The following is a 57,671-nucleotide window of genomic DNA, read 5'->3' as shown; positions in this document are numbered from 1 at the left end:
CAACACCACCAATGCGGAACCAACTCGGATGCATGCGGGCGCCGGTAAAGGCTTCAATAATACCAAAGAGCTTTTCACGGTCGATAAACATATAGAATATAGGTGAAAGTGCGCCAAGATCTTGCGCAAAAGTGCCATAAAATAGTAAATGACTAAGAATACGAAACATTTCTGCGGTCATAATACGAATAACTTTCGCGCGATCTGGCACGGTAATGCCCGCCATTTTTTCAACCGCCATTACATAGGGGAAGTTATTCATTACGCCGCCAAGATAATCAATGCGGTCGGTATAAGGAATATAACTATGCCAAGATTGTCGCTCACCCATTTTTTCAGCACCGCGATGGTGATAACCAATATCGGGTACACAATCAACTATTTCTTCGCCTTCCATTTGTAATACAATACGAAACGCGCCATGAACACTCGGATGATTTGGTCCAAGGTTTAAAAACATAAAGTCACTATCTTTGCTTTGTCGCTTCATGCCCCAAGCTTCAGGATTAAATTGCAACGCCGCTTGTTCTTTATCTTGTTGGTATGGTGGTAAAGTGAACGGGTCCATTTCAGTTGCACGCGCGGGATGGGTTTTCAGTAAGGGGTGTCCTTGCCAGGTATCTGGCATTAAAATTCGGCTTAAATGCGGATGGTTTTCAAAAACGATACCAAACATATCCCACACTTCTCGTTCGTACCAATTAGCATTAGGCCATAAACTGCAAACGCTCTCTAAGCTTTTATCTGTCCTACTCAGCGCAACTTTAATGCGAATATCTTGATTACGTTGATATGAGCGTAAATGATAGCTAACTGTAAAGGCTTGCGATAACTGTGATTGATGCTCGCGTTCGCTTTCATCGATGGCGGTAAGATCAAAACACATATCAAACGGCTGAGCTAACTCTTGTTTTAACACTTGCATCAATTTCATTAACTGATTTTTTTCTAACCAATAGGAAGGAATATCGTCAACAATATTTTCGACAGCAGTGACCGGCTGTAAATTTAGCTCAGGCGAAAGTGCAATAATTTCATCAAGCAAAGGTACAGCTTGTAGCATCTGCCAATCATGACTCGTTTTCATATTCACTTGTGTTGCCATCAACTTCCCTTCGCACTTGTTATTTTTCTTATTAGTCTGTTTCTACTGAGCTTCCACTTTATTAACACTTTGCTTTTTAAACTTTAATTTTATAAAACACCAACGGCCACTTAAATGTGATCGGGGGAATCAAGATTTGTCACTTGAATACGCTCTTCGTGTTTAATATCTCGTAATGACGGTTTACCAATTTCACTGACTTGCTGTTTACCAACCGCCCAACTTAGTGGTCGTGGCTGATGTTGAATTTTAGTTTGCAACAGCAATAATGCTTCAAGTAAAGCTTCTGGCCTTGGCGGACATCCCGGCACATAGACATCAACAGGAATAAACTTATCAACCCCTTGCACAACACTATAGATGTCGTACATACCACCAGAGTTAGCACAAGATCCCATGGAGATAATCCAACGAGGTTCTAATAATTGTTCATAAAGGTGTTGGATCACCGGTGCCATTTTTCGAAAGCAAGTGCCTGAAATCACCATTAAATCAGCTTGTCTTGGCGTTGCACGAATCACCTCAGCGCCAAAGCGGGCAATGTCATGTCGCGAGGTAAAGCTCGTTGCCATTTCGACATAACAACAACTTAAACCAAAATTAAACGGCCAAATGGAATTTTTACGCCCCCAATTCACCATGTCATCAAGCCTAGCAAAAAGAACGCTGCGCTTTAATTCAGCTTCAGAAACCCCCTTCATCTCACCCATTGCGTCATCTAATTTTGCTTTTGTTAGTGACCATTCCATTATTACTGTCCTTTATTTGGATCAAAAATAGTTTTATCAAAAAGGCTTTGCTCAACGGGTTGGTTTTCAGCTTGTTGCAAACGCTGCAGTTGTGTTGTTCTAAAAGGTTGATGGCGTCGGGTTAACTCTAATGCGCCAATACGAATTAAATAAATTAATGCCGCCAGTAATACCGTAATAAAAATACTGGCTTCGATAAAACCAGACCAACCCACCTCATCAAAAGCAATAACCCAAGCAAAAAGATAAATGGTTTCCAAATCAAAAATAACAAAAAAAATGGCATATAAAAAAAAGTGATTGGTAAAGCGGGTTTTACTGTCAGAGACAGAAACAATGCCAGATTCATAAGGGGTGTTCTTCGCTCTCTGTTTACCTTTAGGACCGAGAAAATGGGATAGCAGCATCATCAGAACGAGCATAGCAGCCAAAATAATAAAGTAAGCCGCAATTGGCCATACTTGTGTCATTTGATTAGATGTTTCCACAAAGCCTCCATTGATAACCTACTGTGTGATAATGCTAAATATCATTGGCAAACAATTTATTAAACTACAAATAGACAAACAGCAAACTTGTTGATACCTACTTAGAATGCATCAACAAGATAATCATCAGCAGCTTGGTAATCGCATTAAGTAATTAAAAAAATGTCAATGTTAGTTAACTAAATTAGATTTCAGTGTTACGTAAAGTGCATTACACATTAACAACTAAGTAGATGGGACAGAAAAAAGTGTCTGTTCGCTAGGTAAATACCTGACCTTATCTTATAGGGAGCTCACCATTACTAATTCATAACGCTAACTCGCTGCATTTACTTTTTATTGTTGTTATCCGCTGTCGCTAACATTCTCGCTTCATAAATCCTACTGAGATAGCACCTATAATTAGGTGTAAATGAACAATATTTCCATAATCAACTTCTGCTAGTGTGCTTGGCAAAATGTTACGATGAAAAGTATTGTTACTAATAACAGTATAGAAAAGAATTCAAGTAATGCTTGTTTTTTAAGCGAATATTAACATTTAAACATTTTAACTGGTGTAAAAAGCAATAAACACGGCGTTTGCCGTGTTTATTGCTAGAGGAGGTTTTTTGCTTAATTATTCAAGCCAGCTTATCTTTTAAGCTTATAGTTAACACTTATTCTTCAGCGCCATTAATTAGCTCTGAAAACGCTGACAATTTATCCAGCACCATACCATGTATTGATTTTTTTGGATAACGGCCAGTACGAGTGATTGCTCCAGCGGGTTGCGCCATTAGAATCTCTATCGCCTGATCAATATTGTCGACCGCATAAATGGCAAACTGTTCATCGGCCACTGCCTGTATCACCTCAGGTGCCAACATCAAATTAATGGTATTGGTTTTAGGTATAATAACACCTTGTTCGCCCGTTAAGCCTTTGTCCTTGCAGAGACGATAAAAACCTTCAATTTTCTCATTAACGCCACCAATAGATTGCACTTCGCCATGTTGATTCATCGAGCCTGTTATTGCGATACCTTGATTTATAGGTAATTTAGCGATAGCGGAAATTAACACGCAAAGTTCGGCCATTGACGCACTGTCGCCATCAATATGGCCGTAAGATTGCTCAATGGCAATATTAGCAGAAATAGTCACTGGAAATTTTTGCCCATACTTGTGGCCTAAATAACCAGTTAAAATCAATACACCTTTTGAGTGAATAGATTTACCTAAATCGACTTCGCGCTCAATATCTGTCACACCTTGGCTACCAGCGTATACGGTCGCCGTTATACGTGCGGGGGTACCAAAAACACTATCACCAATCTCTAACACGGTTAGACCATTAATTTTACCTACTTGCCCACCTTCGGTATCAATAAGTAACTGACGCTCTTTAATTTCCTCTAACCAAGCTTCACTCATGCGGCCAGTACGTCTTTGTTTTGCCGCCAATGCCATCGTGATATGTTTACCGCACAGGTCATTTTTGCCATCTGATCGCTGCCATAAATAAAAAGCTTCGTCTAATAAGTCATTAACCTCTACTATATTAGCTGAAATTTTTTGCTGGTGCTCTGCGCGCCTGAGTGCATATTTGACTAACTCAAACACCGCTTCATCTGTCACTTGTGGATAATGGTTACGGTAGGCACGCTGGCGAATCAGACTGGCATAGTCATTTAAGTTACTTTGATTTTTTTCTAAGTGACGATCAAAGTCTGCCAAAACCCGAAATAACTCAGTAAATTCTTGATCATAATCTTGTAAGGTATAGTAAATTTCAGGGTCGCCCAGTAAAATCACTTTAACATTTAACGGAATTTTTTCTGGTTGCAAACTAAAGGCACCCGGTTGTGCATATTCTGAATGCGGATTTTCGATAGTAATTTTCTGCGACTTTAGCGCTAGCTTTAAACGCGCCCAAACTAAAGGTTGGGTCAAGAGTTTATCCGCTTCAAGTAGTATATAACCGCCATTGGCTTTATGCAGCGCACCGGGTCTTATTAAACGATAACTGGTGTAACTGCTGCCTTGAAAACTACCAAAATCAACATGGCCAAACAGGTTTTGAAAGGTCGGATTCTGTTCATAAATAACCGGCGCACCTTCATTGGCTTTTCGGGTCACCAGTAAGTTAGGTAAAAAACGTTCCACCATTAGTTTACGCATATCTTTGTCATTAGGCGCCTCGTTACTCTCATCGACCAGTAACTCTAAAACAGCATCAACAACGTGCGCTTTAACTTTAGCTAAGTATTTCTGTACGCCGGTATTACTGGCGAATTCTGTCTCTAATTCTTTTAGAAAAGGTTGAATACTTTGTGCTGCAGTTTCATGTTTTAACTTACGTAATCTGTCGGAAGAAATACGTTTCCATTGCGGTAATTCAATTAATTTTTCAGAAAGTAAATCTTCTAATTTGGCCAACAGAATATAAAAATCAGCACGTTTTGGTTCATTTAATTCCGCAAACTCTTTATCATTAAGTCGCTTACCTTCAACTAATGGTGAAAAGCCAATTTCACCATTTTCTTCGAATAACACCACGTCATCTTTTAATGCCGCATCTTCAACCTCGGTAATCGCTTGGTCATATTTTTTATTAAAGTCGCGATCGATGGCTGCTTTCTGTCTTTGATAGCCCAGGTTATCAAAAATCTCTGGAAACAAATCCATTAACTCATCAATAAAGGTATTCATGCGAGTAAGTAATTGCTTACCGTCACCTGGACTAACATAAAGGCTGTATGGTGAGTTTGGGTCATCAAAATTATTGATATAACACCATTCATCAGGTGTGGGTTCTTGACTTGCTGTCGCGGCTAACATTTGCTTGATCAGGGTTTGACGCCCAGTACCATGCTCACCCATGGCGTAAACATTAAAACCGGGTGCATCCATCGACAAGCCAAAAGTTAGTGCTTCTTTCGCTCTTTCATGGCCAATAAATACTTGTTCTATTTCTGAGCTCGATGTGGCATTAGCAAATTGTTTAACCGTTAGGTCTGCGGTTAACTGGCAAGGTTTAAGACGTGTATTTGTTGACACATTTGTCATAGAAGATCTCTCGAGAGTGCGATTTTAATATCAGGTGAAATAAATACAGCTATAGTAAGTACAGTGTACAGCGACACGCCACTGAACAGCAAAATAATATAAAGAAAAACTATCAAAAAAAGTTATTTTTTACGGCGTTAAACTCAAACGTTCAAAATCTTTACTACCACAGACAATACACTCAGTAACAACATTTGGGTGGCTATGAGTAACACAATGTTGACATGCTTTGCATTTTAGCTGACCAAAACCAACATAATCACCAACATGGTAGCCATCTTGATGTTGAAAATCATCCATCAGCTCAGCCCATTCAACTTGGGACTTATCGGTAATTTGTGCCAAGCTTGACCAAAGGTTTTCATTAAGTAGCTCTAAATATATTGAATGCTTAATGTCCGCTTGATATTGCTGATAAAAATCACCTAGGTCGTACTTAAGATTAGCAATAAACTGTTTAATTTGCTGCTCAGGAATTTGCTCGGCAGCAATCAATATCGTTCTCGCTTGTTCGAGTAATTCAACAGCCGAGCGAATTTCGTTATCCTTGCTGTCTTCCAACCATGTTTGTAACTTTTGATAAAGCTCTTGAGTTTGAGATTGCTTTTTTTTCATCATGCTGCCCTCATTTAAAAATTACTTATTAGTCTACTTATTGCTTAGATAACGTCAGTCATCAGCACTTTATTAAAGCATATAACAACGACTAAAGTGGCTTTTATCAGCTATTTAGCTGTTAATGCGCAATATTCTTGGATTATCTAGAAAAAATTTCCGCATAGCCCTGCTTTAACTTGTCGCAACGGCTAGAGATAAGGTATCCTATTAAGATTATTTTTATCGCTAAAACCTGACCTTAACATGACAAATTTTATCAAGATAAAATTGTCAAAAAAGCGGGTTGATGCTCTTATTTAAGTGTGTTTGAGAAATCTTAATGGAATCCATTTACAATCCCCAATCAATTGAAGCCGAAGTTCAGAAATTTTGGACTGATAACGACACCTTCAAAGCTGAAGAGTTACCAGGAAAAGAAAAGTTTTATTGCTTGGCGATGTTTCCATACCCAAGTGGACGACTCCATATGGGGCATGTGCGTAACTACAGTTTAGGTGATGTAATTTCTCGTTACCAACGCATGCAAGGCAAGAATGTGATGCAACCTATGGGTTGGGACGCTTTTGGTTTGCCAGCTGAAAATGCTGCGATTAAAAATAATTCTGCGCCGGCAAAGTGGACTTATGAAAATATTGATTACATGCGTAACCAATTAAAGTCATTAGGTTTTGGTTACGACTGGAGTCGTGAATTAGCGACTTGTAAAAAAGACTATTATCGTTGGGAACAGTGGTTCTTCACTCAGCTTTATGAAAAAGGCTTAGTGTATAAGAAAAATTCCACGGTGAATTGGGATCCTGTTGATCAAACCGTATTAGCTAACGAGCAAGTAATAGATGGTCGTGGCTGGCGCTCTGGCGCGCTAGTTGAGCGTAAAGAAATACCGCAATGGTTCATTAAAATTACAGCTTATGCTGAAGAATTAATTAACGATTTAGACCAATTAACCGATTGGCCTGAACAAGTTAAAACCATGCAACGTAACTGGATTGGTCGCTCTGAAGGTGTAGATATGACCTTTCAAGTGGCTGAATCTACAGCACGTTTCGATATCTACACCACGCGACCAGATACCATCATGGGTGTGACTTATGTCGCCTTAGCTGCCCAGCATCCATTAGCCTTAGCTGCTGCTGAAACGAATCCAGCACTAGCGGCCTTTATTCAAGGCTGTAAAACTAATAAATCTACTGAAGCCGATATGGCAACAATGGAGAAAAAAGGCGTTGATACCGGCTTAAAAGCACTCCACCCGATTAGCGGTGAAATAGTGCCGGTTTGGGCCGCCAACTTCGTATTAATGGATTATGGCTCAGGCGCTGTTATGTCTGTACCTGGTCACGACCAACGAGATTGGGAGTTCGCCACTAAGTATGGTCTAGAGATTAAACAAGTTATTGCCAGCGATGAAAGCGCTGACGTTACAAAAGCAGCGATTACTGGCAAGAGTGTTTTAGTTAATTCGGGTGAATTTGACGGTTTAAATTTTGAAGAAGCCTTTAAAGCTATTTCAGAAAAATTAATCGCTGAAAACAAAGGTAAAGTAACAGTAAATTATCGCTTACGTGACTGGGGTGTTTCTCGTCAACGTTATTGGGGTACACCCATTCCAATGCTGCATTTAGCCAATGGTGAGTCTGTGCCAGTACCGGCAGATCAATTACCCGTTGAACTACCCGAAGATGTAGTGATGAATGGCGTAACCTCACCGATTAAAGACAACCCTGAATGGGCTAAAACCACCTTCAATGGTGAAGAAGCATTTCGAGAAACGGATACCTTTGACACCTTTATGGAATCATCATGGTATTACGCACGTTATTGTTCACCGAACGATGACACGCAAATGTTAGATCCAGCGAAAGCTAATTATTGGTTGCCGGTAGATCAATACATTGGTGGCATTGAGCATGCCATTTTACATTTACTTTATGCCCGTTTTTTCCATAAATTATTACGTGATGCTGGCTTAGTAGAATCTAACGAACCTTTTAAAAAATTGCTCTGCCAAGGTATGGTATTAGCTGATACCTATTATCGTGAAGCAGAAAATGGCGGACAAGATTGGATTGCACCGATAGATGTTGACGTTGAGCGTGATGAAAAAGGCCATGTCACTTCTGCCATCAGTAAATTAGATGGCAAACCAGTCATTTCTGCTGGCATGAGCAAAATGTCAAAATCGAAAAATAACGGTATTGACCCACAAGCAGTTATTGATTTATATGGCGCTGATACCGTACGACTATTTATCATGTTTACCTCACCACCAGAGCAAACATTAGAATGGTGTGATGCCGGCGTGGAAGGTGCACATCGATTCTTAAAGCGGGTTTGGAAACTCACTTATGACTTTACCCAAGTTGCAGAAGTGTCAAAAGCAGCACCCGGCATTGCCAACTTAACGCTTAACTCGGCGCAAAAATCATTACGCCTTGAATTGCATAAAACCATTGCTAAAGTCAGTGATGATATTGGTCGTCGAAACACCTTTAATACCGCGATTGCCGCGATTATGGAATTAATGAATCATTTAGGTAAAGCGAGTATTGCCAGCACTGAAGATCGCGTGGTGATGCATGAAGCTATTCGTGCGGTCGTATTAATGCTAACTCCTATCGTGCCACATTTAAGTCATCATTTATGGAACATGATTGGCGATGGTAAGCCAGTTGAAAATACTTCATGGCCAGTGGTTGACGCCACCGCTTTAGTGGAAGATGAAAAGCTTATTATTGTACAAGTTAACGGTAAATTGCGTGCTAAAATTACTGTGTCAGCCGAGGCAACAAAAGAAGCGGTTGAAGAAATCGGTTTTAATGATGTCAATGTTAGCAAGTTTATTGATGGTAAAACGGTACGTAAAGTGATTTATGTACCGGGTAAACTATTGAATATTGTTGCTAATTAATAACTTACTTTGTTACAACTGTTAATGATAACTCAATTAAAACAGTGATTTAAAAGTGCATAGCTAAAATTTTTTGGTTATGCACTGATTGAATTTTACCTATAAAAAGTGAACACTTTATGCAGCCATTAATAATTCGTCGGGTAAGCAAACTCTTATCTTTTAGCATTATCTTAATGATGTTAAATGGTTGTGGCTTTCAACTACGCGGCAATTATTTATTAGCGCCTGAGCTACAAACTATTATATTTAGCTCGGTTGATCAATATGGTGAACTCACCCGTTTAGTCAAGCAGCACTTAAGCATTAACGATGTGACTTTAGTGCGACAAAGTGAAAAAGCTATTCCGCAAATGCGCATACTACAAGACAACTTAGACCGAAGAACGCTGTCAGTTTTTCCTAATGGTCAAGTAGCAGAATATGAACTTATTTATACCGTACGCTATCAAGTTTTAATCCCCGGACAAGATATTCAAAATTTCCGCTTTGAGCTTAATCGTGATTATCAAGATGATCCTGATATTGCCCTAGCAAAAAGTCGCGAATTGTCGTTAATGTTACGAGAAATGCGTAAAGAAGCCGCCAATAAAATTTTACGTGACATGGCTAGTATTCAGCTGTAGGTAACTTCACATGCGCATTTATCATAATCACCTCGACAAAACCTTAACACAAGGCTTTAAGCCAGTATGGTTAGTCTTTGGTGATGAGCCATGGCAAAAAAATGACGCCTTAGAGAAAATTAAAAACAGTGCTAAAAAACAAGGTTTTGACGAAGTCATTCGTTATAGCATTGACGATAAATTTAATTGGGATGAGCTGTTTCAAGAATATCAGTCAATGAGTTTGTTTTCATCATTACGCATTATAGAAGTAGAGTTTACCACGGGTAAAATTGGCGATAATGGTGCGAAAGGTGTAGCGCAATTACTCACCCTTTTACATCAAGATATTCAACTCATCTTTCATGGCCCTAAACTTGACGCTGCCACGCAAAAGCGCAAGTGGTTCAAAGCGTTAGAAGCTGCTGGTTGCTTTGTTCCTTTATACGATATCGAAGGTAAACAATTAAAACAATGGCTCAGCAATCAAGCTCGGCAGTTGCAATTAACTTTACCTGACGATGTTATTAATTTAATGACTGAATTATTTGAAGGTAATTTACCGGCATTAGCTCAAGAGTTGCAGAAACTGTCGATATTATTCTCACAGCAACCCGTGAGTGTTGAAGAAGCAGAACAACTTTTAATTAAACAAGCGCGATTTAGTCCTTTTCAACTGATCGACACTTTGCTTATTGGCGATCTTAAAAAGTGCTTAACTATCTTAGATCAAATGCAGCATGACGGTAGCGCATTTGGTCAATTAATTTGGGTGGTTCACAAAGAAATTAGTCAGCTTTATGCCATGTTAGAACAAATAGAACAAGGCAGCCGTATTAACGACATTTTTCAGCAATACCGTATTTGGGAGAAGAAAAAACCACTATATCAGCATGCGCTAAACAATATAAGCTTAAGCAATGCCGAGCAAGCATTAGCAAGGTTAGCGCAAGTAGATTTACTCAGTAAAACCAGTAGCGACTTTAACGCTTTTATTTTGCTCAGTGATGTTTTCATCAGCTTATTTCACGATAACATCAGTCAACACTTCAGTTTAGATTATGAGTATAACTAACCAAAAAACGCCAACGCTTATCGCGTTACTTGGCGGTACCTTCGACCCTATTCATCTCGGTCACATCTTACCTGCCCAAGAAACCGCGCATTGGTTAGGCGCAAAACAATTACATTTAATTCCTGCCCATATACCACCACATAAAGCTGACACTCATGCCAATGCGAAACAGCGTACTAAAATGGTGGCTTTAGTCTGTGATAAAAGCGCACTATTTACCCTTGACCATCGTGAACTCAAGCGTCAAAGCCCTTCATATACCGTCGATACCTTACAGCAAATAAAAACTGAGCAGCCTAATGCAAGTTTATATTTTATTATGGGTATGGACTCGCTCTTATCATTTACCCAATGGCGCAGCTGGCAAGACATTCTCACCTTATGTAACTTAGTGGTTAATATTCGCCCAGGTTACCCGCACCTAACGTTGGAAGAAGCACTTGAACCAGCACTAAAGTCTCGTTTAATTTATAATCTTGCGCAATTACAGCGCCAGAAAACTGGACAAATACTTATCCATGAAAGCACCCCTGTGGATATTTCCTCAACCACAATAAGAGCAAAAATTAAAACCGGCTCAGACGTCAGCCAATACCTACCTCAATGCGTATATGATTATATAGAGCAACATAAGCTCTATCGATAACGCCATTATTTTTCAATAACTGCAGCCAAATCACTCATTTTGTATCACTTGGGGAGAAGTTAAGTGAAATAAATCCATTGTTGTGCAAAAAAACCGCTATTTACTACATTAGATGGTTAACTGACAAACAAAATAATGCTATTATCGCCGATTATTGTTGTTAATTATAGAGATCCCACTTTGCAAAGTTCAGACCTAATTACTTTTGTTACCGAAAAAATCGAAGATATGAAAGGCCGCGATATCGTTACACTAGAAGTAGCTACAAAATCGAGTTTCACTGACTACATGTTAGTTTGCTCTGGTAACTCAAAACGCCACGTTATTTCCATTGCACAATCACTCACTATTGAATGCCGTGCCGCTGGTATTGAAGCCTTAGGTGTTGAAGGAAATGATGTTGGTGAATGGTCTTTAGTCGACTTAGGTGATGTTGTTGTGCATGTGATGACTGATGAAACTCGTGAGCGTTATCAACTAGAACAACTATGGCAGTAGCCTAAACAACAATGCGCATTACCTTATATGCCGTTGGTAATAAAATGCCCGCTTGGGTTAGCCAAGGGTTTAGCGAATATTGCCGTAGATTTCCTCGTGATATGAGTTTCCATCTAGTGGAGATTTCACCAGGGAAACGCGGTAAAAATGCAGACATTGCCCGCATTCTTGAAAAAGAAGGTGAGCTAATGTTAGCGGCTATTCCAAAAGGTAATCGCATTGTTACGTTAGAAGTAGAAGGCAAGCCTTGGACCACCCCTGATCTTGCCAAACAACTGGAACGTTGGCATATAGATAGCCGAGATGTTGCGCTCTTAGTTGGTGGACCAGAAGGCTTAGCACCTGCTTGCATTCAGGCATCTGAGCAAAAGTGGTCATTGTCACCACTGACCTTACCACACCCTATGGTGCGAATTGTTGTGGCTGAAAGCCTCTATCGTGCTTGGTCAATCAATAATAATCACCCTTATCACAGAGAATAAATAATGGCAGCCAAAAAACGTGTTGTTATTAGAAATCATAGCGCTGAAGCCAATTTATTTGCACGCCGTACCTTCATCACCTTTGCGGGTATCATCATACTTTCATTAATGTTATTTAGTAATGTTTATAATCTTCAAGTTAGCTCATATCAAAAATACCAAACACGCTCAAACTCTAATCGTATTAAACTGTTACCTGTCGCGCCCAATCGAGGCTTAATCTATGATAGAAACGGTGTGTTACTGGCTGACAATACCCCCGTTTACAGCTTAGAAGTGATCCCCGAGCAAGTAAATGACATTAAACAGCGCTTGTCAGAAGTTAGCCAACTGTTAGATATAAGCCAAGAAAAACAAGAAAAACTACTTCAAGCAATGAAGAGCAAACGTCGTTTTAAACCGATAGAGCTTTATTCACGATTAAGCGAGCAACAGGTTGCCTTATTTTCGGTCAATCAGCATAAATTTTCTGGTTTTTTTATTGATGCACGTCTAAAGCGCTATTACCCTTTCGCTGAATTAACCACACACTCATTGGGCTATGTCGCACGTATTAATGGTAGAGACTCACTTGCGCTAGAACAGCAAGGCTTAGCTGAAAACTATGCCGCTACGCGCAATATTGGTAAACGCGGATTAGAGCGCTATTACCAAGATATTTTACACGGCACTATTGGCCACCAAGAAGTAGAAATTAACAACCAAGGTCGGATCATTCGTACGTTAGACTTTACCCCACCCATTCCCGGTAAAGACCTGACCTTAACCTTGGACATTGAGCTACAAATGATCGCAAAACGGGCGCTTTTGGGTAAACGTGGTGCGATTGTCGCCATTGACCCCAGAGACGGTGGCGTGCTTGCTATGTATTCAAATCCAAGTTTTGATGGCAACTTGTTTGTGCATGGCATTAGCAGCAAGAAATATAAAAAACTTTTAGCTCCACAGAGCAACAAGCCCTTACTTAACAGAACATTACAAGGTTACCCACCCGCTTCAACGATTAAACCATTATTAGCCATTACGGGTTTAGACGCCGGGGTAATTACTCAAGAAACAGAAATTTATGATCCCGGATTTTATCAACTCCCCGGTATAGAAACTAAGCGACGTGACTGGAAAAAATGGGGCCATGGCAAGGTCGATTTAACTAAATCGTTAGAGCAGTCTTGTAATGTTTATTACTACGATTTGGCCTATAAACTGGGTATTACCCGTATTAGTCAAATGATGAGAAAATTCGGCTTCGGTGAATATACCGGTATTGACCTGCACGAAGAAAGTCGTGCAATTATGCCCAGTATCGAATGGAAAAGAGCCCGTTATAATAAACCTTGGTATACAGGTGAAACCCTATCGGTAGGTATTGGTCAAAGTTACTGGTCAGTCACGCCACTGCAATTGTCACAAGCCCTATCTATCCTAGTCAACAGGGGTCAGATTAAGGTACCACACTTATTAAAAGCAACTACTGAAGTGCTTGTTAACGACAAAGATTTTAGCACAGGGCAAACCATTGTCACTGAATATGTTGTTGATGAAAAACAGCCTATCATATTAAAAGACCAACACAGTTGGGATCTGGTTTTAGACGGTTTACATAATACCGTGCAAAAATTTGGCGCGACCGGCTATGCCGCATTTAAAGGCAGTAAATACGACGCTGCAGGTAAAACGGGTTCAGCACAAACCGCTAACATCGAACAAGGTGAAGAATACGATGCGAGTCAAGTTAAAGAAAGTAAACGTGACAATGCCATGTTCATTGCCTTTGCCCCGTACGAAAACCCTGAAATAGTGATTGCGGTTGCAATAGAGAATGTTGCTGAAGGTGGTGGTGGTACAAATGCCGGACCGGTTGCACGCCAGATTATGGATCAGTATTTTGGTGATCGCGAAATCATCAGTAAAGACCCGCGCAAGCATCCACATCATAGCAATGATTTTCATCAAAAAATAAAAAATACAGCAGGTAATCCCTAGTGCGTAATACCGGACATGATCAACACCAACAGCGCACTTTATGGCAGGGTTTACATATTGACCTGCCATTATTAATCGGGATTTTAATCTTACTAACACTGGGATTATTTGTCGTTTATAGCGCAGGTGGGCAAGAATCTGCCGTGCTAATAAGACATGCAAAGCGTGTTGGCTTAGCACTATTTGTGATGTTTATTGTTGCGCAAATCCCACCCTTGTCTTATCGAAGATGGGCGGTGCCTGTATTCATTATTGGCTTAATGTTATTAAGTGCCGTGCTACTATTCGGTCATACTGGCAAAGGTGCTCAACGTTGGTTGGACCTGGGTTTTACTAAATTTCAACCCTCTGAGATTATGAAGCTTATCATGCCTATTATGATCGCTTGGTATGTTAGTCAATACGATTTACCGATCAAAATATCCAAAATAATCATTGCTTTTATTTTAGTCTTAATACCCACGCTGCTCATTGCTAAACAACCTGATTTAGGCACGTCTTTACTGATCGCAAGCTCAGGAATATTTGTTATATTTCTTGCTGGTGCCAGTTGGAAACTTATCGGTGCCTGTGTTGGTTTAGCGTCTGCATTTGCACCAATTTTGTGGATGTTTTTGATGAAGCCTTATCAAAAACAACGGGTGCTAACATTTTTAAATCCTGAACAAGATCCACTCGGCTCAGGCTATCATATTATTCAATCTAAAATTGCCATCGGCTCTGGTGGTATAAACGGTAAAGGCTGGTTACAGGGTACTCAATCACAACTAGAGTTTTTACCTGAGCGCCATACTGACTTTATTTTTGCAGTATTTAGTGAAGAATTTGGCTTAATTGGTGTCGGCTTATTGTTAACAGTATATCTGGCAATTGTTATGCGCGGCTTATGGATTGCGGTCAATGCCCAACATGCCTTTACTAAGCTTTTGGCTGGCAGCTTAACACTAACATTTTTTGTTTATATCTTTGTTAATATCGGCATGGTCTCTGGTATATTGCCTGTGGTTGGTGTACCCCTACCATTAATTAGCTACGGTGGAACATCAATGGTGACATTAATGGCAGGATTTGGCATGCTTATGGCAATAAGCACCCATAGAAAATTTAACATCTAGCAAAAATAATGGCATATGAATAATAGCCCATGAAAAAAATCACTTAATAAACAATTGATGTAAATAATAATAGAGTCTACTGATATTTATGGCGAAACTAAACATCAACCACCATATATGCCTATGTGTACTGATCATACTTATCTCGGCTTGTAGCACTAACTATGGTCGCTACCAACAAAAAAATGACAGTACACCAAGCCGCTTACCTACCACTAGCGAACTTCATGATGCTACGCCGCGAGCTGAAGCCTTTAGCCTGGGTGGTAATAAAAATTATCATGTACGCGGTAAAGACTATCGAGTATTAAAGAGTGCAGAAAATTTTAGCCAAGCCGGAACGGCCTCTTGGTATGGTCGAAAGTTTCATGGTCACTTAACCTCGAATGGCGAAATTTACGATATGTATGCCATGAGTGCAGCTCATAAGAACTTACCTTTACCTAGCTATTTAAGGGTTGTTAATAATAGTAATGGGCTATCTGTTATAGTTCGAGTTAATGACCGAGGTCCTTTTCATCAAAGCCGTATTATTGATTTGTCATACAGTGCCGCCTATAAGCTCGATATGTTAAAAACAGGCACTGCCAATGTTACTATTACAGCAATCACTGATTTTACTCTTAATGGTTTAGCCCAACTTCAGGCAAGCAATCAACGCCCAACAGATAGCGCAACAACAATCACGCCTTTGCCAAAAACAACGCTTTTAGTCGCAACTAAAACAATAGTAACGAAAAACATTGAGCTTAAAACAGCGTTACCATCACCATTAAACGTTACACCTAAAGCACAATATATTCAGGTATTTGCTAGTAGAAGTCATACTCAAGCGACCAAATTTGCCAAGGGATTAATTAAACAACATCAAATAAATACCCTATTAGAACAAATAAATGGAATTTTTCGTGTTCTTGTAGGTCCGATAGAGCGCAGTGATGAATTAGCCAGATTATTATCAGCAATTAAAGCAGATGGTTACCCTAAAGCTTTTATTCGCCAGTAACTTTTAAAACTTTTAATCACGAGTAAAATGTTAAGCCTTGACGTTAGCCTTTATTTTTTAGCGAAGATGTTTAACGAACAGGTCGTATTACTGCGATTTAACGTGTATAAATAATCTGCAAAACTCATCAAAGGTAAAAAATTGATGAGTTTTGCAGATTAGAATTAAAAAAGAAAAATGTTATACTGCATAAAATTTTTATAATTTCCATTAAATGATAGCGCTGTAGGACAATTATGCCCCAAATCAAAGTTACTCGAGTACCTAAAAAACCAATAAAGTTATTAACTGTTTTAGGCTCTGTATTATTAAGTGTTTGCTCCCTTTCTCATGCACAAACCATTATCCCACCCGTTCCAGAAGTAAATGCTAAAGGCCATATTTTAATAGATTATGCCACAGGTAAGGTTATTGCAGAAAGTAATGCCGATATTTTACTTGCTCCAGCAAGCTTGACCAAAATGATGACCAGTTACATCATAGGTAAAGAGCTAGATAATGGTAATATCAACAATGATGACTCCGTTAGAATTAGCGAAAAAGCTTGGGCAAAAAACTTCCCTGAGTCATCAAAAATGTTTATTGAAGTGGGTACAGAAGTATCAGTAGCCTTGTTAAACCAAGGTATTATCGTGGCATCAGGAAATGACGCCTGTGTGGCTATGGCTGAACATATTGCCGGTAGTGAAGGTGCATTTGCTCAATTAATGAATGCCCACGCTGAACAATTAGGCATGTATAGCAGCTTTTTTGAAAACAGTCATGGCTTAGACAGCAAAGAACACAAAACCACAGCGCGAGATATGGCAACACTGGCCATTGCCCTTATTCGCGATGTACCCGATGAGTACAAGTTGTATAGCCAAAAATCTTTTACTTATAACAACATTAAACAATATAACCGCAATAGTTTATTGTGGGATAAAAGTATGAATGTTGATGGTTTAAAAACTGGCCATACCTCACAAGCAGGTTATAGTTTAGTCACATCCGCTACTAAAGGCGATATGCGCTTAATAAGTGTCGTTATGGGTGCAGACAGCGAACGCGCTCGTAAAGTAGAGAGTAAAAAACTACTGAACTATGGTTTTCGTTTTTACGAAACATACACACCCTATAAAGCCGGTGAAAAGTTTGTTAGTGATAGAGTTTGGATGGGCGATCGCAAAGAAGTTGACTTAGGTATTATGGTTAATACCCCAATTACCATTCCTCGTGGTCAACGTAAAAACTTACAAGCAAATTTTGAGTTAGACAAGCAACTCACAGCGCCACTGCAAAAAGGTGAAGTAGTAGGCAAATTGTTTTTACAACTCGACGGTGAAGATATTGCCCAATACCCATTAGTAACGCTACAAGAAGTTAAAGAAGGTAGCCTGTTTAATAAATTGATGGACTATGTAAAGCTGCAATTTATTAACTAGTTTTAATCACTGTTTTATTGGTTATACCAAACTGCACAGAAAACTTAGCCTAGGCTAAGTTTTCTGTTTTAATTCAGTGATATTAGAAAATAAAACCACCAGCAAACATTGATATTAGTTAATCTCCCCCTCATTTATATCCAATAACTCGCCTCGACTGGTCACATTCGTAACAAATAATGTTAAAATATCGCCAATTGGCACATTCAGCCGCTTAAATTATTACCACATGGATTGGTTTATTTACCACTAACTCGAATATGCTAGCCATGATTAAACCACCTACAGCATATGGGTTTTTTACCGATTAAGAGAAAAAAATGAATACTAAATTTGATGAATTATTAGATTTCCCCACCGTACTAAACTTTAAAGTCATGGGTATCGCGTGTGACGAGTTGCCAGACCTAGTTGTTGGTGAGTTGCAAAAACACACGCCTGGTGATTATGCGCCAAAGGTAAAACTAAGCTCGAAAGGAAATTATCATTCAATTTCAGTGGTTGTTACGGTTACCAGTAAAGAACATATTGAAACAATATATAAAACCTTGAACGCCATTGAGCAAGTACGTTACGTGCTTTGACCCTACTTCTTATCCGGTGTATTCCCATTATTATTTAGCTATAATACTCGTAATAAAACCTATAGAGATGTATTTTGAAAAACACATTGATTATTCGGCAACTGAATAACCTCGACTATGTCGATGTTTGGCATGCCATGCAAAATTTCACCGATAATCGAGACGAAAATACTGCTGATGAACTTTGGCTGGCAGAGCATCCGCCAATATTTACTCAAGGACAAGCAGGTAAAGATGAACACCTACTTATGCCTGGAGATATTCCAGTAGTAAAAGTTGATCGTGGCGGGCAAGTCACCTATCACGGCCCTGGCCAACAAGTGATCTACTTTATGATCAATCTACGTCGAAGAAAAATGGGTATAAGAACACTGGTGACGCTAATTGAAGATGGCATAGTAGCCTCAATGGCAGACTTTGGCATTACGGCAAAAGCAAAGCCTGACGCACCAGGTGTTTATGTTGAAGATAAAAAAATTGCCTCTTTAGGCCTTAGAGTACGTAAAGGCTGCTCATTTCATGGTTTGGCATTAAATGTTAATATGGACCTATCACCATTTCTACGCATTAACCCCTGCGGTTACCAAGGCTTAGAAATGATACAAACAATCGATTTACAAGGCCCTGCCACAGTAGATCAAGCGGGTGACTCATTGGTTAAACACCTAAGTGAGTTATTAAACACCCAGCATTTATCTTATCAAACGGGATTGGAAACAATACATGACCACTAAATCATCACAAATTACTCCAGGTACTAAACTACGCGATGCCGAAAAAATGGCGCATATTCCTATTAAGGTTATGACTTCTGAGCGCGAAACCATGCTAAGAAAACCTAGTTGGTTACGCATTAAACTGCCAAAAAGTTCAGAGCGTATTGATGGTATAAAAGCAGCACTGCGTAAACATAATTTACATTCTGTTTGTGAAGAAGCGTCATGCCCAAATTTATCAGAATGTTTTAATAACGGTACAGCAACCTTTATGATTTTGGGTGATATTTGTACCCGTCGTTGTCCATTTTGTGATGTTGGCCATGGCCGCCCAATGGCGGTAAACAAAGAAGAGCCGCGCAAGTTAGCCTTAACGCTAAAAGACATGAAGCTAAAATACGTAGTGATCACTTCTGTTGACCGCGATGACCTTCGTGATGGCGGCGCACAACAATTTGTTGATTGTATTACCGAAATTGCCGAGCATTCACCACATACTAAAGTAGAAATTTTAGTCCCAGATTTTCGTGGCCGCATGGATCGTGCTTTAGAAATTTTAAATACCCATCCACCGGGTACCTTCAATCACAACCTAGAAACCGCACCGCGTTTATATACCAAAGCTCGCCCAGGCGCTAACTACCAATGGTCATTAGATCTATTGAAAAAATTTGGTGAGGCAAACCCAAGTGTCCCGACTAAATCTGGTTTAATGGTCGGCTTAGGTGAAACTAATGAAGAGATTCTTCAAGTGATGCGGGATTTACGTGCTCATGGCGTTACCATGCTAACTATTGGTCAATACTTACAACCAAGTAAACATCATTTACCGGTCGAGCGTTACGTTCACCCAGATGACTTTGCTATGTTTAAACGTGAAGCAGATAAAATGGGCTTTGATCACGCAGCATGTGGTCCACTCGTACGTTCTAGCTACCATGCTGATAAACAAGCCGCTGGTGAAGAAGTAAAATAGTACCTACCACCTAAGTATATGCTGCCTAGTTAATTAACTTAACTAGGCAAAATAAAAAAAGCTAGCCAATAAAATGGCTAGCTTTTTTGTTACGAGTAAAGTGAACACGGTTAACTTATAGTCATTGAAATAAATAATCGATCACTCTAAGGCAGGCTAACTTTTCGCTTAATAGGTTTATTACGCAAAAATAGCGCTAAAATCCCGCCAATTAGGGCGGTAATCGCCGCAAAATCAAAGGTTATCATAGCACCAATACCCTCTTGCCATAATAGACCAGCTACATAAGCACCAATCGCACCTCCAACACCATAAACACCCCCAATATAAATCGCCTGCCCTCGGCTTTGTTGGTTCGCATTAAAGTGCTGTTGAATAAAGCTAATGCTGGCACTATGGTATAAACCAAAACTTAGCGCGTGGATCAGTTGGGAAAATGCCAATGCCATATCGCTATTTGCAAAATGTCCCACAATGAACCAGCGAAATGCCGTCAATAATATGCTCATGCTAATTAAAGTTTTTAGCGAGAAACTCTTAAAGAAAATAGCGGCAAAAACAAAAACCCCAATTTCAGCAACCACACCAATAGCGATAAAAATACCAATTAAAAAGCCTGAGTAAGCTAAATTTTTAAGGTATAAAGCAAAAAAAACATAATAAGGCCCAAAGCTCATTTGCAACATTAAGCCCGCAAAAAAGAATAACAAAAAGTTACGATTGAACACTTTGGCTTTAATAGAGGCATTATCAACAAAGATTTTTTTGGCTATTCGAGGTTGCTTATTGAGCAGTGTCGATATAAAAAGCCCTGCTAATATAACAATACCAATATAACTAAAGGCTTCAGCAGAATAACGCTCAATAAGTTCACCACTGAGCATAGCAACAATGACAAAACCGATACTGCCCCATAAACGAATACGGGCATATATTTTCGCACTTTTACGAATAGAGTTCAGGGTCATCACTTCAATTTGCGGTAATATTGAGGTAATAAAGAGGCTAAACATGGCCAAACTAAACATTAATGGCCAGTAACTGAATGTCCAAATAATCAAACTAAAACAAAACAACGACAGTAGTGCACCTACTTTCACTATTCTTAGTTGTTGACCTGACTTGTCAGCGAGCTGCGCCCATAATGACGGCGCTACTATTTTTGTTGCGGTGATCACCGCTAATATCTCACCAATTTCTAGCGAAGTAAAACCTCTAGCATCGAGGAATACCGCTAAAAAAGGTACGATTAAACCTAAGAGACCAAAATACCAAAAATAATTTGTCGATAAACGCATGAATTGTTTTGAAGCCATTAGGTTAGGCTACCATCACTTGGGGATTTACCCACAAACTTAACGTTCAATATCTGGCGTTTGACAAAGCACATCCATATTTTGTGCACGATGTCTCAAATAATGATCCATCAAGGTCAAAGCTAACATAGCTTCAGCAATCGGTACTGCGCGAATGCCTACACAAGGATCATGACGGCCTTTGGTCACAATGTCAGCAGACTTACCGGTAAGATCAACTGTTTTGCCACTCACACCGATACTAGAGGTTGGCTTTAATGCAATCGACGCAACAATAGGTTGGCCTGAGGCTATACCACCTAAAACACCACCAGCATGATTTGACGCAAAACCTTCAGGGGTTAACTCGTCTCTGTGCTCAGAGCCTTTTTGATTAACAACAGCAAAGCCGTCGCCCACTTCTACTGCTTTCACGGCATTAATGCCCATTAGGGCATGGGCAATATCCGCATCTAAACGATCAAAAATAGGTTCACCTAAACCCACGGGCACATTATTCGCTACTACCATCAATTTAGCGCCGATAGAGTCTTTTTTACGCATAATACCACGTAATAATTCATCTAGTTGTTCAAGTTTATTCGCATCTGGGAAGAAAAACGGATTTTCTTCAACAATATTCCAATCAATATTTTCGGCACATACGTCACCAATCTGGGTGACACAAGCTTGAATAGTCATACCAAATTTCTGTTTTAAATATTTTTTTGCTACTGCACCCGCTGCCACACGCATCGCAGTTTCACGCGCCGAAGAGCGACCGCCACCGCGGTAATCACGAATGCCATACTTTTGCCAGTAAGTATAATCCGCATGTCCAGGACGAAATGTCTTGGCAATATCACCGTAATCTTGCGAACGTTGGTCGGTATTCTCAATTAATAAACCAATAGGTGTGCCCGTAGTTTTACCTTCAAAAACACCTGACATTATTTTGACTTCGTCGGCTTCTCGACGCGCGGTGGTAAAACGCGATGTACCCGGCCGGCGTCGATCAAGATCATGCTGTAAATCAGCTTCGCTAAGTTCTAAGCCTGGAGGGCAGCCATCAATAATGGCCCCTAAGCCTAACCCGTGGCTTTCACCAAATGAAGTAACTGTAAATAACTTACCAAAAGTATTACCTGACATAATGAATCTTACCCGTAAAAAATGATGATATACCAAATACCTTAATGAATTGGTATCAGAGTACCCAATAAACTACTCTAGGCAGCTTGTTGGGTATTAATTATTTATTGCCTGAAAATCTTGCTGATGATTTTCTAGTTGTGCTTTAGTTAAACGAAACACGCCATGGCCACCGCGTTCAAACGCCAACCATTGAAATGGCACATTGGGGAAAGCAGCACTTAAATGAATTTGTGAATTACCCACTTCACAAATCAATACGCCATTATCATGCAGATGACTCGCGGCTTGCGCCAAAATTTGTCGTACGATATCTAAGCCGTCAAAACCACTGCCTAAGCCCATTACTGGCTCATGTAGATACTCTTGCGGCAATGCATCGACATCTTCTTGATCAACATAAGGGGGGTTTGTCACTATTAAATCATAACGTTGTCCTACAACCCCAGAAAAAACGTCAGATTCAATTGGTATAACCTGTGCTGATAAACCATGACCTTCAATATTGATTTGCGCCACATTAAGTGCATCAATAGAAAGATCCGCGGCATCAACTTCTGCCTCAGGAAACGCAACAGCGCAGGCAATAGCAATACAACCACTACCGGTACATAAATCTAAAATTTGCTTTGGCGCATGATCAATTAAACCGGCAAATTTATTATCAATTAGCTCACCTATTGGCGAGCGTGGCACTAGCACACGCTCATCAACATAAAAGGGCAAGCCACAAAACATTGCTTGATTAGTTAGATATGCTGCAGGTAGGCCTTCAACCATTCTCCGCTCAAACAAGTGTAAAATCGCTATTCGCTCTTGGGATACCAAACGACATTGCATAAGATCATTAGATATTTCTTGCGGTAAAGCCAATTGATGCATCACCAAAATAAGCGCTTCATGCCAAGCATTGTTTGTACCATGGCCAAAATACAACTCAGCCTGATTAAACTGACTCGCACCAAAACGCACATAATCATTAACGGTATGTAATTGTTCACTTACCTCTACAAAATTTATTATTCCCACGCTTTCCTCAGGTTTTATTATCATAACAGTTGTTTTTATTATTATACTTTCACTTGTTATTGTTCGTCGATGTTTTAAACTTCGCAAATGAAATCTAAAGACGCACTTAATGTGGAAGAAATAAATTTATTTAAAGATACCATAGGTAAGGTAAAACCTATGGTACAGGACAGAATACACCCGGCAAAAAGAACCAGCAAGCAGAAAACGACTTTAGCAAAACAAAAAGATAAAAAAGCCTTAGCTGAGTTTCATTTCTCTGATGAATTTGAACCTGCGCTGAATCTTAATGGTCCTCTAAAGTACGTTCGTGATGGTGTTGATAGTTTTGAAGCTAAAAATTTACGCCGTGGTCAATACGCCCCTGACTTAATTTTAGACTTACACGGTCTTGATCAACACGAGTCAAAGCGTGAAATTGCCGCATTACTTGCTGCTTGCGAAAAAGAGCATGCACAATGTGTTTGTATTGTTCATGGTTTAGGTGGCCGCATATTGAAAAATAAAGTGCCGCACTGGTTAGTACAGCACCCTGATGTGATGGCCTTTCATCAAGCGCCATTGGAATGGGGTGGCAATGGCGCCATACTGGTTTTAGTCGAATTAAAAGACAAGTTTAGTACTGATTAATGCCAACACTTAACGAGCCAGAGTCTCAAAAAAATCATGGCAACCTAGCACCAAAGTTCATTAACTAAAAACTTTGTTAACTGACAATTTCATTAGGTGAGATTAACCTAATAAGCTCACCTTGCATTTTGTTGGCATCATAGTCAATTTGCGCTACGGAGCCCGTTTGAAATATAGGCATAGTGTTATCAATACTTAATTCGGCGACCAAATAGCTTATCAAAGGCATATGTGACACTAATAATATTTTCTGGTACTGCTCAACAGCACAAACGGCATCAAGATAATCATGAACATCTTTAGCACTATCTTCTGGCGTAATAATACTTAAGGTTTGCCTTTTACCTACATTTCCTAACTGGCTAATCACCGCATCTGCCGTTTGTTGCGCACGTAAATATGGGCTAACAAAAACACAATCAAATGTCAGACTGTTTTCCAATAACCATTGCCCCATTATTGTAGCTTCTTTGACGCCGTTTTCAGTTAACGGTCTGAGTGCATCAGACGGTGCAACCATTTTAGCTTGTCCGTGACGCATAACAAAAATTTGCATAAACACCTTAATTCCAACACAATTTTCAATATAGTTGATTGTATGTCCAAACAACATGAATCTTATATATTCAAGTGGTTTAGCCGTAATTCTCAATAATTTGGCTATAGTAAACGAATTGTTTAGCTTTTTATAACATCTAATAAGAATAAAATGGACTCACCTTATTCCTTAAGGTAATTTAGAAAGGTTATCAATAGAGCATAGCGATGCCGAGCTACAGCATAAATTGTGCGGGAGTAACTGTGAAACAAAGCCCAAATGACGCTAAACACTATCAAACCATTGTTTTAGGCAATGGCTTAAGAGCTTTGTTGATCCATAACCCTGAATCAAATAAATCTGCTGCTGCTTTAGCCGTTAACGTGGGACATTTTGATGATCCTCATCATCGACAGGGACTTGCTCATTTTCTTGAGCACATGCTATTTCTTGGCACCAAAAACTTTCCTGATGGCAGTGAATATCAGAAATTTATTAATCAACATGGTGGCAGTAATAACGCTTGGACAGCAACAGAGCATACCTGTTTTTTCTTTGATATAGGTTATCAACATTTTAGTGCGGCAATAACACGTTTTGGCGAGTTTTTTACTATGCCGTTATTATCTGAAGAATTTGTTCACAAAGAACGTAAGAACATTGACGCCGAATTCAAACTCAAGCTTAAAGACGATATTCGACGCCTTTACGACGTTCACAAAGAAACGATTAATCAAGCTCACCCTTTTGCAAAGTTTTCTGTCGGTAGCAGTAAGACCTTAGCAGATAAAAGCGGTTACAATTTACGCGATGAGTTGTGTGCGTTTTTTCAAAAGCATTATCAAGCGCATTTTATGACCTTAGTATTAGAAGGTCCACAAACCCTCAACGAATTAGAAAATTTAGCCAATGAACACTTTTCCAAGATTAAGACTAATGGCATTGCTAAAACAAAAATTAGTGAGCCCCTTTACTTGGCCCAGCATCAACAAAAATTGATCACAGTGCAGCCAGTTAAAAACGATCAACAACTGATCATTAGCTTTGCCATGCCAAGTATTGATCAATTTTATCGTCAAAAGCCTGAAGCTATTCTGGCCTACTTAATTGGTCATGAAGGTCCGGGTAGCATTTTGTCATTGTTAAAAAGTAGACAATGGGCGCTGGCTTTAACGGCTGGCTCAGGCATAAATGGCTCTAATTTTAAAGATTTCAATATTAGCATCTCACTTTCTGAATTAGGTAAAAAGCACATCACTACCATTGTCAGTATCGTATTTTCATATCTAAATTTACTTAAAAAAGCGCCAATTAATCAACAATATTATCAAGAGAAAAAAGCCTTAGCTGAGTTATCATTTTCTTACCAGGAAAAACTATCACCTCTGAACTCTGTCAGCCAACTTGTGATCAATATGCAACATTATCCAGAACAAGATTACATTTTCGGTGATTACGTTATGGAAGGTCAAAATCAAGCAACACTAAATACCTTACTTGGCTTAATGGTTGCGACTAATATTCGCATTATTTCTATCGATAAAAATATCCCTCAACAGCCCCATATCAACACCAGTAAATGGTATCAAGTTCCCTACTCGGTCAACGATATTAAACCCGAGGAAATTGAGCAGTGGCAAAATGCCCCCAACATAAACGAGCTTTTTTTACCCAGCAAAAACCCTTATATAGTGTCCTGGCCTGAGCTGATCAAAAATGATGATACAGAAAATAGCCCGCTGACACCGCCCACAAATATTTGTCAGCAAAATGGTTTAAATGTTTGGTTTAAACATGACACTAGTTTTAATACCCCTAAAGGCTATATCTATCTCTCTATAGACTCTCCAGCAGTAATAGAAAGTGCTAGCACGATAGCAATGACACGTTTATTTATTGACCTTTACAGCGACGCTGTTATTGAGGAACATTATAACGCGGAATTAGCGGGCATTCACTATCACCTATATTCTCATCAGAGTGGGCTAACGCTAAAATTATCAGGCATTAGTACAAAACAAGAAAAATTATTGCCGCTATTGTTAGCAAGTTTAATGCAAGGAAAATTTTGCCCTAATAAATTCGAATTATTTAAGCAAGAACTGCTCAGTCACTGGAAAAACGCAGAAAACAGTAAATCAATTTCACAGTTATTTGCCAAGCTAAGCGCCACAATGCAACCCAAAAGCCCCAGTAACCAAAGTTTAATTAATGCCCTAGGGGAAATATCGTTTCAAACGTTTACAAATTTTGTAGCCCATATCTTTGAAAAAACCGCGGTCAATTTACTCATTCATGGCAATTGGTCCAGACAATCTGCTGACCATATTATTATCAAGGTTAAACAAGTTTTTGATGGCAAGTTATCTCAAAATAACCAAGTTGACATTCCATGTATAGATCTTCAAGGCGTCGGCCCATTGACACTACCGGTGGAGTTACCAGAGCATGATCACGCCGCTTTACTCTACTACCCCATGCCAAATAAAGATTTGCGCACAATAGCGTTAACCATGTTAACTAATCAATTATTATCACCTATTTTCTTCCAAGAAATGCGCACAGAAAAACAATATGGCTATTTGGTTGGTGTCGGTTTTATACCGATTAATTGCTACCCTGGCATTGCTTTTTATATTCAATCGCCGCACACCGACTCAGTAACATTAACAGAAGCCATGAATGACTTTATCGCTCGAACAAATCATTACATTACAAACTTGCCTGATGAGCACTGGCAGCATTTACGATTTGGCCTAGCAAGTCAGTTACAAGAAAAAGATACAAACTTGAGAATTAAAAGTCAGCGTTATTGGGCCGCTATTTGTAATAAAGAAGCCTCTTTTGACCAAAAGCAAAAACTCATTTTAATGATTAAAACTATCTCAATAGATAATGTAGCTAACTTTCTCCAACAATATTTTAATGGCACAGAGATAAAAGATCGCTTGTCGTTATTAAGTTATGAAAACAAAATACAGTTAGATAAAATAACCAAGAATGTAACCATTAATGACAATATCGAATTTCTATTAAAAAAATGTCAAAGAAAATATTAAGTTAGCCGATACAAACAAGAAAATATATTAAGAATCAGAATGTCACCACACAATACCGACACAATACCGACACAATAACAGCAAAGATTGACTTAGTTCCCCACATCTATTGTAATAGGGCGTAATATCCAGACATAATAGAATATATAGCATACCTAAATAAGCTAAATCATTAAGGTATAGGTTTAACTAAAAGGGTTGTATTAGTGCTTTTGCTTTTTTTCAAAAAAAAATTAATTTCTCAATTTTATCTAACGCTTGCTGTCTTGGCTCTAGTAACTCTCCTATACCCTTATGGCAAAAGTCTAGCGTCAGAAAATAATATTAATAACCCCCCACTGAAGTTTGAACGCATCTCAATTGCAGAAGGTTTATCACAGAGCTATGTTTACGATATAACTCAAGATAACAATGGCTTTATATGGATAGCTACACAAGACGGTTTAAATCGTTACGATGGTAAAAACTTTGTTTATTATCGTCACGACAGTACCGATAATAAATCAATTGCTAATAACTTTATTAGAAAAATCTTTATCGATAGCAAAAATGTACTCTGGGTTGGTACAAATAAAGGACTAAGCCGATATAACGAATCATTAGATAATTTTGATAACTTTCTCAATCAAACTAACGAAAGTAACTCTCTAAAAGATAATGAAATTTGGGATATTTACCAAGATAAACAAAATGACATTTTGATATCTACTAAAGAAGGTCTACATAAATTCGACAACGAGAATAAAAATTTCTCTCGGATACGAATTCGTGGATTTGATACTGCCTTAAAAGAAATTAAAACTATTTTTCAAGATGAAAAAGGTAATTATTGGCTTGGTACTTTTGATAAGGGTATATATTTAGCTAACAGTACACTGACATTTTTAGTGCCGCTATCTGGTGAAAACAAGTGGGATTTATCACTTAACGCTACGAGCCTTTATGACCTAAAGACTATCGATAATCAATATTGGTTAGCTACAGATAATGGCTTGTATGTTGTTTCTCAAGATTACAAAATTAAAAAGCATTACTCCGCTGACTCAGAAAATATAGATGATAAATTATTATCTAATAATGTGAGGTCTATCGCATTATTAGATGAATCGATGGTTTGGCTTGGCACGCTAAATGGGCTAAATATTATCAACTTGCTCTCTGGAGATATAGATGCTTATCAAACTGTGCAGCATAAAAGTGCTATTTCAAATAACTATATATTAAAATTATTTAAAGACAGTGCGGATAATATTTGGATCGGAACTGTCGGAAATGGCATCAATACCTTTAACAGTTTACAGTTAAAAATTAGACATGGTTTATTTAGCTATGATGAAACACCTAGCGCCGTATATGCGTTTGCTGAATCTAAAGATGGAAGGATCTGGTTTGCAACAAATAATGGAAAACTAAGCTACACAAACTCAGATGAAAAAATAGTTCATCTGAGAATTGGCAATAAGACAGCTATTTCTCACTTAATGATAGACGATCAAGATAATTTATGGTTACAAGCTGAAGCGAAAAGTCCTAATAAACCAGGAAGTCTTTATTACTTTGATACTAAGACTTTAACATTAATTGAAAATAAGGCATGGGGACTCAACTTATCTCATACCGAATACAGTAAATTATTTTTGATAGAAAATAAAATTTGGTTTATTGATAACGAAATGCAATTGACATCTTTTGATACTAAAACCAATCAATTTGAAATATATGAACAAGAGAGTGGCAGCCTATTTACTACCTTAAAATACGACAATGACAACACAATATGGCTCTCCACAAGCAGAGGTGAAATATTAACCTTTAATGTATCAAAACTTGATTTTTCAAATAATTTATATTTACTATCAAATAGTAACGTATTTGGGGATATATCTACTATTTCATTGTCCAATGAATGGATTTGGTTAGGTTCACATCTCAACGGTTTAGCATTAATAAACAAAAAAAATAATACTAATTTGTTGTTTAACGAAAAAAATGGTCTTAGTAATAATTTCATTGCGGACATAGTAATTGATTCTACCGGTAAAGGTTGGCTTTCAACGAATATCGGCATTAACTCAGTAGATCCTAAAAATAACATAGTAAAATCTTTCAATAAAGATATGCTATTAAGTGACAATGAGTATATTAGTGACAGCTCTTTACGAACTTCTGCTGATACAATCTTTTTTGGAGGAATAAATGGTTTCCATACCTTCATTCCTCAAGAGATTTCTCACATTGGCCAACTGACACCTACTCCCACTATTTCTAATATACTCATAGCGAACAAAGCGGTTCCTGTTGCGAGCACTTTACACTCTAATATAACCGATAAAGAATTTTATTTAGAAAAATCCCCTAATCATTTAACTACTCTTATGTTGAAGCACACACAGTCCCAATTTAGCATTGAATTTATAACCCCTAATACAAAGTTACCGAACCAGCTAAATTACCGTTACCGTTTAATTGGATTAGAAGATAAATGGATAGATTCTGGTAAAAATAATCAAAGAGCAACTTACACTAATTTAAACTCTGGCGATTATACTTTTGAAGTGCAGGCCTACGATTTACAAAACAAACAAGAAAGTGCAATAAAAACGCTCAATATCACCATAATGCCTCCATGGTGGCTGTCAACTAGCGCCGTATTTTTCTATAGCCTTATTGCACTATTAATCTTCACCTACATATTGCAACAGATACGCCATAAGCGCCTTTATCACCTTCAAATAAAGTTAAGTGAGGAACGCCTTAAGTTATCCCTTTGGGGCAGCGGTGATGAAATGTGGGATTGGAACATGAAGAGCGGAAAAATATTTCGCTCAAATATATGGGGAATTTTAGAATTCCCGCAAGATGGCAAACGTAATGTCGGCAAAGATGAAACCAACATCCACCAACACGACATCCCACGAGTACGAGAAGCTTTGAACCAGCACATGGAAGACAGTAGTAAACACTTTGAAGCGACCTATCGTGTTAAAGATAAAAACGAAAAATGGATCTGGGTGCTCGACCGTGGAAAAATTGTTGAACGAGATGAAAAAAACAAACCCAGCCGAATGACAGGGACCTTAAAAGATATTAGTCAAATTAAGCGCGCCGATGAGCGTTTAAAACTTTTTGCTAAATGTATCGAGAATATTTCAGACGCGATTGTTATTTATGACCGTCAATTTACTGTCGTAGATATCAATAAAGCATTTCAAAATATAACCGGCAAAAATAAGTTACAAATGCAGGGGACTTTACTTAATTTTGAACAATATCCTGATAGCTTTAATCAAAAGGTTAAACAGCATTTAATGACCAAAGGTAGTTGGCACGGTGAAATAAAAAGCAAACGTGACAATGGCGAGATTTATTCAACTGACTTTAATATCGATATAATTCGTGACGAAAGTGCTAATATATCGCACTTTGTTGGTGTTTTCTCCGATATAACCAAGCGCAAGCAAACAGAAGCAGAATTAAGAAAACTTGCCAATACCGACACCCTAACTGGGTTGCCGAATCGTGCTTATTTTCAAGCCAATCAACAAAAATTAGTTAGCAGTAAAGTCCCACATGCCTTACTGGTATTTGATTTAGATAACTTTAAAAAAGTTAATGACTCATTAGGACATGAAGTCGGCGATGTTTTACTATGCAAAGTGGCCGAACGCATTAAAATTCTTGGGCGAAATCAAGATACGGTTTATCGTTTAGGTGGCGATGAATTTAGTATAATTGTTAAGAACACCAATGATCTTCATACCATCACCCACATCGCCAAAGAAGTTTTAAAATCTATTGCACTACCGCTTAGACTTAAAAGTCAAGAAATTGTGCTTTATAGTAGCGTTGGCATCGTAATTTATCCTGAAGATGGCGCGAGTCCACAGGAGCTCCTTAAAAATGCCGATACGGCCATGTACCATGCGAAGAACACGGGGGGTAATAAATACCAATTTTTCAGCGACTCAATGAATAAAACCGCCGTTAAACGCCTGCAAATAGAAAGCTTAATTCGACACGGATTAAAGGAGGATTTATTTTCGGTTTTTTATCAACCAAAAATCGAGATTGCTACCGGTAAGATAGCAGGTATGGAGGCCTTAGTTCGCTTTGAAACACCAAATAAAGGCATAGTAAGCCCAGTGGTCTTTATCCCTGTATCAGAAGAAACAGGGCAAATTATAGATATTGGTGAGATAGTTTTACGCAAAGCATGCTTTGCCACTAAAAAATGGGTCGATACAGGACTTTTTGACGGACGTGTGGCAGTTAACCTTTCAGCAGTGCAGTTTACCCAACCAAATTTGGTGGCAATGATTGCTGACACGTTAAAAGAAAGTGGCTTACTGGCAAAATATCTTGAGCTAGAAATAACTGAAGGCACGGTGATGGACTCACCCCAAAAAGCGATTGATACTATGTTACAAATTCGTGCGCTGGGTATCCATTTATCACTGGACGATTTTGGCACGGGTTATTCTTCACTAGCTTATTTGAAAAAATTCCCCTTAAATACGTTAAAAATAGACAAAGCCTTTGTTGATGATATTGAAACCTCAGAGCAAGGAAGGAATATGGTGGCCACAATAGTGACCATCGCACATAACTTAGGTATGCAAGTGGTCGCAGAAGGCGTTGAAACCAATCAGCAATTGAGTTTTTTATCTGGCTTACGTTGCGAGCAATTACAAGGCTACCTTTATAGTAAACCGCTACCTAAAGGTGACTTCCAAAAATATCTGCTTTCTTTTCAAATTGCCAATAAATCCACTTTATTTGGAAAAAATAACATTTAAACAAATTCGTCAATTTTATGACACTGTGAATTTAATGTAAAAATAGTGCTCACACCCTTGTAAATTAAGACTTTTATTATTGGCACGATTTTCGCTTTACTCTTATTGACTTTAATTTAATTTAATAACAATAAGGAATACCATGTTTAGTTCACTAATTCTTTCTTTTGCAATGTCAGCAACTCCAGCAGCAGATATAAACAATGAAGCTTTTATAATCGAAGAAGTTGGAACTCGTAAAAACGAAGTTCGTATCGATACTAGCCGTAACGAAATTAGCATTTAGGAGGCTTTATGATTAATTTAATTAAATCATTATTTATGACTGCGAAGACTGAAAATGCTATTGCGGCAAGCATCGAAATAAAAGAAATGCCTGCAAGTACTTGGTGGAATTAAGACCTTATAAAGCCTGTTGATATTTATAAAGATTATTAGACACTACGCTACAAGGAAGTTAGCGTCTTTATAAATTAAAAGTACTGATATTAAAACAGGCTATATTTTTTTATTACGCTGAAAATAACAAGCAATCAAAACCAAAACGCTGGTATATCTTTACACGTTTTTTCATACAAAACATTGGCCAAACAAAAGGACCAAACATTAAACCAGCTATTGCCCATCGCTTTATACCTAAGCCACTGCTGATTGCCTGGCAATAAAAAAACAAAGAAAAAACAACGCTTAACACTCCGCTGAATAACAAAATCATGCTTTACTCACTTTGAAAAATTAGACTTAAAAAGTCACAAACCAACACACATGTACACTTTAACAAGTTTAGAGTAATTATTCAAAAATAATGTATTCTATTGTCAGTTTATGATCCAAAATTAATAGTCCTGTTTCAAAAAAAATAAAAAAAGAGGCAATAAATTGCCCCCCTTAATAAATGAACTATCACCACCTTAGCAGTAAGTAAATACCGTACAAAGTAATGTTAACCAGAGTATAGGCTAATTATAAAAGCTTTCATTTTGCTCTGCCATTTTCACTAAGGCATCGCAAGGCGTAAATCGTTCACCAAATTCAGCTTGCCATTGGGTTAATTTACTCACTAAAGTTACCGCGCCAATTTTATCCATATATTTAAAGGGTCCACCAAGAAAAGGCGGGAAGCCTATACCAAAAATAGCGCCAATATCGCCGTCACGGGCATTACGGATAATCTCTTCATCCAAACAACGAGCTGCCTCGTTAAGCATCATATAGACACAGCGTTCAGCTTGTGCGTCAGTAACTGTCGTATTGCTTACCTTGAGCCCTAGCGACGCGTATACACTTTCATCCACTAATTTTTTCTTGCTTTTAGTATTATATTGATAAAAGCCTTTTTTAGTTTTTTTACCTAAACGGCCATCATCGATTAATTTAGAAAAGGCTGCTGGTGGAGCAAATCTATCACCTAATTCTGCTTGTAGAATTGGACCGATTTTAGCACCAACGTCAAGGCCCACTTCATCTAATAGCTGCATAGGTCCAACGGGAAAACCAAATTTAACCATAGCTTTATCAAGCGCTTTAATAGAGCAACCTTCAAGCAATAACGTCGCGGCTTCATTTAAATAAGGCGCTAAAATACGGTTAACATAAAAACCGGCTTTATCTTTTACCACAATCGGTGTTTTGCCTTGCTGCTTGGCAAATGCGACGGTAGTCGAGATAGTTTGATCAGAGGTTTTATCGTGGCCGATAATTTCCACTAATGGCATTTTGTCAGCCGGCGAAAAGTAATGTAGACCAATAACATTTTCAGGTCGTAAAGCGTGCTCTGCGATTTGTCCTATCGGCAAGCTTGAGGTGTTACTGGCGAAAATAGTACTCTCTTTACAATGGCTTTCAATATCCGCCAGCATATTTTGTTTTAAGGCTAAATCTTCAAACACAGCTTCGACAACAAGACCAACATTGCCAAAGCCAGTATATTCTGTCGTACCGGTTATTAGCGCTAATTGACTTTGCATTTCGCTATGACGCATAAAACGGCGTTTAACTTTTTTGTTTAACAAATCATAACCATATTTTAAAGCATGGCTGATACCTTGATTTGAAATATCTTTTATCCGCACAGGTAATTTAGCTTTTGTTGCTGTGACAAAAGCGATACCTCCTCCCATTAAACCGCCACCAAGCACTGCGGTATTTGTTATTTTTTTAGGCGCTACTCCTTCAACACCCTGCTCTTTTTTCATATCTGTGGTGGCAAAAAATAATTGTCTAAGCTGAACAGAAACATCACTCATCACTAATTGACCAAAATGGTCAGCTTCCACTTGATAACCTTTTGAAGCAGCTTGCTCCACACCAGCTCGAATACAGTCAATTATTTTTAAAGGTGCAGGATAGTTACCTTTAGTTTGACCTAATACCATTTTTGTCGCTTTAGAGAATAAAATATTTCGGCCTACGCTGTTACCTTCAAGTAACTTATCCATCATTGATAATTGACGAACTTTAGGTTTTACCTTGCCAGAAAGCACTAGCTGCTCTGCAGTTTTCAGTAAAATACTCGACGGCACTACCTCATTTACCAAGCCCGCTTTTAATGCTTGCTTAGCACGTAATTGCTTACCGGTTAGCATCATATCTAATGACTTTTGAATCCCAACACGCTTGGGTAATCGTTGCGTGCCACCACCACCTGGTAGTAAACCTAATTGCACTTCAGGCAAGCCTAGGACGGTTTTTGGACTGTCACTACAAACGATGGCATGACACGCCATAGCAAGCTCTAATCCGCCACCTAAACAAGCGCCATGCACAGCAGCAACAACCGGGATTGATAAGTTTTCCAGTTGATCAAAAATCATTTGCCCTTGACGTGACAAAGCCGTGGCTTGTACAACAGAAGTACAATTCGCCAACATATGTACATCAGCACCGGCGACAAAAGAATCCGCTTTACCGCTGGCTAATACTAAGCCAGTAATTGACTTGTCTTCGCGTATCTCTTTTAATATTTCCGCTATTTCATCAGAAAATTCAGCTTTCAAAGTGTTCATAGAGTCACCTTTAACGTCCATGATCAAATGCGCTATACCATTTTCTTGGCGAGCTAAACTAAAGGTTTTATTATTTTCTGCTTGTTCACTATTTGTTACATCAGTCATTAATCTGTCTCCACAATCATAGCCGCGCCTAAACCACCAGCTGCACAAGCTGTGGTTAAGCCAACACCGCCGCCACGACGGTTTAATTCATTCAATGTTTGTACAATCAATCGAGTACCTGTTGCAGCAAACGGATGGCCATAAGCTAAAGAACCACCCATAACATTGAATTTGTCCATATCGATTTCACCAATGGCTTTATCACGCCCTAAATGCGTTTGAGCAAACTTGTTACTGGCGAACATTTTCACGTTGGCCAGCGCCTGCGATGCAAAGGCTTCATGCATTTCAATTAAATCTAGATCGGCTAAATTCATGCCAGCACGCTGTAAGGCAATTGGCGAAGCATAACTTGGTCCCATTAACATATCTTCCCAAACATCAATCGCAGCAAAGCCGTAACTGCGAATGTAACCTAAAGGTTTATAACCTAGCTCTTTAGCTCTGCCTTCACGCATCATTAAAATGGCAGAAGCGCCATCGGTTAGCGGCGTACTTGTCGCCGCTGTTACCGTACCGTGTTTGCGATCAAAAACGGGCCGTAATTTGGCATAACTGGCTAACTCAGAGTTTTCACGAATACAATTATCTCTCTCGATAAATGACTTATAGGGTTCGCTATGGGCGGTCATCACCTCACCGGCTAGCTTACCTTCTTGCCAACTTTTTGTGGCTAAGGTATGTGAGCGATGCGCTAATGCATCTTGTGCTTCACGGGTAATACCATGTGTTTTTGCCATTTGCTCTGCGGTATGTCCCATTGACAAACCAGAAGAGTATTCGGCAACAGCCGGAGGTACAGGTAATATATCCTTAAAGTTAAGCTGGCGAATAAGCGCCATTTTTGCACCGAATGAGCGGGCTTTACTTAAATCTAATAAGGTGCGAGCGAATTTCTTCGACACACCAATGGGCGCAACAGAAGAAGAGTCAGCACCGCCGGCAATACCGACATCAACAAAACCCGCCATAATTGACTCAGCAACATTAACCGTAGATTGAAAACTAGTCGCACAAGCACGAGAAACACTATAAGCATCCGTATGAACATTCATCCCAGTACCTAGTACAATTTCACGGGCAATATTGGGTGCTTCTGGCATTTGTACCACTTGCCCAAACACTAACTGGTCGATAATTTTTGGGTCAACGTCATGCTTTTGTAGTAATTCATTGACAACAATTTTGCCTAAGTCGACAGCAGGAACACCATGAAAAGCAGTCGCTTGCTTTGCAAACGGTGTACGTAAGCCCGCGACTATAGCTATGCGCTCTCCACTGCCGGTTATTAATTTTGATTTTGTCATTTTTAATTCCATCTTGTTGCAACACTCAAGAGGTCAGACCTCTTCGGATTTGTGATAATTCTAACCAACTATAGAAATAATTCAATCATTAGCTTCAAAATTTAAGCAAACTTATACTCTGAACATACCGAGAACACACCAAGTAACTAAAAAGCTAAAGAAAAAATCCTAAAATTTTGTCATGGTGGTTGTTTTTTAAAAGCTGAACCTTATATCAACTTATGTGTCAGACCTGCTGACTTAAACTTTTTTAATCAATAAGAACGATAAACTATGGCTATTGAACACTTTTCCTCATTAAAAGAACATTTATCTTCACAAATTATTGGACAGCACGCCCTTGTTGAAAACTTACTGATAGCGCTTTTAGCTGATGGACATCTTATTGTAGAAGGTCCCCCGGGGTTAGCAAAAACTCGTGCGGTTAACGCATTAGCGCAAGGTATCGAAGCAGACTTTCATCGCGTTCAGTTTACCCCTGATTTATTACCCGCAGATTTAACCGGCACAGATATCTATCGCCCTGAAGATGGTACCTTTGTTTTTCAACCCGGACCATTATTTCGTAACTTAGTCTTAGCCGATGAAATAAACCGCGCGCCGGCAAAAGTTCAGTCTGCCTTATTAGAGGCAATGGCGGAAGGCCAAATTACGGTGGGTCGCCATACTTACCCCTTACCTGAATTATTTTTAGTCATGGCAACACAAAACCCAATTGAGCAAGAAGGCACTTATCCGCTGCCTGAAGCGCAACTTGACCGTTTTTTAATGCATGTTGAAATCGATTACCCTAATGCCACTAGTGAGTTAGAAATTTTAAAACTTAACCGCGGTGAAGCGTTAAAAGTAGAAAAAAAAGCCATTAAACAAATGACTCAGGCTGATATTTTTGCTGCTCGCAAAGAAACCATGCAAATTCATATGGCGCCAGCAGTGGAAAACTATATCGTTGATTTGATCATGGCAACTCGTCAGCCAGAAAAGTACGACGACAAATTAAAACAATGGCTTGCCTACGGTGCTAGCCCGCGCGCTACTATCGCACTTGACCGCTGTGCACGAGCAAGAGCTTGGCTAAATAACCGAGACTTTGTTAGCCCTGAAGATGTTCAAGCGGTTTTTCACAACGTATTGCGTCACCGGATAATAATGACTTATCAAGCTGAAGCAGAAGGTATCAGTAGTAATCAACTACTTGATCACTTACTCAGCTTAGTGGCGGTTGCCTAAGCGCAAGTTACCTTTATGTGGTTTAATCAAAAAAAATCGACCGAGCAAAACAACCCGCAATTGTTGCTTAATGAACTGGTCAGTAATGGCATCGAATTAACCATTGCAGAGTTAATTCGTTATCAGGCTAAAAGCTCACTCATTAATTTAGCCGCCTCAAAAAGTTTACGTGGCAAAATGTCAGGCAATTATCTCGCCCGCAGCAAAGGTCGAGGCATGGAGTTTGATGAAGTTCGCCATTATCAAAATGGTGACGACATTCGTGCTATTGACTGGCGGGTAACGGCTCGCACAGGAAAAACACACACAAAATTATTTCATGAAGAAGTGGAACGCCCCGTGCTTATTGCCACCGACTTAAGCACCAGCATGCTTTTTGGTAGCCGTTTACTTTTTAAATCAGTGCAAGCAGCCCATGTTGCAGCCTTAGTGGCTTGGCATGCCAAGTCACGCGGCGATCGCATTGGCGGTATTGTCTTTAACCAACACAGTCACCAAGAATTAAAACCCCGTAGCCGACAACAAGGTGTGCTGCATTACTTGCATGCGTTAGTTACGAAACACGCGGACTCTTTAACTATTGCTAGCGAGCCCTTAGACCGTGAACAAGCAGTATTAGCCTTTGAACAAAACTGTGCGCGCCTACGCCAACTCGCTAAACCCGGTAGCTTAGTGTATCTGATCACCGATGCCTTTAATCTCACAGATGAAGCGGTGCGCCATTTAGCTAATATTACTCGACATTGTGAATTAGTTGTTTGCTTGCTCAGCGATCCACTCGAACAAAAACTGCCAGAGAGTAAACAGAAAATTAGCGTTGGTATCACTAATGGTGATGATAGTGATGAGCGACAACAATTAATACTCGGTGACCCAGCACTGGCTGAAAAATATCATCAACAGGCCCTGAGTTTAAGTAACACCAAAGAAGAAAAACTAACTAAAGCTGGCGTGCGCTTACTGCACTTTTGTGCCAGTGAAGCACTCGAAACTCAATTACATCGCGGAGTAGCGTCATGGATCCGCTAGCACAATTAAGTGATATTCATCTACCCGCCAATGTGCACGGTTATCCTATTGCACCAGGTTGGTGGCTTTTAGCCATTATTGTTTTAGCCTTAATCATGTATGGCCTATTAAAGCTGCGACAAGCCATGATTAAACGTCAGGCGCAAAAAATGGCACTCAAACAATTATCAACAGCGACTGACATCAGCGCTATGGTAGCCTTATTAAAATGGTCAGCTTTACAATACTTTCCACGACCGCAAGTCGCACACTTAACTGGCGATGCTTTTAAAAGCTTTTTAATCGCCACATTGCCCCCTAAGCATCAGCAAAAGTTTACTGAACTTAGCGCCGAACACTTTATCTCTGTTTACCAAAGTGTTGCAGCAAGTACTACGGCAAGTACTACGGAAAGTAAAATATCGGCTGAATTTTCAAGCGCAGCGAAATTATGGCTTAGCCATGCTTTACCACCAAAAAAAGAGTTAGCTATCTCAGCGCCTGCAATAATTAAAAACACAAACACTGGCTTGCATACCAGTCCAGCAGCCGATAAATCAGCTAACCTAGTGATTAAAAATGACGGAGCAAAGTCATGATCCATTTTGATTTTCTCTGGGCCTTAATCGCCCTACCGTTGCCGTTACTTGTCTATTGGTTACCGGCTAAAAAACAAGTACAAGCCGCGCCACTTAGAATGCCCACCATCATTAAAGGTATTCAGACACCAGAGTTTGCCCCCGAAAAGAAAAAATCATCAGTACTAATACTCAGCCTTATTTGGCTGTTACTGGTACTGGCGACCACTCAACCACAATGGCTGGGTGAATCCGTCAATGTACCCACTGAAGGACGCGAGATGATGATCGCGGTTGATTTATCCGGCAGTATGCAAGTAGAGGACATGACCCTCAATGGCCGCAGCGTTAATCGTCTTGATATGTTAAAGCAATTACTGGGTGAATTTATCGCACGACGCAGCGGTGACAGGTTAGGTTTGATCTTATTTGGTGACGATGCTTATATGCAAACGCCGATGACCTTTGATCGTAAAACCGTGCAACAAATGCTTGATGAAACCGTGTTGGGCTTAGTCGGCAAAAAAACCGCGATTGGTGACGCTATCGCACTTGCTGTTAAGCGCTTTGATGAAAAGAAAGAATCGAATAGGGTTTTATTGTTACTGACCGATGGTCAAAATACCGCGGGTAAAATTACCCCCGACCAAGCGCTTGAATTAGCTGTAGCAAAAAATATCACCATATACACTATTGGTATTGGCGCTGATGTTATGGTGCAAAACTCATTATTTGGCGCTCGTCGCGTCAACCCTTCAAGTGATCTTGATGAAGAGTCTTTACAACGTCTGGCGGATGAAACCGGTGGTTATTATTTTCGCGCTCGCGCCAGTGAAGACATGAGTGAAATTTATCAACTATTGGACGCTCTTGAACCCGTAGAACAAGAACAACAACAAATGCGACCTTTAACCGCTTTGTTCCACTGGCCTTTAGGCTTAGCCTTGCTGATAAGCTTACTCACGCTGTTAACTAAGAGCATCTCCAATGGTCAATTTTTCATCAGCAAAAAATCAGCAAGCGGAGTGACGGATTAATATGGCTGACTTTCATTTTATTCGCCCGCTCTGGCTATTAGCTATTATTGGCTTATTTTTAATGCTGTTTATGTTAAAAAAATTGCGTGTTAAGCAGTCAGGCTGGCAGAAACTGTTACCGGCACATTTAGCAAAAGTATTAGTGCAAGGTAACGCTAAAGCAAAATCTAACTCATTGCTGCTGCCGTTTTTAATCGGCTTACTGTCAATTTTAGCCATGGCAGGACCGAGTTGGCAAAAACTACCACAGCCAGTGTATCAAGTAGCACAAGGCTCAGTGTTGATTATGGATATGTCGTATTCTATGTATGCCACCGACGTTGCTCCTAATCGCCTGACACGCGCACGTTATAAAGCCATAGATTTACTCGATAGTATTAAAGATGGTGAAATCGGTCTTATTGCTTATGCGGGTGATGCTTTTAATATTAGTCCGTTAACCGATGACAGCAATAATATAAAATTACTTTTACCCTCATTAAGCCCCGAACTTATGCCGGTGCTTGGTAGCAACCCATTTGCCGCATTGGCACTGGCCAATGAAATGTTAATCAATGCCGGTCATAAAGACGGCGATATTTATTGGTTCACTGACGGTATCGATAATATTGATATTCAAGATATAACCCAATGGTCACGCGACCATCCTTATCGGCTTAATATTCTTGGCATTGGTACAAAAACGGGCGCACCCATTAAACTCAGTAATGGCGAACTAATGAAAGATGACAATGGCGCGATTATTGTGCCTAAGTTAACAGTGCAGGCATTACAGGGCTTAGCTCAACGCGGTAGAGGCAACTACGCTACCCTGAGCCAGAACAACAAAGATATTGAACGACTGACCTTCAAACCGCTCAGCACTGACATAGATAAAGACAACACCAAAGCCAGTGAAAATACCGGTGATCAATGGCAAGAGTTTGGCCCCTACCTGCTGTTATTAATTCTGCCTATGGTGTTAAGTTATTTTAGACGTGGCGCACTACTGGTAACCCTGCCGTTCGCTTTCATGTTAATACCCAATAACAAGGCTCAGGCTGATATTTGGCAAGATCTTTGGAAAACTAAAGATCAACAAGGTCAAGCACACTTTAACAATGAGCAATATCAGCAAGCAGCAGCACAATTTAACAACCCACTATGGCAAGGTAGTGCCTACTACAAAGCTGGTGATTATCAACAAGCCTTGGCCGCATTTAAACAAGAAAACACCGCAGAGGCGTTATTTAATCAAGGTAATGCTTTAGCTAAATTAGAAAAATTAGACGATGCGATAGCGGCCTATGAACAAGCCTTACAGCGCGATCCGAACTTAGCCGATGCAAAAGCGAATAAAGCCTTGCTTGAAAAGTTAAAGCAAGAACAAGAACAGCAAGAGCAAGAATCAGATGACGATCAACAGAAAAATGATCAACAAAACAACGACCAGCAAGACAATGATCAACAGGGTGAAAACCAAGACGGTGAGAGTCAAGACAGCCAAAACGAAAATAGTGACAGCAAAGACAGCGAACAGCAACAAAATCAACAGAACTCAGAAAAAAAAGACCCCGGCGAACAAGATGAATCTTCTGCGCAAAAAGATGCTGAAGAACGCCAAAAACAAAAAGATCAGCAAAAAACTGACCGCGATAAACAACAGCAATCAGAACAACAGCAAGCGGAAAGCCCTGAAAATTCAAACGATGCACAAAGCCTAGCAGCCAAAAAGCTAGCCGAACAATTGGCCAAAGAAACCGAACAAAAACATCAACAATTACTCAACAAAGTCACTGATGACCCCTATATGTTACTGAGAAATAAAATGCAATTAGAGTATCAAAAACGTAATCAAGATCGTCGAAATGTAGGAGTTAAGAAAAAGTGGTAAAAGTTATAATTTCTTTGTTGGCTATTTTATTATCATCTCATAGCTACGCGTTAACAAAAGTCAGCGCATCGGTTGATAAAAACCTGACCATGGCTAATGAATCGTTAATATTAACCATTACCGCCGATGATAATGTTGATAGAAATGCCTTAGATACCTCAGCACTATTAACTGACTTTATTGTCGGTAGAACATCGGTTAGCTCACAAACTAGCATGATCAATTTTGACACCACACGCACCACCACATGGAATACGGTGTTAATACCTCGAAATTCAGGTGAGCTAGTAATACCCGCATTTGACATTAATGGTTTCAAAACCCAAGTCATCACCATTAATTCACTAGCGGCAAACGAATCAGCCACTTCAAAACAGCAAGACCTGTTTATCACCACACAAGCCTCTGCCACCGACTTATACGTTCAACAGCAAATCACTTTAACCGTAAAGCTACACTTCGCTGCAGAATTAAAACGTGGCAGTTTGAGCGAACCAAGCCTAATCAGCGCGAATATTTTACAAATAGGCAAGGACGAAGAATCAGAAAGTATTATTAAAGGTAAACGTTATCGCGTTATTGAACGCGTGTACGCCATTAGCCCACAAAAAAGCGGTGATATGATATTAAAAGCACCGATTTTTTCTGGCGAGATCATCAAAGCCTCGGCAAGGCGATCTAACTTTTTAAGTTATGCCGATACTAAACCGGTTAGTGTGGTAGGTGACGATATAGCCTTAACGGTTAAAGCTATTCCAGTGCAAGTTAACGGGCTATGGCTGCCAAGCGAATTATTCGCTTTGCAGCAAGAGTTTCAACCCGCACCAAGAAAATTTAAAGTGGGCGAACCAATCACTCGCACCATTACACTCACTGCAGTCGGGCTTTCAGAGGAGCAACTACCTGAAATTACCATGCAAGTTCCACAAGGTCTAAAAGTATACCCAGATCAAGCTAAACTGCATACCGGCCTAAACAATGCACGTTTAGTCAGCCAAAAAGTGGTCAACTTTGCCATTGTTGCCAGTAAAGCCGGTGAATATCAGTTACCCGAAATTAGTATCCCTTGGTGGAATACCGTCACTAATAAAGCAGAAATAGCGACAATAGCAGGGCAAAAAATTATCGTTTTACCCAACGCTGATATAGCAGCAAGTACCATCCAGCAACCACCACGCATGAATCTTGAAACCCCAACAACACCAGGGGTTGTAGAAAGCGTAATCATTCCGCAAAACACCTTCTTGCAATGGCTATTTCTAGCCTTATGGCTAGTCACCTTATTAGCTTGGTATATAACAGCAAAGCGCCCTTTTAAGTCTAAGCAAGCCAAGAGTGAAACTAACACCAAGTTCAATAATGCTCATCTTGCTATCTTAGCTGCTTGTAAGAAAAATAATGGCGAATTAGCCTTAGCGTGTTTGCTGCCATGGGCACGCTATCAATCACAGCAACAATCATTAGACAATAATCAAAGCCAAGAACTAACAACACTTGACTCATTGCACAATTATTTTAACGACCCCGCACTCTCTAACGCTATTATTGAGTTGCAACAAAGCTATTATGGAAAAAACCCAAGTGCTTGGTCAGGCAACAAGCTGATCCTTGCTATTCAAGCTCTGAATAAAAGCAAACTAAGCAAATCACCCGTGGCTGCTATCAGCATTAACCCTTAGCGGCGTCTAGCAATCAAGCTTCTCTAAATTAATGTTATTGAAATCAACTTTTCAAAATAAATAAAGCCGACCTATTAAATTAAATATACTTCTTTATGGGCGGCATTGGTGTCAAAAATAGTTAAATTTTATTTAACTTAATGGACTAAAGTCCAATCTACAGAAAACTATGGATGACAATGCAACGTTAGCCAATTTTTTTGTAGGTCGGACTTTAGTCCGTCAACCGTTAAGCAAACGAATAACCTTATAGAGCCAAAACCTACCGCTCATAACTTGGCACTAAAAACTATCACGCTTGGCTTAAAAGTTTTTTAACAATAGCTATCTCTAGCAAACGTTAATCCAATTAAATTTCAAACAGTTATTTAAGCTATAGTGGGGTTACGTAAATAAGTTTATTTGTGTGAAATAAAATGACAAAGCCTCAGGTCTTTTACAACATGGCGACAAAACAAGTTAGATACGAAGCACTCGTTAAAGCATTACATGCAGATTTATATCGATATGGCTACTGGTTATGCCACGATAAGCATATTGCCGAAGATTTAGTGCAAGAAACATTTTTACGTGCATGGCGCGCTCTTGACTCGTTAAAAGACGAAAAGGCGGCAAAATCATGGTTAATCACTATTCTGCGCAGAGAAAACGCTCGTCGTTTTGAGCGTAAGCGTTTTGACATGAGCGAATATGAAGAAGCAACTATTGCCGATGTCAAAGCCACCAGTAGCGAACAGGAAATTGAACACTATTGGTTACGGGAAAAAATAGAAAAAATGCCTGAAGAGTATCGTGAACCCTTAGTTTTACAGGTGATTGGTGGTTTCAGTGGTGAAGAAATTGCCGGTATCTTGTCACTGAATAAAAATACCGTGATGACACGATTATTTCGTGCACGCAATCAATTGAAAGAGGCCGTAGACGACGAGCCAAAATTAAGAGGTCTACACAATGGATGACTTGAAATTTAGACGCAGTATGCTAGCAGAGCCAAATAACCGTGATGATGCTATCAATGCCGCCATTAAAAGTGATTCGGCAAAACAAAAGTTTTCGCAAGAACTTGACACATTAGAAAATAAAATCGCACAAGCCATGCATATCCCCGTGCCTGAAGATTTAGCTAATAAGTTAATTTTACGCCAAACTTTTGCTAGCCATCAGCAACAAAAACGTAAAACACGTGTTCGTTTGTCGATGGCAGCATCTGTTGCACTAGTGATGGGTTTAACCGTTAACTTTATGATGTTTTCTAAAACTTATAAAAACCTGGGTGACTATGCTATTGCGCATGTTAATTATGAGGCATCACACTTCTCTAACAATGATCAACCAAGGGTAACACTGGCCTCATTAAATGAGAAAATGGCGACATTTAAGGGCAGTTTTGATAGTACCTTTGGTAGCTTAATCTTTGCTGATTATTGTCGCTTTGATGGCAGTAACAGCCTCCACTTAGTGTTTCAAGGTCAATCAAGTCCGGTCAATATTTTTATTTTGCCCAATGATGAAGATATTAAATTTATTACTAATTTTGCTAATGATAAATTACAAGGTCGGTCATTAAACTTTAATCATTCAAATATCATTGTGGTAGGAGATAAAAAAGAGCCCATAAAGCAATGGCAGGAACGAGTGAGTAATCATATTACCTGGTCAATTTAGTAGTCAAACTTGTACTCATCTCAATAGTTGCCTTACCACTTAGTAGACTTAAAAAATCTTAGATTACAGGTTCATCGCTTCAGACTGAACCTGAATACCTACGTCCATGTCTTGATTGCTACGATATTAATAGCTTACATCTGAAGTCAATTAGAGCGGTTACTAAAATTTCATCAAGACAATAGTTATTCTTGATCACGGCTCCTGCGTTGCCCCCCAATGTTCTACATCCTTTGTACATGAATATACTAGTCTTATGCCGCTACGAATAGCTAATATCAAGCTTTTTAGGTCCTTATAAGACAATAAACACCGTATATTAAATCGTCTTTAAATTCGCTTTTTTGCCGTTACCTCGCACTTCGATAAACGCCCATAGCTGACTTGCATAGGTGAAAGTTCTATTTATTATCAAAGCTCTGGCAAGCGCTAAATGAGAGCTAAGTGATAGCTACCACAATGGCTTGGGTTCAAATTCCAAAGTTTAACAATCGAGCGATATTAAAGGCGTTAGCTTAAAAATATTGCTCAGAAAGAAAAAATAACAAAAAAAAGCCGTTAATATGAATTAACGACTTCTATAACTTACTTAAAACTACTTAAGAGTTTAAAGTTATTACTAACAGCTAAATCTGTTCTTTTAACTGCCAGCTAATAACTTAAAACTCAACGCTATCTCTATTAGCTTATTTTAGTTTTAACTATGTTTAGCAACAACCTCATCAAATAATTTTTCAATTTCTGGTTGTTCTTTTGTTGTTAAGCGACTAACCAATACAATCGCGATACTGGCCATAATAAAGCCAGGTACAATTTCATACATCACGTCACTAAGGTGCTGACCATTTAGCGTTATAGGCGCATACATCCAAACTAAAACGGTAATAGCTCCGGTCAACATACCGGCTAATGCACCATGTCGATTCATTTTCTTCCAATACAGACTCATAATAACCAAGGGTCCAAATGCAGCACCGAAACCGGCCCAAGCATTACTGACTAAAGTTAATATTGAGCTTTCTCTATCGTAAGCAAGAAAAATAGCAACAATGGCTACCAAGGCGACTGATATTCGGCCAACCAATACTAATTGCTTTTCACTAGCGTTTTTATTCAAAAAGGCTTGATAAATATCGCCCGTTAATGAACTTGATGTCACCAATAATTGCGAAGAAATGGTGCTCATAATCGCCGCTAGAATCGCCGCAAGTATAAAGCCAGCGATAAGAGGGTGAAACAGTACCTGACCTAGTAAAATAAATATTGTTTCGGCATCATCAACTACCAAGCCTACTTTAGCCGCATAAGCCACACCGGCAAGACCAGTAGCCATAGCACCACACAATGAAACGATCATCCAACTCATACCTATTCTTCTTGCTGCTGGTACATCTTCTACTGAACGAATAGCCATAAAGCGAACAATAATATGAGGCTGACCAAAATAACCTAATCCCCATGCCATGGCAGAAATTATGGTAATAATAGTGACACCACTAAATAAGTCTATGAATGCAGGGTCGACCTTTTCAATAGCTTGCATCATAGCGTCAGTGCCTCCAACATCAGAGATCGCGACAATAGGCACAAGCACCAAGGCAACAAACATAATACAGCCTTGCACAAAATCAGTCAGACTCACGGCTAAAAAACCACCAAAAAGTGTATAAAGTACCACAACACCAGCGGTAACATATAGACCTACTTCATAGGTTAGGCCAAACGAACTTTCAAATAATTTACCACCAGCAACAATGCCTGAAGAAGTATATAAGGTAAAAAATAAAATAATAACAATCGAAGAAGTGATGCGAAGTGCATGTGAGCTATCAGCAAAGCGATTTTCGAAAAAATCGGGCAAAGTAATCGAGTCATTTGCCATCTCGGTATAAGTTCTTAATCTGGGTGCTACGATAAGGTAATTTAAATAAGCACCGAGGACTAAGCCAAAAGAAATCCAAGCACTACTCAAGCCTACCGTAAACATTAACCCGGGTACACCCATTAGCATCCAACCGCTCATGTCTGAGGCCCCTGCAGACAGCGCTGTTACCCCAGGTCCTAAACTACGTCCTCCAAGCATAAAACCAGATACATCGCTAGTTGATTTTCTATAAGCATAAATACCTATTCCCAACATAACAACAAAGTATAGTGCCAATGAAATCATCGTTCCTACAGCCATTTAACCTCCGAAAAACATTATACCAATCGAAACAATTTATTTTACCACTTAACGGTAATTAATTCGTTTGGCATTAAAACTGTTCAAATAAATAGCATATTACTACTCAATTGAACGTGAGCAACAATAATAGGCTTAGTTAATAGTTGATTCCATGTTTTTCGTAAGTATTAACAATTATTTGTGTTATAAATAAACCAGCTAATGTGAAAATTAAGTTAACTAAAGAATAATACTAAATAAAAAATGACAAAATTATTCTTTATAACATAGAGTTAATTAGGAATTTGAATGTACTTTTACGCAGCTAGGCAGCCAATATTAGATATAGATAAAAACCTATTTGCCTACGAACTATTGTTTCGCGATAGCATCATCAATGTTTTCCCCGATATTGATGGTGACGAAGCGACAACAAAAATTATTGAAGCCAGTAACTTTAATCTTGGCATTAGTGAATTTACTGGCAATAAACCTGCCTTTATTAATTTTACTTTAGAAACTCTTATTAAAGGTTATCCAGAAACATTAACACCAGAAGAAGTGGTTATTGAAATTTTAGAGACTGTAAAGCCGGGTAAAAAATTATTATCGATATGCAAAGATTTACATGAAAAAGGCTATACCATAGCGTTAGATGATTATATTCATCAACCTGTATGGCAACACTTTTATCCATTTATACACATCATTAAAATTGACTGGAAAATCACTACATTAAACACCATAAAAATTATAAAAGCTGCCATTAAAGATTTTCCACACATTAAATTACTAGCAGAAAAAGTTGAAACCTACGAAGAGTATAACCAAGCGTTAGCGTTAGATTTTGAATTATTTCAAGGCTTCTTTTTCGCTAAGCCTGAAATGATAAAAACCAAAAATCTATCACCATCACAAATAACAATGGCAGAACTCCTCTATGAAACCTCAAAAAAAGAGTTAGACCTTGCCAGTATTACATCAGTTTTTGAACGGGATGTTACTTTGTCCTACAAACTACTGCGTTATGCCAACTCAGCAATTTTTAAACGCCGCACTGATATTTCCACTATTAAACAAGCACTGGTTATATTAGGCTCAGCTGAATTAATACGTTTTCTGGGTTTAATGTTTGCAGCAAATATTAATCCCAGCAAGCCATCTGAACTTATTAATGAGGCTATGATCCGAGCAAAATTTTGTGATTTAATGGCCGGTGAAATTAAATCCCCAATAGATAGCTCAATAGCTTTTTTAACCGGTTTATTGTCGTTAATTGATGCCATCGTTGACGAAGACTTAGCAAATATTCTCACCAAGCTGCCATTAGCTCAAGAAATAAAAGACACATTATTAACCCGTAAAGGTGATATGGCGGCCTTAATTATGCTGTTAGAGTTTATTGAACGAGCAGAGTGGTCAAAAACCAACGTAGTAATGACTAAACTTGGCTTAAAAAAAGCCAATGTCCTTAAAAGCTATAATCGCGCAATAGCTTGGGCTGACCAACAAAAGCGTGCCAATTATTAGTCATCACTTAACAAAAAAATTTAAAGGCATGGCATAGATGGCTGTCAGTAAAATAGCGTCCAACTTTCAGTTAACTATCTTTGGCACAAATGCCGACTGAAAAACAATACTCAGCTGTAAATACTTGTTGGCCGATCACGTTAATAACCTACTTAACGGCTAGCGGACTGAAGTCGACCTACAAAACAACCACCCAAGGTTGCATTATCACCTGTATTTTTTATGTAGGCTGGACTTTAGTCCATCGAGTTAAATACAATTTAAATACCTGTGGCATAAATGCTAATCAAGAATAAACTGTGTTTGGCTATTCAAAAACATCCTATTTTTAAAGACGTAGAAAATATCCACGTCTACTTCAGTATTAAATTAAAGATATCATTTAGATAAAATAGCATCGTCAAAGCTTGTAGACTTAAGTTGACGAGTATTGCTCTGCTATCCAATTTTGGTATGAGCCATCCATCACACTCTGCCACCACAATTCATTATTTACATACCAAGCAACCGTTTTAGCGATACCGGTTTCAAATGATTCTTTCGGTTGATAGCATAACTCATTATTGGTTTTAGTCGCGTCAATAGCATAACGACGGTCATGGCCAGGTCTGTCTTTTACATAAGTAATAAGTGATTCAGTATTTTGCTCAATCGCCGCTTTTGCATTCGGAAAACGTGTTGCTAAATCTTTATTTTTAATAAATTCTTGTTCAACCAGTTTTGAAATGGTTTTAACAATATCAATGTTAGCCCATTCATTGTCACCACCAATATTATAATTTTCACCTACTCGGCCACTGTGTAAAACTAAATCAATGCCGTAAGCGTGGTCTTCAACGTATAGCCAGTCACGAATTTGTTGGCCATCACCATATATTGGCAAAGCTTTATTATGCAAAATGTTAGTAACTACTAAAGGAATAAGCTTTTCAGGAAAATGAAACGGCCCATAATTGTTTGAACAGTTACTCGTGGTAACATTTAAACCATAAGTATGGTGATAAGCATTTACTAAATGGTCACTTGCCGCTTTACTGGCAGAATAAGGCGAATTGGGGGCATAAGCGTTATCTTCTGTAAACGCAGGGTCGGTCGATAAAAGTGTGCCGTACACTTCGTCTGTGGATACATGATGAAAACGATGCTCAGCAAGTAAAAAAACTTTATCGGCTGGATACTTTGCCTTGCATTAGTATCGCAAGTGGATAATAAACCATAGGTTTATCGTAAACAGGCATCAGCTGCTTAATGAAAACTTTCGTCAGTGGATAAAGTCGTGTGCCACTGGCGCCGCTAAAATTATTCCTTTATGCATAAATCATCCTTGTTTATGATAAATTCAGTACAGTAATTATTGTGCTTAAAAAACATAACCTAAAGTTGCATTATCACCCATAGGTTTTATCTAACTTGACTTTAGTCCATCAGGCTTAAATACAGCCCTCAATAAAATAACCATTAGCTCTCAGTTATTCATCTGCCAAGCGTGCTAATACCTGCTTGGTTTTACTGAAAGCTGATAACAGATAGCTTCACTTCTCACTTAAATCAGTAGCTTAGCTATTAAAAATTAGCTATTCAAAACCATTGGGATTTTTAGACTGCCAGCGCCAAGTATCTGTAATCATAGTCGCTAAATCAAGTTTTGCATGCCAGTCGAGTAAAGTATTCGCGACACTTGCATTGGCGTAAACGGTGCCAATATCACCAGCTCGGCGTGGCGCAATGTTATACGGGATATCTTGTCCTGAAATCTCTTGAAAGGTGTTAACAATCTCTAACACCGAGGTACCATTGCCTGTGCCTAAATTAATCGGTACACAGCCTTTAATGTCACTTAATGCCGCTAGCGCTTTAACATGCCCTTGGGCCAAGTCCACTACATGAATATAATCTCTAACGCCTGTGCCATCCGGAGTCTGATAATCGTCACCAAACACTTGTAATTTCGCTAATCGGCCAACAGCCACTTGTGACACGTAAGGCAATAAATTGTTCGGAATACCATTAGGGTTTTCACCAATAAGACCAGATTCGTGTGCGCCAATCGGGTTAAAATAACGTAAACAGGCGATTGACCATTGCTCATCACTGCGTGCTAGATCAAAGAGAATATTTTCGATCATCAGTTTGGTTTGACCATAAGGATTGGTCGCAGACGTTGGCATGGTTTCATCAAGTGGCGAGGGATTATTTTCACCATATACTGTTGCTGATGAACTAAACACTAAGTTTTTAACGTTATGCTCTGCCATAACTTGCAACAGTGTTACCGAACCAGAGACATTATTATGATAATAACTTAATGGCATAACACTCGACTCACCCACAGCTTTTAAACCAGCAAAATGCACTACAGCTTCAATGTCATGTTGCTCAAATATTTGCTTTAGTGCTTGGCGATCACAAATATCAGCTTGAATAAAGGTTACAGACTTGTCTGTTATTTGTTTAATACGGTCCAGCACTAATGTTGAAGAGTTTGATAAATTATCAACAATAATAATGTCTTTATCTAGCGCCAGCAATTCAATAACGGTATGGCTACCAATAAAGCCCGTTCCGCCTGTGATCAACAAACTCATCTTTAAATCCTTATAAGGTTAATGCTATTTATTTTTGAATACCCGAAAGTAAACTATTGATAATATTTTGACACCAACGCAATGAATTTACCAAGTTTTTCTTTTGGCAGTTGGTTGATGCCCGCTGCAGCCGCTCGACCGCCGCCGGTGTCAAATTGCGCACAAAGTTCACCAGCGCCCACTTTATTATTAATCGGGGCACGAAGGCTTACCGTGAAACTAGCATCGATATTTAAGGTGATCACCGCATGCGCTTTATCAGGCTCCTGATTGGCTAATTCATTACCATAAACCCCACTGACTCTGCGCGACCAAGCAGCATCTTCAAGCTCAATGAGTTGCAAAGCCGCATCATCATGCAATACGCTCGCCTGTTTAGCTTGTGCCATATCACTTAAGTAGGCTTGCTCAAGAATGGCAAAAATAGAGTTAGCTTCATTAATCAAAGTAAAGGGGTCTGGATAACCCAATAAAGTAGTAAATAAAACATCAGGGGCAATATGTAAATCATCAACCGTGCGACCGTAGCCGTTATAGTTGATATAAATCCCTAAATTTTTCAGCTGTGTTTGTTCGCTATCTGACAAGCCAGCTTGCTGTGCTAACTGCTCAGCCGCTAGTAACATATTATCGCCAAAAGCCCCAACAATAGCCCATAAAGCATATTTGCCCACTAAATATTGATTGACCAATAAACTGGTGCAAGTATTGGCGTCAATATCGATAATTTTATCTAAATGTGCAGAAGTTGGTATTTCACCCGTGCGATGATGATCAACATAAAATACTTCAACATTATTGGCAAGCAAGGCAGCTAAAGCGACAATGTTTTTTTCCATAGAAATATCAAGCACGGTAACAGAAGTTGCCTGCTGGACAGGTACTTGCTGTAATAATTGAATATCGCGTTTAACGCCAGTGATCAGTGTTGAGGCTTTCGGTTGAGCCAAGCGCAGTTGTAACAGGGCAATAATGCCGTCAGCATCGCCATTAAAAACATCATAATGCATGCAAAAATCTCCTATATAAATTGTTTATCGATAAAGTTAGCAACAAGTTACTTGTAAATTGAATGTAGCTTGGATTTTAGTCCATCGCGTTAATCGCCGGCTAATGGCTGTCGGACTAAAGTCCGACCTACAAAAAAAATTTCCCAAGGCTACGTTATCACCCGTAGGTTTTATGTGGGCCTTTGTAGGATGGACTTTAGTCCATCATGTTAATGAAATTAACCGTCTTCGCATCAATGCGAACGAGAAAATAATACTCGCTACCAGTATTTGCTGGCCCATCGTGTTAATCACCTACTAGTGTTAATCACCTACTAGTGTTAATCACCTACTAGTGTTAATCACCTGCTAACCTACTAGTGTTAATGGCCAGCTAATAGTTGACGGACTAAAGTCCGACCTACAAAAAAAATCGCCAAAAGCTACGTTATCACCCGCAAGTTTTATGTGGGCCTTTGTAGGTTGGACTTTAGTCCAACAAGTTAAATGAAATTTAACCGTCTTTGCATCAATGCGAACGACAAAATAATACCCGCTACAGGTATTTTATGGCCCATCATGTTAATCGCCGGTTAAGAGTTGACGGACTAAAGTCCAACCTACATAAACAATCGCCCAAGGCTACTTTATCACCCATAGGTTTTATGTCGGCCTTTGTAGGATGGACTTTAGTCCATCAAGTTAAATGAAATTTAACCATATTCACATTAATGCTAGCTAGAAGTATTTTAGTTAATCGCCAACTCAATCAGTGATCAAGCCTTGCGCGATCAGATAATTAACCACTTGTTGAGCACATTGTTCAATACTTTTATTAGCCGTGTCGATATGAATGGCTGGGTTTTCAGGTGCTTCATAAGTAGAGTCTATACCGGTAAAATCTTTAATCTCGCCTGCTCGCGCTTTTTTATATAAGCCTTTTGGATCACGTTGTTCGCAGACAGCTATCGGCGTATCGATAAATACTTCAATAAATTCTCCGTGCTCAAGCTTGTTGGTTGCCATGGCGCGATCAGCGGCAAAAGGAGATATAAATGCGGTTGAGACAATTAAACCCGCATCTACAAACAGTTTGGCCACTTCGCTAATACGGCGAATGTTTTCAACTCTCTCTTCATCACTAAAGCCCAAGTCACCATTTAAGCCATGGCGAACATTGTCACCATCAAGTAAATAACTATGACAATGGCGTTGAAAAAGTAACGCGTCAACCGCATTGGCAATGGTTGATTTACCTGAGCCACTAAGCCCTGTGTACCATAACAAACAAGCTTTTTGCTTTTTGATATCAGCGCGTTGTGTTTTGCTTACTTGTTGAGTGTGCCAAACGGTATTTTCAGTTTTCATATTATTCCAGTTTCATACGTCTGATTAACTCTATTGTTATCGTTTTAAGCGCTCAGTGAACACGTTAAGTGCCAAACGCTTAGCTTTCAGTGAACAATAACCGTGAGTTTTACATTTATATTCGTGTTTAAAATGACCTTGTCGAAAACAGGGTAAAAGCTTTCTAGGTAAAGGCTAAAAAGGAAATATTTGTGGTATCAAGATTAACACCACTACACTATAAGTCAGTGTTATCGGCCAACCGAATTTAATAAAGTCAGTGATTTTATAGTTGCCGGCATTAAACACCATAATATTGGTTTGATAACCATAAGGGCTAATAAAACTGCCACTAGCGCCAAACGCTACCGCCATCACTAGGGGTAAAGGGCTAACACCTAAGCCAATGGCAATATTATAAGCGACTGGAAACACTAGAGCCGCCGCGGCGCTATTGGTAATAACTTCGGTCAACACTAAGGTAATGAAAAATATCACCACCATAGCGATTAAGGCACTTTCCCCTGCCAGTAACTGCTCAATTTCATGAGCAAAAATTCCTGCGACACCGCTATGTTCAAAAGCTTGCGCTAAAGTTAATGCACCCAGCACAATGAGCCAAATTTCAATCGGGAATCGGCGCTTAATTTCATTCACCGTTAAACAACCAGTTAAAATCAATAACGCTAGATAAAACATCAGGCTCGATAATAAACTTATTGTCGTCACCATGGTCAGCGCAATAGCAATAATAAAGCCAAAAATAGCTAAAGAGTCACGCCAGCCTGAAAGCATATCATCGGGTTTATGACCGGAAAGAATAAAAAAGTTTTTCGTTAAATTAGTGCGCGCGCAAAAATCAGAGCCAACCGCTAAGACTAAAAAGTCACCCGCTTGCACTTTGATATCACCGAGTTTGCCAGAAAGCGATGTGCCCTCACGGCGAATAGCGACAACGGCCGCATCAAATCTTGCCCTAAACCCAGCTGTTTTTAAGGTTTTACCTACAATAGCCGCATCAGGTTTAATCAATACTTCGGTTAAGTTTTCCCGTAACAACCCCGTTTGCTCAGCAAATAGGGTTAAGCCATCAAATTGCTGTAAGACTAAAACTTTGCTGATGTCACCACTAAAAATCAGTCTGTCATTCGGCTCTATGACTTCATCTGGCGTTACCGGGGAAATAAGCCGACCGTAGCGAACTAACTCAACCAAAAACAAGGTGTCTAAATTTCTTAAGCCATTATCTTCAATGCTTTTTCCAATCAATTTTGAGTTAGGTTTTACTTGTGCTTCAACCAGATATTCCTTATCGCCCAACTGCTCGTCTGGCGTGTCAGTTAACGTATGTTGACGCAATAATATAATCAATAAACAAGCAACCAGTGCAGCACCACCGACGAGTGTAAAGTCAAAAAAACCTAAACTTTGTTGACCTTGCTCTAGCCATAACGAATTAACAATTAAGTTAGTTGAAGTACCAATTAAGGTTAAAGTGCCACCAAGAATAGCAGCGAATGACAAGGGTAAGAGCAATTTACCCGGGTTGACCACAGTATTTTTTTTCACTACCGAAATTAACGTAGCGACCACCGCCGTATTACTGATTAAGGCCGAACTCAAAGCGGTAAATACAAGCGTTCTAAAACTTGCCGTAGACGCTTTGCCATTGAGCATTAACGCTGATATACGCCTTAAAATGCTGGTACGTTCGTAAGCAAAAGAACACAACACCAATAATAATAACGTCACTAAACCAGGATTTACCGCATTGCTGAGAATATCATCCGTGCTAACAAATGACGCCGCTAAACACAATAAGGTTGTACTACCAAAAACGCGCTCGGGTTTGTTTGGAAAAAAAACCAGCCCAATAAGCGTTAATGCAAATATTGCGACCAGTAGCCACTGCGTATACAACATAATGTAAACCTAATCCAAGTTCTAACTACTGTTCGAAAAGTAAATATCGTAAAATTATAACCAATTGCCCAGCACTACATTATCACCTGTAGGCTCTATGCAGGTTGGACTTTAGTCCATCAGGTTAAATGAAATTTAACCGTCTTCGCATCAATGCGAACGACAAAACAATTCTCGTTGCAGATAATTTTTGGCCGATCACCTTAATGGCTCTATACAGTTGACGGACTAAAGTCCGACCTACGCATAAGCGCTTAACTTTTAACGCTACTTAAATAAATCGCGTGCGCCCCAATGTGGGAAGTGCTTGCGAACTAAAGTGTTAAGTTCTTGCTCAAACGCTGAGTACTGATGGTCTTGCTTGGTTTCAAGTGCGCCGTTAATCATACCCGCACCGACAGTAACATTACTCAATCGGTCAATAATAATAAAAGCACCCGTCGCTGGATTATCACCATAAGCATCAAAATGTAGTGCTTCAGCTACTTCAAGTTGAGCAACACCGATTTCATTTAACGCTAATTGGTCAACAGGAAATTTCTCTAAGGTATTAACATCAATACGGTGGTCAATTTTTATTGCGTGCCCTGTGGTGAGCTTACTGCCGTGCTTAATGTAGTATTCACGCCCTGGTTCTAATTCGTCTTCATGCATCCAGACAATAGTCGCACTTAACTCTTTAGCTGAGGTAGGAATACTGCCCTTTTTAACAATCATTTCGCCGCGACTGATGTCTATTTCATCTTCAAGGGTCAAAGTAACCGCCATACCGTGATCGGCGCGATCAATGTTACCTTCAAAAGTTACAATCGATTTGATCTTACTTTGCTTACCTGATGGCAAAGCAACAATTTCATCACCAACGCGAATATGTCCTGAGCCCACTGTGCCAGCAAAACCTCTAAAATCAAGATTAGGACGGTTAACATACTGTACTTGCAAACGAAATTGGGTAAAGTGTTTTTGATCATCTACTTTAATAGTATTTAATAACTTCATTAACGTAGCACCTGGATACCAAGGCATCTTAGTACTTTCGTCAACAACATTATCACCATTAAGGGCTGAAATTGGCACAAAACGTACATCTTCAAAAGCTAAGTCATCGGC

At 39.2% G+C, this 57,671-nt stretch carries 43 protein-coding genes and 2 pseudogenes (2 of these 45 only partly in view); 26 read left to right on the top strand and 19 right to left on the bottom strand.

Features of this window, described 5'->3' with window-relative positions; translation table 11 throughout:
* The 5 genes from nuoC to H4J46_RS10795 all read right to left on the bottom strand — a co-directional run.
* A protein-coding gene (nuoC, locus tag H4J46_RS10815; RefSeq protein WP_220462999.1) for an NADH-quinone oxidoreductase subunit C/D crosses the window boundary here: on the bottom strand, positions 1 to 1,105 show its 5' portion. The gene continues 695 nt to the left of window position 1, outside the view; 1,105 of the gene's 1,800 nt are visible here — the first part of the coding sequence; it begins with the start codon at positions 1,103 to 1,105; its stop codon lies off the left edge, out of view.
* A gap of 110 nt (positions 1,106 to 1,215) precedes the next feature.
* Entirely contained in the window at positions 1,216 to 1,806 is a 591-nt protein-coding gene (locus tag H4J46_RS10810; protein WP_404851787.1) for a NuoB/complex I 20 kDa subunit family protein, read from the bottom strand.
* 50 nt (positions 1,807 to 1,856) lie between these two features.
* Positions 1,857 to 2,342, bottom strand: coding sequence for an NADH-quinone oxidoreductase subunit A (locus H4J46_RS10805; RefSeq protein ID WP_310650233.1), 486 nt, complete (start codon positions 2,340 to 2,342; stop codon positions 1,857 to 1,859).
* Positions 2,343 to 3,001: 659 nt separating this feature from the next.
* Positions 3,002 to 5,392: an ATP-binding protein gene (locus H4J46_RS10800; RefSeq protein ID WP_182233502.1), complete on the bottom strand. Its 2,391-nt coding sequence runs from the start codon at positions 5,390 to 5,392 to the stop codon at positions 3,002 to 3,004.
* Between the two features lie 129 nt (positions 5,393 to 5,521).
* Positions 5,522 to 6,010, bottom strand: coding sequence for a zinc ribbon-containing protein (locus H4J46_RS10795; protein ID WP_259365797.1), 489 nt, complete (start codon positions 6,008 to 6,010; stop codon positions 5,522 to 5,524).
* A gap of 319 nt (positions 6,011 to 6,329) precedes the next feature.
* On the opposite strand from H4J46_RS10795, the gene leuS reads away from it, so the two are divergent.
* The 13 genes from leuS (at position 6,330) to lipA (ending at position 20,031) form a co-directional block, all read left to right on the top strand.
* On the top strand, positions 6,330 to 8,921 hold the full coding sequence (gene leuS / locus H4J46_RS10790; protein WP_182233501.1) for a leucine--tRNA ligase: 2,592 nt from the start codon (positions 6,330 to 6,332) through the stop codon (positions 8,919 to 8,921).
* A gap of 119 nt (positions 8,922 to 9,040) precedes the next feature.
* Complete coding sequence (lptE, locus tag H4J46_RS10785) at positions 9,041 to 9,547, top strand: LPS assembly lipoprotein LptE (protein ID WP_182233500.1); 507 nt, start codon at positions 9,041 to 9,043, stop codon at positions 9,545 to 9,547.
* A gap of 10 nt (positions 9,548 to 9,557) precedes the next feature.
* Positions 9,558 to 10,601, top strand: coding sequence for a DNA polymerase III subunit delta (holA, locus tag H4J46_RS10780; RefSeq protein WP_182233499.1), 1,044 nt, complete (start codon positions 9,558 to 9,560; stop codon positions 10,599 to 10,601).
* Positions 10,588 to 11,247 carry a nicotinate-nucleotide adenylyltransferase gene (gene nadD, locus H4J46_RS10775; protein ID WP_182233498.1) on the top strand — a complete coding sequence of 220 codons (660 nt, stop codon included), beginning with the start codon at positions 10,588 to 10,590 and terminating at the stop codon, positions 11,245 to 11,247. Before holA ends, nadD begins: the two co-directional genes overlap by 14 nt.
* A 180-nt stretch (positions 11,248 to 11,427) precedes the next feature.
* Complete coding sequence (rsfS, locus tag H4J46_RS10770; protein WP_259364505.1) at positions 11,428 to 11,745, top strand: ribosome silencing factor; 318 nt, start codon at positions 11,428 to 11,430, stop codon at positions 11,743 to 11,745.
* 11 nt (positions 11,746 to 11,756) lie between these two features.
* On the top strand, positions 11,757 to 12,227 hold the full coding sequence (gene rlmH, locus H4J46_RS10765) for a 23S rRNA (pseudouridine(1915)-N(3))-methyltransferase RlmH (RefSeq protein ID WP_182138305.1): 471 nt from the start codon (positions 11,757 to 11,759) through the stop codon (positions 12,225 to 12,227).
* 3 nt (positions 12,228 to 12,230) lie between these two features.
* Positions 12,231 to 14,210 (top strand): penicillin-binding protein 2, encoded by a 1,980-nt coding sequence (mrdA, locus tag H4J46_RS10760; RefSeq protein WP_182233497.1) that lies wholly within the window; start codon positions 12,231 to 12,233, stop codon positions 14,208 to 14,210.
* Entirely contained in the window at positions 14,210 to 15,325 is a 1,116-nt protein-coding gene (rodA, locus tag H4J46_RS10755) for a rod shape-determining protein RodA (RefSeq protein ID WP_182233496.1), read from the top strand. Before mrdA ends, rodA begins: the two co-directional genes overlap by 1 nt.
* 88 nt (positions 15,326 to 15,413) lie before the next feature.
* Positions 15,414 to 16,331 (top strand): septal ring lytic transglycosylase RlpA family protein, encoded by a 918-nt coding sequence (locus H4J46_RS10750; RefSeq protein ID WP_182233495.1) that lies wholly within the window; start codon positions 15,414 to 15,416, stop codon positions 16,329 to 16,331.
* 236 nt (positions 16,332 to 16,567) lie between these two features.
* Entirely contained in the window at positions 16,568 to 17,755 is a 1,188-nt protein-coding gene (locus H4J46_RS10745) for a serine hydrolase (RefSeq protein ID WP_182233494.1), read from the top strand.
* Between the two features lie 320 nt (positions 17,756 to 18,075).
* The gene (gene ybeD, locus H4J46_RS10740) at positions 18,076 to 18,339 is read left to right on the top strand and encodes a DUF493 family protein YbeD (RefSeq protein ID WP_182233493.1); all 264 of its coding nucleotides are present in this window, start codon (positions 18,076 to 18,078) and stop codon (positions 18,337 to 18,339) included.
* 71 nt (positions 18,340 to 18,410) lie between these two features.
* On the top strand, positions 18,411 to 19,073 hold the full coding sequence (lipB, locus tag H4J46_RS10735; protein WP_182233701.1) for a lipoyl(octanoyl) transferase LipB: 663 nt from the start codon (positions 18,411 to 18,413) through the stop codon (positions 19,071 to 19,073).
* A complete protein-coding gene (gene lipA, locus H4J46_RS10730) occupies positions 19,063 to 20,031 on the top strand; it encodes a lipoyl synthase (protein WP_182233492.1) in 969 nt (322 codons plus the stop codon). Before lipB ends, lipA begins: the two co-directional genes overlap by 11 nt.
* A 146-nt stretch (positions 20,032 to 20,177) precedes the next feature.
* Here lipA and H4J46_RS10725 read toward each other — a convergent pair whose 3' ends face one another.
* From H4J46_RS10725 to prmB, 3 genes are all read right to left on the bottom strand, one after another.
* On the bottom strand, positions 20,178 to 21,347 hold the full coding sequence (locus H4J46_RS10725) for an MFS transporter (RefSeq protein ID WP_182233491.1): 1,170 nt from the start codon (positions 21,345 to 21,347) through the stop codon (positions 20,178 to 20,180).
* Between the two features lie 39 nt (positions 21,348 to 21,386).
* Positions 21,387 to 22,478, bottom strand: a complete 1,092-nt coding sequence (gene aroC / locus H4J46_RS10720) for a chorismate synthase (protein WP_182233490.1) — start codon at positions 22,476 to 22,478, stop codon at positions 21,387 to 21,389.
* A 96-nt stretch (positions 22,479 to 22,574) separates the two neighbouring features.
* A complete protein-coding gene (prmB, locus tag H4J46_RS10715) occupies positions 22,575 to 23,507 on the bottom strand; it encodes a 50S ribosomal protein L3 N(5)-glutamine methyltransferase (protein ID WP_310650232.1) in 933 nt (310 codons plus the stop codon).
* A gap of 87 nt (positions 23,508 to 23,594) precedes the next feature.
* On the opposite strand from prmB, the gene smrB reads away from it, so the two are divergent.
* A complete protein-coding gene (gene smrB, locus H4J46_RS10710; protein WP_182233488.1) occupies positions 23,595 to 24,137 on the top strand; it encodes an endonuclease SmrB in 543 nt (180 codons plus the stop codon).
* 76 nt (positions 24,138 to 24,213) lie between these two features.
* Here the strand turns inward: smrB and sixA are convergent, their stop codons facing one another.
* Positions 24,214 to 24,693 carry a phosphohistidine phosphatase SixA gene (gene sixA, locus H4J46_RS10705; RefSeq protein WP_182233487.1) on the bottom strand — a complete coding sequence of 160 codons (480 nt, stop codon included), beginning with the start codon at positions 24,691 to 24,693 and terminating at the stop codon, positions 24,214 to 24,216.
* A 245-nt stretch (positions 24,694 to 24,938) separates the two neighbouring features.
* Here sixA and H4J46_RS10700 point away from each other — a divergent pair, with 245 nt between their 5' ends.
* The 3 genes from H4J46_RS10700 to H4J46_RS10690 all read left to right on the top strand — a co-directional run bounded on the left by H4J46_RS10700 (position 24,939) and on the right by H4J46_RS10690 (position 32,816).
* Entirely contained in the window at positions 24,939 to 27,734 is a 2,796-nt protein-coding gene (locus H4J46_RS10700; protein WP_182233486.1) for an insulinase family protein, read from the top strand.
* Positions 27,735 to 28,000: 266 nt separating this feature from the next.
* Positions 28,001 to 32,530 carry an EAL domain-containing protein gene (locus tag H4J46_RS10695; RefSeq protein WP_182233485.1) on the top strand — a complete coding sequence of 1,510 codons (4,530 nt, stop codon included), beginning with the start codon at positions 28,001 to 28,003 and terminating at the stop codon, positions 32,528 to 32,530.
* Between the two features lie 142 nt (positions 32,531 to 32,672).
* Positions 32,673 to 32,816 (top strand): hypothetical protein, encoded by a 144-nt coding sequence (locus H4J46_RS10690; protein WP_182233484.1) that lies wholly within the window; start codon positions 32,673 to 32,675, stop codon positions 32,814 to 32,816.
* Positions 32,817 to 33,489: 673 nt separating this feature from the next.
* Here H4J46_RS10690 and fadJ read toward each other — a convergent pair.
* On the bottom strand, positions 33,490 to 35,643 hold the full coding sequence (gene fadJ / locus H4J46_RS10685) for a fatty acid oxidation complex subunit alpha FadJ (protein ID WP_182233483.1): 2,154 nt from the start codon (positions 35,641 to 35,643) through the stop codon (positions 33,490 to 33,492).
* Complete coding sequence (gene fadI, locus H4J46_RS10680) at positions 35,643 to 36,950, bottom strand: acetyl-CoA C-acyltransferase FadI (protein ID WP_182233482.1); 1,308 nt, start codon at positions 36,948 to 36,950, stop codon at positions 35,643 to 35,645. The genes fadJ and fadI overlap by 1 nt, the downstream gene beginning before the upstream one ends.
* Before the next feature lie 273 nt (positions 36,951 to 37,223).
* Between fadI and H4J46_RS10675 the strand changes: the two genes are divergently transcribed.
* From H4J46_RS10675 to H4J46_RS10640, 8 genes are all read left to right on the top strand, one after another.
* Positions 37,224 to 38,180 carry a MoxR family ATPase gene (locus H4J46_RS10675; RefSeq protein WP_182233481.1) on the top strand — a complete coding sequence of 319 codons (957 nt, stop codon included), beginning with the start codon at positions 37,224 to 37,226 and terminating at the stop codon, positions 38,178 to 38,180.
* Positions 38,181 to 38,195: 15 nt separating this feature from the next.
* Complete coding sequence (locus H4J46_RS10670; RefSeq protein WP_182233480.1) at positions 38,196 to 39,209, top strand: DUF58 domain-containing protein; 1,014 nt, start codon at positions 38,196 to 38,198, stop codon at positions 39,207 to 39,209.
* Positions 39,197 to 39,787 (top strand): DUF4381 domain-containing protein, encoded by a 591-nt coding sequence (locus H4J46_RS10665; RefSeq protein WP_182233479.1) that lies wholly within the window; start codon positions 39,197 to 39,199, stop codon positions 39,785 to 39,787. The genes H4J46_RS10670 and H4J46_RS10665 overlap by 13 nt, the downstream gene beginning before the upstream one ends.
* Positions 39,784 to 40,803 carry a VWA domain-containing protein gene (locus H4J46_RS10660; RefSeq protein ID WP_182233478.1) on the top strand — a complete coding sequence of 340 codons (1,020 nt, stop codon included), beginning with the start codon at positions 39,784 to 39,786 and terminating at the stop codon, positions 40,801 to 40,803. Before H4J46_RS10665 ends, H4J46_RS10660 begins: the two co-directional genes overlap by 4 nt.
* A 1-nt stretch (position 40,804) precedes the next feature.
* The gene (locus H4J46_RS10655) at positions 40,805 to 42,676 is read left to right on the top strand and encodes a VWA domain-containing protein (RefSeq protein WP_182233477.1); all 1,872 of its coding nucleotides are present in this window, start codon (positions 40,805 to 40,807) and stop codon (positions 42,674 to 42,676) included.
* A complete protein-coding gene (locus H4J46_RS10650; RefSeq protein WP_310650231.1) occupies positions 42,670 to 44,355 on the top strand; it encodes a BatD family protein in 1,686 nt (561 codons plus the stop codon). The genes H4J46_RS10655 and H4J46_RS10650 overlap by 7 nt, the downstream gene beginning before the upstream one ends.
* Before the next feature lie 443 nt (positions 44,356 to 44,798).
* The gene (locus tag H4J46_RS10645; RefSeq protein WP_259365795.1) at positions 44,799 to 45,314 is read left to right on the top strand and encodes a sigma-70 family RNA polymerase sigma factor; all 516 of its coding nucleotides are present in this window, start codon (positions 44,799 to 44,801) and stop codon (positions 45,312 to 45,314) included.
* Positions 45,307 to 46,020, top strand: coding sequence for a DUF3379 family protein (locus H4J46_RS10640; RefSeq protein WP_182233475.1), 714 nt, complete (start codon positions 45,307 to 45,309; stop codon positions 46,018 to 46,020). Before H4J46_RS10645 ends, H4J46_RS10640 begins: the two co-directional genes overlap by 8 nt.
* 697 nt (positions 46,021 to 46,717) lie before the next feature.
* Here H4J46_RS10640 and putP read toward each other — a convergent pair.
* Positions 46,718 to 48,205 (bottom strand): sodium/proline symporter PutP, encoded by a 1,488-nt coding sequence (gene putP / locus H4J46_RS10635; protein ID WP_182233474.1) that lies wholly within the window; start codon positions 48,203 to 48,205, stop codon positions 46,718 to 46,720.
* Positions 48,206 to 48,496: 291 nt separating this feature from the next.
* On the opposite strand from putP, the gene H4J46_RS10630 reads away from it, so the two are divergent.
* On the top strand, positions 48,497 to 49,717 hold the full coding sequence (locus tag H4J46_RS10630) for an EAL and HDOD domain-containing protein (RefSeq protein ID WP_182233473.1): 1,221 nt from the start codon (positions 48,497 to 48,499) through the stop codon (positions 49,715 to 49,717).
* A 415-nt stretch (positions 49,718 to 50,132) separates the two neighbouring features.
* Here H4J46_RS10630 and H4J46_RS10625 read toward each other — a convergent pair.
* The 7 genes and pseudogenes from H4J46_RS10625 to cysN all read right to left on the bottom strand — a co-directional run.
* A pseudogene (locus H4J46_RS10625) lies at positions 50,133 to 50,864 on the bottom strand (dTDP-glucose 4,6-dehydratase); the annotation flags it as partial.
* 40 nt (positions 50,865 to 50,904) lie between these two features.
* Positions 50,905 to 51,032, bottom strand: a pseudogene (locus tag H4J46_RS16925) (sugar phosphate nucleotidyltransferase); the annotation flags it as partial.
* A gap of 259 nt (positions 51,033 to 51,291) precedes the next feature.
* Positions 51,292 to 52,302 carry a UDP-glucose 4-epimerase GalE gene (gene galE, locus H4J46_RS10615; protein WP_182233472.1) on the bottom strand — a complete coding sequence of 337 codons (1,011 nt, stop codon included), beginning with the start codon at positions 52,300 to 52,302 and terminating at the stop codon, positions 51,292 to 51,294.
* 53 nt (positions 52,303 to 52,355) lie between these two features.
* The gene (locus H4J46_RS10610) at positions 52,356 to 53,312 is read right to left on the bottom strand and encodes a DHH family phosphoesterase (RefSeq protein ID WP_182233471.1); all 957 of its coding nucleotides are present in this window, start codon (positions 53,310 to 53,312) and stop codon (positions 52,356 to 52,358) included.
* 744 nt (positions 53,313 to 54,056) lie between these two features.
* On the bottom strand, positions 54,057 to 54,659 hold the full coding sequence (gene cysC / locus H4J46_RS10605) for an adenylyl-sulfate kinase (protein WP_182233470.1): 603 nt from the start codon (positions 54,657 to 54,659) through the stop codon (positions 54,057 to 54,059).
* 174 nt (positions 54,660 to 54,833) lie between these two features.
* On the bottom strand, positions 54,834 to 56,561 hold the full coding sequence (locus H4J46_RS10600; protein ID WP_182233469.1) for an SLC13 family permease: 1,728 nt from the start codon (positions 56,559 to 56,561) through the stop codon (positions 54,834 to 54,836).
* 267 nt (positions 56,562 to 56,828) lie between these two features.
* A protein-coding gene (gene cysN / locus H4J46_RS10595; protein ID WP_182233468.1) for a sulfate adenylyltransferase subunit CysN crosses the window boundary here: on the bottom strand, positions 56,829 to 57,671 show its 3' portion. 561 nt of this gene lie beyond the right edge of the window; only the last 843 of its 1,404 coding nucleotides appear in the window; its start codon lies beyond the right edge, outside the window; it ends in the stop codon at positions 56,829 to 56,831.

The organism is Colwellia sp. MB02u-6 (assembly GCF_014077095.1).
Taxonomy (GTDB): Bacteria; Pseudomonadota; Gammaproteobacteria; order Enterobacterales; family Alteromonadaceae; genus Cognaticolwellia.
Note: the sequence above shows the minus strand (reverse complement) of the source record. Positions and strands in the feature narration are given on the sequence as shown.

Excerpts from the sequence above, each read along its gene's own strand:
- H4J46_RS10810 (WP_404851787.1), bottom strand. The coding sequence starts at position 1,806 with ATGAAGGGGGTTTCTGAAGCTGAATTAAAGCGCAGCGTTCTTTTTGCT.
- H4J46_RS10800 (WP_182233502.1), bottom strand. The coding sequence starts at position 5,392 with ATGACAAATGTGTCAACAAATACACGTCTTAAACCTTGCCAGTTAACC.
- H4J46_RS10795 (WP_259365797.1), bottom strand. The coding sequence starts at position 6,010 with ATGATGAAAAAAAAGCAATCTCAAACTCAAGAGCTTTATCAAAAGTTA.
- leuS (WP_182233501.1), top strand. The coding sequence starts at position 6,330 with ATGGAATCCATTTACAATCCCCAATCAATTGAAGCCGAAGTTCAGAAA.
- lptE (WP_182233500.1), top strand. The coding sequence starts at position 9,041 with ATGCAGCCATTAATAATTCGTCGGGTAAGCAAACTCTTATCTTTTAGC.
- holA (WP_182233499.1), top strand. The coding sequence starts at position 9,558 with ATGCGCATTTATCATAATCACCTCGACAAAACCTTAACACAAGGCTTT.
- nadD (WP_182233498.1), top strand. The coding sequence starts at position 10,588 with ATGAGTATAACTAACCAAAAAACGCCAACGCTTATCGCGTTACTTGGC.
- rlmH (WP_182138305.1), top strand. The coding sequence starts at position 11,757 with ATGCGCATTACCTTATATGCCGTTGGTAATAAAATGCCCGCTTGGGTT.
- mrdA (WP_182233497.1), top strand. The coding sequence starts at position 12,231 with ATGGCAGCCAAAAAACGTGTTGTTATTAGAAATCATAGCGCTGAAGCC.
- H4J46_RS10750 (WP_182233495.1), top strand. The coding sequence starts at position 15,414 with ATGGCGAAACTAAACATCAACCACCATATATGCCTATGTGTACTGATC.
- H4J46_RS10745 (WP_182233494.1), top strand. The coding sequence starts at position 16,568 with ATGCCCCAAATCAAAGTTACTCGAGTACCTAAAAAACCAATAAAGTTA.
- ybeD (WP_182233493.1), top strand. The coding sequence starts at position 18,076 with ATGAATACTAAATTTGATGAATTATTAGATTTCCCCACCGTACTAAAC.
- lipA (WP_182233492.1), top strand. The coding sequence starts at position 19,063 with ATGACCACTAAATCATCACAAATTACTCCAGGTACTAAACTACGCGAT.
- H4J46_RS10725 (WP_182233491.1), bottom strand. The coding sequence starts at position 21,347 with ATGGCTTCAAAACAATTCATGCGTTTATCGACAAATTATTTTTGGTAT.
- aroC (WP_182233490.1), bottom strand. The coding sequence starts at position 22,478 with ATGTCAGGTAATACTTTTGGTAAGTTATTTACAGTTACTTCATTTGGT.
- smrB (WP_182233488.1), top strand. The coding sequence starts at position 23,595 with ATGAAATCTAAAGACGCACTTAATGTGGAAGAAATAAATTTATTTAAA.
- sixA (WP_182233487.1), bottom strand. The coding sequence starts at position 24,693 with ATGCAAATTTTTGTTATGCGTCACGGACAAGCTAAAATGGTTGCACCG.
- H4J46_RS10690 (WP_182233484.1), top strand. The coding sequence starts at position 32,673 with ATGTTTAGTTCACTAATTCTTTCTTTTGCAATGTCAGCAACTCCAGCA.
- fadJ (WP_182233483.1), bottom strand. The coding sequence starts at position 35,643 with ATGACTGATGTAACAAATAGTGAACAAGCAGAAAATAATAAAACCTTT.
- fadI (WP_182233482.1), bottom strand. The coding sequence starts at position 36,950 with ATGACAAAATCAAAATTAATAACCGGCAGTGGAGAGCGCATAGCTATA.
- H4J46_RS10675 (WP_182233481.1), top strand. The coding sequence starts at position 37,224 with ATGGCTATTGAACACTTTTCCTCATTAAAAGAACATTTATCTTCACAA.
- H4J46_RS10670 (WP_182233480.1), top strand. The coding sequence starts at position 38,196 with ATGTGGTTTAATCAAAAAAAATCGACCGAGCAAAACAACCCGCAATTG.
- H4J46_RS10665 (WP_182233479.1), top strand. The coding sequence starts at position 39,197 with ATGGATCCGCTAGCACAATTAAGTGATATTCATCTACCCGCCAATGTG.
- H4J46_RS10660 (WP_182233478.1), top strand. The coding sequence starts at position 39,784 with ATGATCCATTTTGATTTTCTCTGGGCCTTAATCGCCCTACCGTTGCCG.
- H4J46_RS10655 (WP_182233477.1), top strand. The coding sequence starts at position 40,805 with ATGGCTGACTTTCATTTTATTCGCCCGCTCTGGCTATTAGCTATTATT.
- H4J46_RS10645 (WP_259365795.1), top strand. The coding sequence starts at position 44,799 with ATGGCGACAAAACAAGTTAGATACGAAGCACTCGTTAAAGCATTACAT.
- H4J46_RS10640 (WP_182233475.1), top strand. The coding sequence starts at position 45,307 with ATGGATGACTTGAAATTTAGACGCAGTATGCTAGCAGAGCCAAATAAC.
- putP (WP_182233474.1), bottom strand. The coding sequence starts at position 48,205 with ATGGCTGTAGGAACGATGATTTCATTGGCACTATACTTTGTTGTTATG.
- H4J46_RS10630 (WP_182233473.1), top strand. The coding sequence starts at position 48,497 with ATGTACTTTTACGCAGCTAGGCAGCCAATATTAGATATAGATAAAAAC.
- galE (WP_182233472.1), bottom strand. The coding sequence starts at position 52,302 with ATGAGTTTGTTGATCACAGGCGGAACGGGCTTTATTGGTAGCCATACC.
- H4J46_RS10610 (WP_182233471.1), bottom strand. The coding sequence starts at position 53,312 with ATGCATTATGATGTTTTTAATGGCGATGCTGACGGCATTATTGCCCTG.
- cysC (WP_182233470.1), bottom strand. The coding sequence starts at position 54,659 with ATGAAAACTGAAAATACCGTTTGGCACACTCAACAAGTAAGCAAAACA.
- H4J46_RS10600 (WP_182233469.1), bottom strand. The coding sequence starts at position 56,561 with ATGTTGTATACGCAGTGGCTACTGGTCGCAATATTTGCATTAACGCTT.